General features: G+C 48.1%; 51 protein-coding genes, 1 pseudogene and 1 riboswitch. Of the genes and pseudogenes, 6 read left to right on the forward strand and 46 right to left on the reverse strand.

The annotated features are described in order from the left end of the window. Nucleotides 1–104: 104 nt before the first annotated feature. From spo0A to EGV91_RS04865, 18 genes and pseudogenes are all read right to left on the reverse strand, one after another. Entirely contained in the window at nt 105–863 is a 759-nt protein-coding gene (spo0A, locus tag EGV91_RS04780; RefSeq protein WP_135501200.1) for a sporulation transcription factor Spo0A, read from the reverse strand. Nucleotides 864–897: 34 nt separating this feature from the next. Further along, nucleotides 898–2,594 (reverse strand): annotated as a pseudogene (gene recN, locus EGV91_RS04785) (DNA repair protein RecN). Between the two features lie 15 nt (nt 2,595–2,609). Beyond that, nucleotides 2,610–3,059 (reverse strand): transcriptional regulator AhrC/ArgR, encoded by a 450-nt coding sequence (gene ahrC, locus EGV91_RS04790; protein WP_135501202.1) that lies wholly within the window; start codon nt 3,057–3,059, stop codon nt 2,610–2,612. A gap of 292 nt (nt 3,060–3,351) precedes the next feature. Then, nucleotides 3,352–4,173, reverse strand: a complete 822-nt coding sequence (locus EGV91_RS04795) for a TlyA family RNA methyltransferase (protein ID WP_135501205.1) — start codon at nt 4,171–4,173, stop codon at nt 3,352–3,354. Then, nucleotides 4,170–6,071: a 1-deoxy-D-xylulose-5-phosphate synthase gene (gene dxs, locus EGV91_RS04800; RefSeq protein WP_135501295.1), complete on the reverse strand. Its 1,902-nt coding sequence runs from the start codon at nt 6,069–6,071 to the stop codon at nt 4,170–4,172. Before dxs ends, EGV91_RS04795 begins: the two co-directional genes overlap by 4 nt. Before the next feature lie 93 nt (nt 6,072–6,164). Beyond that, on the reverse strand, nt 6,165–7,043 hold the full coding sequence (locus tag EGV91_RS04805; RefSeq protein WP_135501207.1) for a polyprenyl synthetase family protein: 879 nt from the start codon (nt 7,041–7,043) through the stop codon (nt 6,165–6,167). Next, complete coding sequence (gene xseB / locus EGV91_RS04810; protein WP_135501209.1) at nt 7,040–7,273, reverse strand: exodeoxyribonuclease VII small subunit; 234 nt, start codon at nt 7,271–7,273, stop codon at nt 7,040–7,042. Before xseB ends, EGV91_RS04805 begins: the two co-directional genes overlap by 4 nt. Next, the gene (xseA, locus tag EGV91_RS04815; RefSeq protein ID WP_135501211.1) at nt 7,266–8,627 is read right to left on the reverse strand and encodes an exodeoxyribonuclease VII large subunit; all 1,362 of its coding nucleotides are present in this window, start codon (nt 8,625–8,627) and stop codon (nt 7,266–7,268) included. The genes xseB and xseA overlap by 8 nt, the downstream gene beginning before the upstream one ends. A gap of 78 nt (nt 8,628–8,705) precedes the next feature. Further along, nucleotides 8,706–9,572: a bifunctional methylenetetrahydrofolate dehydrogenase/methenyltetrahydrofolate cyclohydrolase FolD gene (gene folD / locus EGV91_RS04820; protein WP_135501213.1), complete on the reverse strand. Its 867-nt coding sequence runs from the start codon at nt 9,570–9,572 to the stop codon at nt 8,706–8,708. Nucleotides 9,573–9,587: 15 nt separating this feature from the next. Then, entirely contained in the window at nt 9,588–9,983 is a 396-nt protein-coding gene (gene nusB / locus EGV91_RS04825; RefSeq protein ID WP_135501215.1) for a transcription antitermination factor NusB, read from the reverse strand. Nucleotides 9,984–10,603: 620 nt separating this feature from the next. Further along, a complete protein-coding gene (locus tag EGV91_RS04830) occupies nt 10,604–11,008 on the reverse strand; it encodes an Asp23/Gls24 family envelope stress response protein (protein WP_135501217.1) in 405 nt (134 codons plus the stop codon). A gap of 15 nt (nt 11,009–11,023) precedes the next feature. Then, a complete protein-coding gene (gene accC, locus EGV91_RS04835; protein ID WP_135501219.1) occupies nt 11,024–12,373 on the reverse strand; it encodes an acetyl-CoA carboxylase biotin carboxylase subunit in 1,350 nt (449 codons plus the stop codon). Between the two features lie 13 nt (nt 12,374–12,386). Next, nucleotides 12,387–12,890 (reverse strand): acetyl-CoA carboxylase biotin carboxyl carrier protein, encoded by a 504-nt coding sequence (accB, locus tag EGV91_RS04840; RefSeq protein ID WP_135501221.1) that lies wholly within the window; start codon nt 12,888–12,890, stop codon nt 12,387–12,389. Nucleotides 12,891–13,018: 128 nt separating this feature from the next. Then, nucleotides 13,019–13,579 carry an elongation factor P gene (gene efp, locus EGV91_RS04845; RefSeq protein WP_135501223.1) on the reverse strand — a complete coding sequence of 187 codons (561 nt, stop codon included), beginning with the start codon at nt 13,577–13,579 and terminating at the stop codon, nt 13,019–13,021. Continuing rightward, complete coding sequence (locus EGV91_RS04850) at nt 13,576–14,664, reverse strand: M24 family metallopeptidase (RefSeq protein ID WP_221300939.1); 1,089 nt, start codon at nt 14,662–14,664, stop codon at nt 13,576–13,578. Before EGV91_RS04850 ends, efp begins: the two co-directional genes overlap by 4 nt. Further along, nucleotides 14,661–15,101, reverse strand: coding sequence for a type II 3-dehydroquinate dehydratase (aroQ, locus tag EGV91_RS04855; RefSeq protein WP_135501227.1), 441 nt, complete (start codon nt 15,099–15,101; stop codon nt 14,661–14,663). The genes EGV91_RS04850 and aroQ overlap by 4 nt, the downstream gene beginning before the upstream one ends. A 340-nt stretch (nt 15,102–15,441) precedes the next feature. Beyond that, nucleotides 15,442–18,000, reverse strand: coding sequence for a vitamin B12-dependent ribonucleotide reductase (locus EGV91_RS04860; protein WP_135501229.1), 2,559 nt, complete (start codon nt 17,998–18,000; stop codon nt 15,442–15,444). A 189-nt stretch (nt 18,001–18,189) separates the two neighbouring features. Next, the gene (locus tag EGV91_RS04865) at nt 18,190–18,969 is read right to left on the reverse strand and encodes a lipoate--protein ligase family protein (RefSeq protein WP_221300961.1); all 780 of its coding nucleotides are present in this window, start codon (nt 18,967–18,969) and stop codon (nt 18,190–18,192) included. Between the two features lie 156 nt (nt 18,970–19,125). On the opposite strand from EGV91_RS04865, the gene EGV91_RS04870 reads away from it, so the two are divergent. Further along, entirely contained in the window at nt 19,126–19,506 is a 381-nt protein-coding gene (locus EGV91_RS04870) for a rhodanese-like domain-containing protein (protein ID WP_135501233.1), read from the forward strand. A gap of 288 nt (nt 19,507–19,794) precedes the next feature. Here EGV91_RS04870 and gcvPB read toward each other — a convergent pair whose 3' ends face one another. The 10 genes from gcvPB to comGA form a co-directional block, all read right to left on the reverse strand. Beyond that, a complete protein-coding gene (gene gcvPB, locus EGV91_RS04875) occupies nt 19,795–21,258 on the reverse strand; it encodes an aminomethyl-transferring glycine dehydrogenase subunit GcvPB (protein ID WP_135501236.1) in 1,464 nt (487 codons plus the stop codon). After that, nucleotides 21,251–22,618, reverse strand: coding sequence for an aminomethyl-transferring glycine dehydrogenase subunit GcvPA (gene gcvPA, locus EGV91_RS04880; RefSeq protein ID WP_135501238.1), 1,368 nt, complete (start codon nt 22,616–22,618; stop codon nt 21,251–21,253). Before gcvPA ends, gcvPB begins: the two co-directional genes overlap by 8 nt. 27 nt (nt 22,619–22,645) lie before the next feature. Beyond that, complete coding sequence (gene gcvT, locus EGV91_RS04885; protein WP_135501240.1) at nt 22,646–23,746, reverse strand: glycine cleavage system aminomethyltransferase GcvT; 1,101 nt, start codon at nt 23,744–23,746, stop codon at nt 22,646–22,648. A 143-nt stretch (nt 23,747–23,889) separates the two neighbouring features. Further along, nucleotides 23,890–23,982, reverse strand: a riboswitch (glycine riboswitch). Nucleotides 23,983–24,122: 140 nt separating this feature from the next. Then, on the reverse strand, nt 24,123–24,635 hold the full coding sequence (locus tag EGV91_RS04890; protein WP_135501242.1) for a shikimate kinase: 513 nt from the start codon (nt 24,633–24,635) through the stop codon (nt 24,123–24,125). 205 nt (nt 24,636–24,840) lie between these two features. Then, complete coding sequence (gene comGF / locus EGV91_RS04895; RefSeq protein WP_135501244.1) at nt 24,841–25,272, reverse strand: competence type IV pilus minor pilin ComGF; 432 nt, start codon at nt 25,270–25,272, stop codon at nt 24,841–24,843. Further along, nucleotides 25,269–25,517, reverse strand: a complete 249-nt coding sequence (locus EGV91_RS04900; RefSeq protein WP_135501246.1) for a hypothetical protein — start codon at nt 25,515–25,517, stop codon at nt 25,269–25,271. The genes comGF and EGV91_RS04900 overlap by 4 nt, the downstream gene beginning before the upstream one ends. Before the next feature lie 40 nt (nt 25,518–25,557). Next, complete coding sequence (gene comGD / locus EGV91_RS04905) at nt 25,558–25,998, reverse strand: competence type IV pilus minor pilin ComGD (RefSeq protein ID WP_277751535.1); 441 nt, start codon at nt 25,996–25,998, stop codon at nt 25,558–25,560. Next, the gene (gene comGC, locus EGV91_RS04910; RefSeq protein WP_135501250.1) at nt 25,983–26,297 is read right to left on the reverse strand and encodes a competence type IV pilus major pilin ComGC; all 315 of its coding nucleotides are present in this window, start codon (nt 26,295–26,297) and stop codon (nt 25,983–25,985) included. Before comGC ends, comGD begins: the two co-directional genes overlap by 16 nt. A gap of 12 nt (nt 26,298–26,309) precedes the next feature. Continuing rightward, nucleotides 26,310–27,353 (reverse strand): competence type IV pilus assembly protein ComGB, encoded by a 1,044-nt coding sequence (comGB, locus tag EGV91_RS04915; RefSeq protein ID WP_135501253.1) that lies wholly within the window; start codon nt 27,351–27,353, stop codon nt 26,310–26,312. After that, complete coding sequence (comGA, locus tag EGV91_RS04920; RefSeq protein ID WP_135501255.1) at nt 27,325–28,350, reverse strand: competence type IV pilus ATPase ComGA; 1,026 nt, start codon at nt 28,348–28,350, stop codon at nt 27,325–27,327. The genes comGB and comGA overlap by 29 nt, the downstream gene beginning before the upstream one ends. A 708-nt stretch (nt 28,351–29,058) precedes the next feature. Here comGA and EGV91_RS04925 point away from each other — a divergent pair. Continuing rightward, entirely contained in the window at nt 29,059–29,301 is a 243-nt protein-coding gene (locus tag EGV91_RS04925) for a DUF2626 domain-containing protein (RefSeq protein WP_135501257.1), read from the forward strand. Nucleotides 29,302–29,358: 57 nt separating this feature from the next. Here EGV91_RS04925 and EGV91_RS04930 read toward each other — a convergent pair whose 3' ends face one another. Beyond that, nucleotides 29,359–29,994, reverse strand: a complete 636-nt coding sequence (locus EGV91_RS04930; protein WP_135501259.1) for an MBL fold metallo-hydrolase — start codon at nt 29,992–29,994, stop codon at nt 29,359–29,361. Between the two features lie 140 nt (nt 29,995–30,134). Between EGV91_RS04930 and EGV91_RS04935 the strand changes: the two genes are divergently transcribed. Further along, on the forward strand, nt 30,135–30,314 hold the full coding sequence (locus tag EGV91_RS04935; protein WP_135501260.1) for a DUF2759 domain-containing protein: 180 nt from the start codon (nt 30,135–30,137) through the stop codon (nt 30,312–30,314). A gap of 122 nt (nt 30,315–30,436) precedes the next feature. Here the strand turns inward: EGV91_RS04935 and EGV91_RS04940 are convergent, their stop codons facing one another. The 13 genes from EGV91_RS04940 to EGV91_RS05000 form a co-directional block, all read right to left on the reverse strand. Beyond that, complete coding sequence (locus tag EGV91_RS04940; protein WP_135501262.1) at nt 30,437–32,380, reverse strand: LTA synthase family protein; 1,944 nt, start codon at nt 32,378–32,380, stop codon at nt 30,437–30,439. A 181-nt stretch (nt 32,381–32,561) separates the two neighbouring features. Beyond that, complete coding sequence (locus EGV91_RS04945) at nt 32,562–32,756, reverse strand: YqgQ family protein (RefSeq protein ID WP_135501264.1); 195 nt, start codon at nt 32,754–32,756, stop codon at nt 32,562–32,564. Next, nucleotides 32,753–33,328, reverse strand: coding sequence for a 5-formyltetrahydrofolate cyclo-ligase (locus EGV91_RS04950; protein WP_135501266.1), 576 nt, complete (start codon nt 33,326–33,328; stop codon nt 32,753–32,755). The genes EGV91_RS04945 and EGV91_RS04950 overlap by 4 nt, the downstream gene beginning before the upstream one ends. 123 nt (nt 33,329–33,451) lie before the next feature. Then, complete coding sequence (gene rpmG, locus EGV91_RS04955; protein ID WP_036809376.1) at nt 33,452–33,601, reverse strand: 50S ribosomal protein L33; 150 nt, start codon at nt 33,599–33,601, stop codon at nt 33,452–33,454. 162 nt (nt 33,602–33,763) lie between these two features. Continuing rightward, nucleotides 33,764–34,423, reverse strand: a complete 660-nt coding sequence (gene phoU, locus EGV91_RS04960) for a phosphate signaling complex protein PhoU (protein ID WP_135501268.1) — start codon at nt 34,421–34,423, stop codon at nt 33,764–33,766. 19 nt (nt 34,424–34,442) lie between these two features. After that, entirely contained in the window at nt 34,443–35,252 is an 810-nt protein-coding gene (pstB, locus tag EGV91_RS04965; RefSeq protein WP_135501270.1) for a phosphate ABC transporter ATP-binding protein PstB, read from the reverse strand. Nucleotides 35,253–35,279: 27 nt separating this feature from the next. Continuing rightward, nucleotides 35,280–36,158, reverse strand: a complete 879-nt coding sequence (pstA, locus tag EGV91_RS04970; protein ID WP_135501272.1) for a phosphate ABC transporter permease PstA — start codon at nt 36,156–36,158, stop codon at nt 35,280–35,282. 1 nt (nt 36,159) lies between these two features. Then, nucleotides 36,160–37,086, reverse strand: coding sequence for a phosphate ABC transporter permease subunit PstC (gene pstC, locus EGV91_RS04975; RefSeq protein WP_135501274.1), 927 nt, complete (start codon nt 37,084–37,086; stop codon nt 36,160–36,162). 69 nt (nt 37,087–37,155) lie between these two features. Then, nucleotides 37,156–38,106: a PstS family phosphate ABC transporter substrate-binding protein gene (locus tag EGV91_RS04980; RefSeq protein WP_135501276.1), complete on the reverse strand. Its 951-nt coding sequence runs from the start codon at nt 38,104–38,106 to the stop codon at nt 37,156–37,158. A 144-nt stretch (nt 38,107–38,250) separates the two neighbouring features. Further along, the gene (locus EGV91_RS04985) at nt 38,251–40,458 is read right to left on the reverse strand and encodes a peptidoglycan D,D-transpeptidase FtsI family protein (protein ID WP_135501277.1); all 2,208 of its coding nucleotides are present in this window, start codon (nt 40,456–40,458) and stop codon (nt 38,251–38,253) included. A gap of 112 nt (nt 40,459–40,570) precedes the next feature. Then, nucleotides 40,571–41,179 carry a superoxide dismutase gene (locus tag EGV91_RS04990; RefSeq protein ID WP_135501279.1) on the reverse strand — a complete coding sequence of 203 codons (609 nt, stop codon included), beginning with the start codon at nt 41,177–41,179 and terminating at the stop codon, nt 40,571–40,573. A gap of 111 nt (nt 41,180–41,290) precedes the next feature. Next, nucleotides 41,291–41,770 (reverse strand): DUF456 domain-containing protein, encoded by a 480-nt coding sequence (locus tag EGV91_RS04995; RefSeq protein WP_135501281.1) that lies wholly within the window; start codon nt 41,768–41,770, stop codon nt 41,291–41,293. An 84-nt stretch (nt 41,771–41,854) separates the two neighbouring features. Further along, the gene (locus EGV91_RS05000; protein WP_135501283.1) at nt 41,855–43,486 is read right to left on the reverse strand and encodes a Na/Pi cotransporter family protein; all 1,632 of its coding nucleotides are present in this window, start codon (nt 43,484–43,486) and stop codon (nt 41,855–41,857) included. A 201-nt stretch (nt 43,487–43,687) separates the two neighbouring features. Here EGV91_RS05000 and EGV91_RS05005 point away from each other — a divergent pair, with 201 nt between their 5' ends. The 3 genes from EGV91_RS05005 to EGV91_RS05015 all read left to right on the forward strand — a co-directional run bounded on the left by EGV91_RS05005 (nt 43,688) and on the right by EGV91_RS05015 (nt 46,033). After that, on the forward strand, nt 43,688–44,173 hold the full coding sequence (locus tag EGV91_RS05005; protein ID WP_241666106.1) for a DUF1189 family protein: 486 nt from the start codon (nt 43,688–43,690) through the stop codon (nt 44,171–44,173). Nucleotides 44,174–44,308: 135 nt separating this feature from the next. Next, complete coding sequence (ispG, locus tag EGV91_RS05010; protein WP_135501287.1) at nt 44,309–45,430, forward strand: flavodoxin-dependent (E)-4-hydroxy-3-methylbut-2-enyl-diphosphate synthase; 1,122 nt, start codon at nt 44,309–44,311, stop codon at nt 45,428–45,430. A gap of 12 nt (nt 45,431–45,442) precedes the next feature. Further along, on the forward strand, nt 45,443–46,033 hold the full coding sequence (locus tag EGV91_RS05015; RefSeq protein ID WP_135501289.1) for a hypothetical protein: 591 nt from the start codon (nt 45,443–45,445) through the stop codon (nt 46,031–46,033). Between the two features lie 340 nt (nt 46,034–46,373). Here EGV91_RS05015 and EGV91_RS05020 read toward each other — a convergent pair whose 3' ends face one another. The 4 genes from EGV91_RS05020 to EGV91_RS05035 all read right to left on the reverse strand — a co-directional run bounded on the left by EGV91_RS05020 (nt 46,374) and on the right by EGV91_RS05035 (nt 49,407). Then, on the reverse strand, nt 46,374–46,784 hold the full coding sequence (locus EGV91_RS05020; protein ID WP_135501291.1) for a Fur family transcriptional regulator: 411 nt from the start codon (nt 46,782–46,784) through the stop codon (nt 46,374–46,376). Next, nucleotides 46,781–47,635 (reverse strand): metal ABC transporter permease, encoded by an 855-nt coding sequence (locus EGV91_RS05025; RefSeq protein ID WP_135501297.1) that lies wholly within the window; start codon nt 47,633–47,635, stop codon nt 46,781–46,783. Before EGV91_RS05025 ends, EGV91_RS05020 begins: the two co-directional genes overlap by 4 nt. A gap of 2 nt (nt 47,636–47,637) precedes the next feature. After that, on the reverse strand, nt 47,638–48,402 hold the full coding sequence (locus tag EGV91_RS05030) for a metal ABC transporter ATP-binding protein (protein WP_135501293.1): 765 nt from the start codon (nt 48,400–48,402) through the stop codon (nt 47,638–47,640). Between the two features lie 111 nt (nt 48,403–48,513). Then, nucleotides 48,514–49,407 (reverse strand): deoxyribonuclease IV, encoded by an 894-nt coding sequence (locus EGV91_RS05035; RefSeq protein ID WP_135501299.1) that lies wholly within the window; start codon nt 49,405–49,407, stop codon nt 48,514–48,516. Nucleotides 49,408–49,413 lie beyond the last annotated feature (6 nt).

The raw sequence follows: 49,413 nt of genomic DNA on the forward strand, positions 1-49,413 counted from the left end.
GGGTTGAATTGTTTGAACACCCCAACATTTAGTGTAGAACCAGAAAAAAAGCCGCTTGCAGCACCGGGATGGGCATGCAAAGCGGCGTGGTCGGCAGTGCGGGATTACTTCCCTTGCCCATTTTTAGTACTGTTGACAATCATCGCGATAAATTTCGAATTGGTCGGCTTTTCTTTCAGCAACTCTTCGCTGTATCCGAATATAGCAGATATGTGCCGCGTATCGTCTCTGTTCCATACCAGTTCGATGGCGTGTCGAATGGATCTTTCAACACGCGTCGGCGTTGAGTCCATCCGTTCTGCGACATTTGGATAAAGTTCCTTTGTCACTTTATTGAGCAATGCGGGATTATCCATCACTTGGGAAATCGCTTCTTTCAAATAATGGTAGCCTTGGATATGGGGCGGAATCCCGATATCTTTCATCAAAGCAATAATTTCTTCGTTCTTCAACGCCGCCGTTTTTTTCGGATTTTCCGGCAGCGGCCGGCTTTGCATAATGTGGTTGATCTGGATTGCCAGCCGTTCGGCTTCGAAAGGCTTCATGATGAAATAGGAAGCTCCGTTTTGGGCTGCCTGCGACATGATCGATTCCTGGCCGAAAGCTGACAACATGATGACTTCAATATTGCGCAAACCTTCATCTTCTTTGATGGCGTCGAGAACCGCGATGCCATCCAAATAGGGCATGATGATGTCCAGCACCAGAACATCGATTTCATGCTGGCCCAGCATTTCAATGCACGTCTTGCCGTTATAGGCGACAGCGACTACTTCCATATTTGGTTGGCTGCTCAAATAATCGCTCATTAGTTTGACTAAGTCGCTATTATCATCCGCGATTGCAATTTTTATCGTTTCCATCAACTAACTCCTCCTGCTAGGTGCTTCTGCACTTCTATCGCAACGAAAGTTTTCTATCTTTTGCAAGGGTCAGCAATTCCTCGGCATGCTGCAGCGTCAAATCAGTGATTTCCGCACCAGACAGCATCCGGCTCATTTCTTCGGTACGTTCCTGGCCGTCCAATTCGTGGACTGCCGTTGTCGTACGCTGCTTCCCAACTTTCTTTTCTATAAAGAGGTGCTGATCCGCCATCGCTGCAACCTGCGGCAAATGGGAAATGCACAGAACTTGCGAATGGACGGAAATCGCCGCAATCTTCTCGGCTATCGCTTGGGCGACACGGCCGCTGACGCCCGTATCCACTTCATCGAATATAATCGAAGTGATGCCTTGGTGTTTCGAGAAAATCGTCTTCAATGCCAGCATCATCCGTGACAATTCGCCGCCTGAAGCAACTTTCGTCAGCGGCTTCAGCGGCTCGCCAAGATTGGTGGAAATATAGAACGAAATGACATCTCCGCCGTTGCGGTCAAATCGGCCGTTCGGCAATGCACTGAAATTGACTTCAAAAGAAGCTTTGCCCATGTGCAGTTCACGCAATTGCTCCATGATTGCCTTGCCCAGTTTGCTTGCTGCTTTTTTCCGCAGAATGGTCAATTCTTCTGCGTCGACGCGCAAGTCTTCGGTCAATTCCTTCAACTTCGCTTGATCGAGCTGATAACGCTGGTCACGGTTGACGAGTTTGTCCAATTCATCCGCTTGCTGTTCGTGGTAAATGAGAATATCTTCAACAGAAGCGCCGTATTTGCGCTTCAGCGATTGGATCAACGCCAGGCGTTGTTCGATTTCGTTCAATCGGCTCGGGTCGAATTCCATATCGTCAATCAACCGCTTGATTTCAGAAGAGACGTCCTGCAGCTGATAAAACGCACTTGACACCAGTTCGGAATGGCTGCCGAATTGTTCATCGACAGACGCGGCGTGTTCGAGTTCCGACATCGCGGAACCGACCCAGTCAAGCCCTTTTGATTCACCTTGGATGGCTTCATGGGCTGCAGACACCGATTCGTAGATCTTGGTGAAATTCTGCAGCTTTTTCCGTTCCTGCAATAAATCCTCTTCTTCTCCCGCGATCAATTCCGCCGCTTCGATCTCCCGCAATTGGAACGTCAGCAAGTCGATGCGCTGGGCAATTTGCTGTTCGTTTTCATTATAAGACGCAAATTCCCTTTTCAGCTTCATGTATTTGTCGTAGGTGTGCGAATAGCTTTCTTTCGCCTTGCCCAAAGAATTCCCGGCGAACTGATCCAAGAGATGCAGATGCTGTTTCTCATCCATCAACTCTTGTGTTTCATGCTGGCCGTGGATGTCGATCAGCGCTCCGCCAATTTCCCGCAGAATCGAAATCGTCACCAATTTCCCGTTGACGCGGCAGACGTTTTTGCCTTTATCGTTCAGTTCGCGGCGCAGCAAAATCTCGCCATCTGTCGGCTCCATGCCGAAATCCGCTAATTTAGCGAATACCGGATGCTTGGCATCTTCTATCGAGAAAAGGCCTTCAATTTCAGCTTTCTTCGCGCCATGGCGGATAAATTCCTGGCTTCCGCGGCCACCTGCAAGCAAATGCACGGCATCTATGATAATCGACTTTCCGGCGCCGTTTCCCCAGTCAACACGGTCAGCCCTTCTGTAAAACTAACTGTCAGCGCTTCGATGATTGCAAAATTGCGTATATCCAATTCACGCAGCATATGTCCACCTCTTTTTTAAAGCATCTCAATCAAACGTTGTCTCAATACTTCACGCTGGTCTGTATCGCGGCAGATGATGAGACAAGTATCATCTCCACAGATCGTGCCAAGAATTTCCTCCCAGTCCAAATGGTCGATCAATGAACCGATTGCATGGGCGTTGCCCGGCAAGGTCTTCATGATCAAGAAATGGCTGGCGCCGTCAATGCTGACGAACGCATCCGTTAAAGCACGGTGCAATTTCTGCATAGGATTGAAGCGCTGGTCAGCCGGCAGGCTGTATTTATAACGGCCGTCCTGAAGCGGCACTTTTACTAAATGCAATTCCTTGATGTCTCTTGAAACAGTCGCTTGCGTTACTTCGTAGCCCGCTGACTTCAACAGGTCCACCAGTTCATCCTGTGTTTCGATTTCACGGTTTGAAATGAGATCACGGATTTTAATATGTCTTTGCCCTTTGTTCAATTGAAGTCCTCCTAAGGATGAATAATTATTCCATATACCTTATATCGTACCTTTATTCAGCCTGAAAAACAAGTGAACAAGAAAACAAGGGTTTTCAGGTCATTTCCGGTAGTTGAGAAAGTTAAAAAGAATAATTATGAGAGCCGATATTCCGCGGGAGCCGCTCTTTTTTGCTCCATATCCCGGATCTATATAACAGTAGATATTGCATTCTTTATTTCTTTAACAAAAGAACTGAAGAGAAGTAAAAAAGGACTGCCGAGAATTTCTCGACAGCCCTTTTGGAATGTACTTACAGTGTTTCATGGGCCAATTTGACAAGGTTCGCTATTGCGTCATCGGACATCGGAGCGATTTCACTGCCCTCTGCCGCCGATTGCAGGTGGAACAAGAATTCAATATTCCCTTCGCCTCCGGTAATCGGTGAGAAAGACATATTCTTCACATGGAATCCCGATTGGATCGCGAAATTGCCGACTTTCGCCAGCACGTCGCGATGCGTTTTCGGTTCCCGCACGATACCTTTTTTGCCGACAGCTTCGCGCCCTGCCTCAAATTGCGGCTTGACGAGAGCAATCACATCGCCGCCTGGCACAAGAATTTGTTTCAGTACCGGCAAAATGATGCGCAATGAGATGAAGCTGACGTCGATTGTCGCAAACTCCGGCAAACCTTCTGTAAAATCTTCCGGCTTTGAATGCCGGAAATTGGTTTTTTCCATAACGGTAACCCGTTCATCCTGCCTGATCTTCCAGGCCAGCTGGTTCGAGCCGACGTCCAAGGCGTAGCAATGCTTCGCGCCGTTTTGAAGGGCGCAATCCGTAAATCCGCCGGTCGATGAACCGATGTCGAGCATCAATTTGCCTTCGACCGATAAATCGAATTCGGCGAGCGCTTTTTCAAGCTTCAGCCCACCGCGGCTGACGTATTTCAAGTCATTGCCTTTCATGCGCAATGGTGCGTCTTCAGCGATTTTCTCGCCCGGTTTTTCCATGCGTTCTTCATTGGAAAATATAATGCCGGCCATAATGGCTCTTTTCGCTTTTTCACGCGTTTCACAGATGCCCCGCTCAACGAGCAGGACGTCTACACGCTCTTTTTTCGGTTTGTTCATAGGACGTTCGATTCCGCCTTTTGCACAGCTGTCAATTTTTTCGCAATGCGCACCACTTCGTCGCTGTTCAAATGGATTTCGTCCATCAACTCGGCGACATCGCCGTGCTCAATAAATTGATCCGGAATGCCGAGGCGGTGGATTACCGCGCCGTAATATTCGTTTTCTTCCGCAAATTCAAGAACCCCACTGCCGAAGCCGCCTTGCAGCACTGCTTCTTCCAGCGTGATGATCGGAATCTTGCGTCCGAAAATCGAATGCAGAATCGCTTCGTCCATCGGTTTGATGAAGCGTGCATTGACGACTTCCAGCTGGATTCCTTGCTCGCGCAATTGTTCAGCCGCATGAAGCGCCATGGGTATTGTTGTACCGAATGTCAGGATGACCGCATCGACGCCCTTTTCCAATACTTCCCATGAGCCGATTGGCAAGCTTTTCAGTTCGCTGTCCATCGGTACGCCCAGTCCATTGCCGCGCGGATAGCGCAAAGCAATCGGTCCGCCGTTGTATTCGATCGCGGTTTGGACCATGTGCTGGCCTTCGTTTTCGTCTTTCGGCATCATGACGACCATGTTCGGCAGATTCCGCAGGAATGCGACATCGAATACACCTTGATGTGTTTCGCCGTCTGCTCCGACAAGGCCTGCCCGGTCAATGCCGATAAAAACGTTCAAGTTCTGGCGGCAAACATCGTGCACCACTTGGTCGTAAGCGCGCTGCAGGAAGGTCGAATAAATCGCCAAGAACGGTTTCATGTCTACTGCAGCCAGACCAGCCGCCATCGTCATCGCATGCTGTTCAGCAATGCCGACGTCATAGAAGCGGTCTGGAAATTCAGAAGCGAAACCGACAAGCTTCGAGCCAACCGGCATTGCCGGCGTAATGGCGACGATGCGCTCATCTTCACGCGCCAGTTTGCGCACAGTTTCCGCAATCAAGCCGCTCCATGAAGGCGCTTTGGATGAAGATGCAACCAAGTCGCCAGTTTCCATTTTATAAGGGCCAGTTCCGTGCCACGTCCCGACAACATCGTTTTCAGCGGGCAGGAAGCCTTTGCCTTTTTTCGTGATGACATGAAGCAAGACAGGTCCCTTGGTTTTCTTGGCGTATTTCAGGTTTTCTTCAAGTTCTTCAAGGTCATGCCCGTCGATAGGCCCCAGGTACGTAAAGCCTAGCTCTTCAAAGAACATGCCGGAAACAACCAAATATTTCAAGCTGTCTTTGACGCGCTCTGCTGTAGAAGCGAGTTTTCCGCCAACCGCAGGAATTTTTTTCATCAAGTATTCCAAATCATCTTTGACTTTATTGTATTTGCCCGCTGTCCGCATTCTGCCAAGCACGCTGTGCATGGCGCCGACGTTCGGTGCAATCGACATTTCGTTGTCATTGAGGATGACGATCATATCGGTTTTTTCGTGCCCGATGTGGTTCAATGCCTCAAACGCCATTCCGCCGGTCAATGCGCCGTCTCCGATGATCGGGATTACGTGGTTGCCGGTTTTCTGGATATCGCGTGCTGCCGCCATGCCCATTGCCGCAGACAATGAAGTCGAGCTATGGCCCGTTTCCCAGACATCGTGTTCGCTTTCGATGCGTTTCGGGAATCCGCATAGGCCTTTGAATTGGCGCAGCGTATCAAACTGGCTGGCACGACCCGTCAGGATTTTGTGGACGTATGACTGATGTCCAACGTCCCAAATCAATTTATCGGAAGGGCTGTCAAACACTTTATGCAGCGCGAGCGTCAATTCGACGACGCCCAAATTGGGGCCGATATGGCCTCCGGTTCTTGATAAGTTTTCAATTAGGAATTTCCGGATATCTTCACTTAATTCAACGAGCTGATCATTGTTCAGCCCTTTTAAGAAAGATGGACTGGTAATCGTATGCAGATCCATTGCCATCACACACCTTCTATATAATTTTACCTTAGAGTAATCTGTCTTTATTATAACAATGTGAAGCCATAGTACAAATCAGAGTGTATGAGTTCAGCTTTTTCTTTTTACGATCAATGCTGTGAGTTCTTCGAGAAGCGACGTTTTTCCACCCAAAACCGAGACGGCTTGCAAAGCTTCGTTGGCGTGAAAATCCAGTTTTTCTTTCGCTTTTGGCAGCGTTAACAAGCCTGGATACGTGCTTTTTGCACTCGATTCATCCTTGCCTGCTGTCTTGCCAAGCTCTTGTGACGTTCCTGTGACATCCAAAATATCATCTTGGATTTGGAACGCCAGGCCGATGTGTTCGCCGAATTTGACAAGCGCCACCATTTCTTCCGGCTGGGCGTTGCCGAGTATCGCACCGGCAAGAATGCTGTAGGTCAGCAAAGCGCCTGTTTTCAAACGATGCACTTGTTCGAGTTCTTCAAGCGACAGTTTTTTCTCTTCGCCTTCAATGTCGAGTACTTGGCCGCCAACCATGCCTTCTGCGCCAGCCGCGACACTCAGCAAATCGATGAGGCGCACTTTGTCATCGCTCGATACATGGTTCAAGCGGGCCAACACGCCGAAGCTATAAGTGAGCAACGCGTCGCCGGCAAGAATCGCCACAGCTTCACCGAACACTTTATGGTTCGTCGGCATACCGCGGCGCAAATCATCGTTGTCCATGCTTGGCAGATCGTCATGGATCAACGAATAGGTATGGATCATTTCAATCGATGCCGCCACTTTCAATGCATCCGGATGGTCTTGACCCAATTCGTGCAATACGGCCAGCAGCAGGATTGGGCGGATGCGTTTGCCTCCCGCCTGCAGCGAATAATGCATCGATTCCTTCAATGACGCCGGAATGGACAGCATCTGGATTTGTTCGGCAAGTTCCTGTTGGATCAACGGTTCGTAATGGGCTCTGAATTCGCTTAAGTTCATTTGGCAGAACCGTCCTCAAGATTTACTGGCACTTCTTTGCCTTCTTGCATCATCGTCACCAATTGCTTCTCGGCATTCTGCAGTTTGTCGTGGCAGACTTTCGATAATTCCATGCCTTTTTGGTATAAAGTGAGCGCTTCCTCGAGCGGCACATCACCTTGCTCTAATTGACGAACAATTTCTTCCAATTGTTCCATTGCCTGATTGAACATGATTTCTTTTTCAGCCATCTTGTCGCTCTCCTTCACTTGTTAAGATTCGTTCGCTTACAGTCGTTTTCAAAACGCCGTCTTTCATGGAAATGCTTAAGCGATCGCCGGCTTCTACTTGCTCGACGCTTTTTATGACTTTGTCGTCTTTATAGGTGATGGAATAGCCGCGGTCCATGATTTTCAATGGGCTGAGTGCATCCAATGTCCGCATGGCTGAAGTTAATTGCTGGGTATTGTCCCGCACAGCCAGCGCGGCCAGCTGGTCAATCCTCTTTTTCAGTGCATCCAGCTCCAATGCAGATTGGCGGATTCGGCTTTCCGGAGTTCGCGTTGCCAGTTGTTTGTCCAAATTCTTGTAGCGTTCACGCGCATAATTGAATTGCTGGAACGTTTCCCGGCGCAACGACTCGGTCGCCCGTTCCACCCGTTCAATAAACGGACGGTACAAGCGGTCCGGATAAGCGAGTGGAAACGATGTCGTGAGACGCTCCAATGATGCCTTTTCACGCGCTATGGCGTTTGCGGTCGTTCGGTACATGCCGCTGCGGTAATTAAGCAGCCGGTCCAGAAGCTCTGCCTTGCTCGGCACTGCGAGCTCAGCTGCGGCCGTCGGTGTCGGTGCCCGCAAGTCCGATACGAAATCGGCAATTGTCGTGTCCGTTTCATGTCCGATGGCACTGATAATCGGAATGCGCGATTGATAAATGGCACGCGCAACGGCTTCTTCATTGAAAGACCATAAGTCTTCAATTGACCCGCCGCCGCGACCGACGATTAGCACGTCATAGTCCTTTTGATTCGCCGCTTGGATGGATTGCACAATCGACTGGGTCGCCTGTGCGCCTTGTACCAATGTGGGATAAATGACAACGTGTGCGAGGGGATAGCGCCGGTTCAGCGTGATGCAAATATCGCGGACAGCTGCCCCGGTCGGCGCGGTGACCACTGCGATGCGTTTTGGAAAACGTGGAAATGCCTTTTTATGTGCAGCATTGAACAGCCCTTCTTTGGCAAGCTTTTCTTTCAGCTGTTCAAATGCCAGGTAATAATCGCCGATGCCGTCAGACTGCATCGATTGTGTATACAGCTGGTACTGGCCGGATGCCTCGTATACATTGACGTCACCTCGGATCAGCACGGTCATGCCGCTTTCCGGCTTGAACTTCACCGCTTTGGCGTTTGCGGAGAACATGACTGCCGGCAGCCGCGACGCATCATCTTTCAACGTAAAGTAGATGTGGCCGCTGGTATGGATTTTAACGTTGGATAATTCCCCTTTTACGTAGACGTCACGCAAATGAGGATCCACATCAAATTTCTTTTTTATGTATTTGGTTAATGCTTTTACGGATAAATACGGGTCGGCCGCCAAAATTTCAACCCCAATCTTAGAAATTAAAAAGCTGTCTTTCTTTCGAAAAACAGCTCATTTTTATTCATTTTACATGGTTTAGGCGTTTTTGTCTTTCTGCAGCCCATTTTCAGCAGAGTGGAGCGTATTTTCCATCAGCATCGCGATGGTCATCGGCCCCACGCCGCCTGGCACTGGCGTAAGATAGCCCGCAGTTTCCTGCACTGCAGCAAAATCGACATCGCCACAAAGTTTGCCGTTTTCATCGCGGTTCATGCCGACATCGATAACGGCAGCACCCGGTTTGACGTGGTCGGCGCCGATGAATTTGGCGCGTCCGATTGCGGCGATCAAAATGTCCGCTTGTCTCGTATATGACGCTAAATCTTGGGTTTTTGAATGGCAAAACGTCACGGTCGCATCTTTTTGCAGCAGCAGCTGGCCCACCGGTTTCCCGACGATATTGCTGCGGCCGACGACGACGGCGTGCTTGCCGGCAGGATCGATGCCGTAATGTTCAAGAAGTTTCATGATGCCATGCGGCGTGCACGGCAGGAACGCTTCTTTGCCGATCACCATATTGCCGACAGAAATCGGATGGAAGCCATCGACATCTTTGGACGGGTCGATCGCCAAAATCACTTTGAATTCGTCGATATGTTCCGGCAGCGGCAATTGCACGAGGATGCCGTGGATTTCAGGATCATTGTTCAATTCCTCTATTTTCGCCAGCAACTCTTCTTCGCTCAAATCCTCGGGGTATTGATGGAGATCCGAACGCATACCGAGCGCTTCACACGTTTTTTTCTTGTTTTTGACATATGTAAGCGAAGCGGAGTTTTCCCCGACCAGCACAACGGCCAGTCCAGGCGCAACCCCTTGTTCCTTCAAAGATTTCACACGCTCTTCCACTTGCTCTTTAATTTTCTGGCTTACTGCTTTTCCGTCGATAGTAATCGCCGTCACAAAAACCCCTCCAATTTAGTTTGCTAGTTCGTCAGTAAATTTCGACAGCACGCCATTTACAAAGCGGCTGGATTTATCGTCTCCGAAAGTTTTGCTCAGCTCGATCGCTTCGTTCATCACGACGCTTGCCGGTGCATCTTCCATGAAAGCAAGCTCGAACACTGCCATGCGCAGAATCGTCCGCTCCACTTTCGGAAGGCGTTCAAGCGACCAGTTTTCAAGATGCCCTTTCAGCTTTTCATCGATCGCTGCCATATTCGCATGCGTACCTTCGACCAATAGCTCGTAAAAATTATCTTTCTCCACGGCCTCACCCATCACATGCTCACTAGCTTCACTGATTGTCAGCTCCGTGCCATCGATTTGGAATAAAGTCTGGAGCGCCTTTTCTCGTGCCTCATGTCGTTTCATATAATTTCCGGTCCCCTTTTCACACTAATTACCCCTCATTATACAGCTAATCCTTTTGAAGTTCCAAGTTTGAAATGTTCTGACAACCCATGTCCCGTCTGGCAGACGGGACATGGGTTTGCTTCGAAGCTAGCGCAGCGATGCAGAGACAGGGAGATAAGCAATAGTTATATCATAGATAAGTCTAACTAAAGAAGTAATCTTTTGAACGCCGCTTCGGCTGCTTTGGGCATGGCTCTCGCCATGAGCCGAGAAAAGCACTCGTCTCATAGCTTCGCCGAGCCCTTTAACGCACCTTCGCTAAATAGCTCTTTGAAAAATAAAGAGCTTACTGGGTTCTGCTATTTTGTAGATACGGAGCAAAACTGCCGAGAAAACCGTACTGCTCCTGCAGCGCTGTGCGCTTCGTCGCAAAGAATTACCCTCGTAAGACTCGGGTAATTCTTGCCTGCGGGATAGCGAGACAGCCGAGACCCCGGAAGCACGCGTTAGCAGGCTGAGGAGGCTTGGCGCTCGCCCGCGGCAAGCGAGGCAGTTTTGCGAAGTATTGACCCCTATATTGATTTTCAAAAACAAAAGCCGCCCAATAAGCCCGGGTTCCGGACTTATCGGGCAGCTCCTTAATGCTGCTCGTCTGTATGCGGCGTTTCAAATTGCACGCCGGTAATGTGGACGTTGACTTCCTGCGTCTGCAAGCTGGTCATATTCTCAAGCGTCGAACGTACATGTTCCTGGACTTTCTGCGCCGTTTTCGGAATAGACACGCCATAATTCACGACGCAATACACATCAATCATCAATCCGCCTTCTGACAACTCGGATTTGACGCCTTTGCCATGGACTTTTTTGCCCAAGCGCTCAACGACGCCTGAAGCAAAATTGCCGCGCATGCTGGCGATTCCTTCGATATCGGATACCGCAATGCTGGCGATGATCTCCAATACTTCTGGTGCCACTTCGATGCTGCCTAAATCTTGTGCGCCATGTGATTTCATGCGCAAATACGGTGCTGCTTTTTCAGCCATATGGCAACTCTCCTTTTAGGACTCTAAAACATCATATTTTTCGAGGAATTTCGTGTTGAAATCCCCGGATTTGAATACTTCGTGATCCATCAATTTCAAATGGAACGGAATCGTCGTATGGACGCCTTCGATTGCAAACTCGCTCAATGCGCGTTTCATCTTGGCGATTGCTTCTTCGCGCGTATCAGCGAATGTGATCAGCTTCGCAACCATCGAATCGTAATACGGAGGTATCGTATAGCCAGGGTACATTGCCGAGTCGACGCGTACGCCAAGGCCGCCTGGAGCTAAGTACATCGACACTTTTCCTGCAGACGGCATAAAGTTCTTCGCCGGGTTTTCTGCGTTGATGCGGCATTCGATTGCCCATCCTTTAAACGTCACATCTTCTTGCGTATACGCCAAAGTTTCGCCTGAAGCGACTTTCAGCTGCTGCTGGATCAAGTCGATGCCGGTAATCATTTCTGTGACCGGATGCTCCACCTGGATGCGCGTATTCATTTCCATGAAATAGAATTTCTGGTTGACGGCGTCGAAAATGAATTCGACTGTACCGGCACCGCGGTAATTGACGGCTAGAGCCGCTTTCACCGCGGCTTCGCCCATTTCAGCACGCAATTCCGGGCTGAGTGCAGGAGACGGCGCTTCCTCGACCAATTTTTGCATGCGGCGTTGGATGGAACAATCGCGTTCTCCCAAATGGATGGCGTTGCCGTGCGAATCCGCCATCACCTGGATTTCCACGTGGCGGAAATCTTCGATGAATTTCTCGATATATACACCGGGATTGCCAAACGCAGCGGCTGCTTCTTTTTGGGTCATGCGAAGGCCAGTGATAAAATCTTCACGGTTGCGGGCGACGCGGATTCCTTTGCCCCCGCCTCCTGCAGTCGCTTTGATGATGACCGGAAATCCGAGTTCTTCCGCGATTTCCAAGCCTTCTTTTTCACTGCCGACAATGCCTGTGGAACCTGGGACGACAGGGACGCCTGCCAGCCTCATTGTTTCACGCGCGACATCTTTTGTGCCCATTTTTGAAATGGCTTCAGAAGTCGGTCCGATGAACATGATATCGCATGCTTCGCAAAGTTCTGCAAAACTGGCATTTTCTGCAAGGAAACCATATCCTGGGTGGATGCCGTCGCAATTCGTCAGTTTCGCTACGGAAATGATGTTAGAAAAGTTCAAGTAACTGTCTTTCGACGCTTTCGGTCCGATGCAATACGCTTCGTCTGCAAGCTCGACGTGAAGCGCTTCCTTATCGGCTTCCGAATAGACTGCAACTGTCGCAATATCCATTTCTTTGCAGGCACGGATAATGCGCACAGCAATTTCACCGCGGTTGGCAATTAATACTTTTTTCATAGGGTTCCCCTCCTCAGTTCGCTTTTACGAGGAATAGAGGTTGGCCGTATTCAACCAACTGGCCGTCTTGAACCAGGATTTCCGTAATTTCCCCATCCACTTCCGCTTCGATTTCATTGAACAGCTTCATCGCTTCTACGATGCAGACCACTTGGTCAGCGGATACTTTTGAGCCCACTTGAACATAAGCTTCATCTTCCGGCGATGGAGACTTATAGAATGTCCCGACCATCGGAGACAGGATTTTATGGAAGTCGCCATTGTTTTCTGCTGCCAATTCAGGTGTTTCTTCAGAAATCAATTCTTCCGCTTTTGCTGCAGGTGCCGGGTTTGCAGCCGGTGCCGGTGCACTCGCTTCTGCTTTAGGTGCTGCAGGTGCAGATTGTGTTGCTGGGGCTTGTACAGCTCCGCCATTTTTCTTCAATTTCACTTTGACGCCTTCAGATTCATATGTGAATTCGTCGATTGACGATCCATCCACCAACTTGATAATTTCGCGAATTTCTTGGATTTTCAAATGATCCTACTCCCCTTTTATGTATATTTGTTGCCACTATCCCATTTTAGACTTTTTCAATCTATTTTGAAATAGCCAGCTGAATATTTAAAAAAAGGCCCCTATCAGATAGAGGCCGATTGCATGGATTACTGAGCGCGTGAAACGTACGAAGCATCCGTTGTATTGATGATCAGCTTATCGCCTTCGTTGATGAAAAATGGCACTTGAACGACAAGGCCAGTCGTCAATTTAGCAGGTTTCGTACCGCCGCTTGCTGTATCCCCTTTGATGCCTGGGTCTGTTTCAGCTACTTCAAGTATTACTGTGTTCGGCAATTCTACGCCAAGCACTTCGCCTTGGAATTGAATCACTTGAACTTCCATGTTTTCTTGCAGGAATTTCAATTCGTATTCAATGTTCTTTTCTGGCAATTCGATTTGATCATAAGTTTCTGTATCCATGAATGCATGGACGTCGCCGTTTGCGTAAAGGTATTGCATTTTGTTGTTATCGATTTGCGCTTTAGCGACTTTCTCGCCAGCACGGAATGTTTTCTCTGTCACACTGCCTGTACGCAAGTTGCGCAATTTCGTGCGCACGAATGCGGCACCTTTACCTGGTTTTACGTGTTGGAATTCCATCACGCGCCAAATAGCATTATCCACTTCTATTGTGACGCCTGTTTTAAAATCGTTTACTGAGATCATTTAATTTCCTCCGTTACTTGTAAAATACGCAATTCTTTTGTGGAGTGGGTCAATCGTTCATTGCCGGACTCGGTTATAAGTATATCATCTTCTATGCGGACTCCGCCAATACCCGGCAGATAAATTCCAGGTTCGACTGTCACGGCCATGCCTGGCTCAAGGACAGTCTGCGACTTGAACGATAAGCCTGGCGCTTCATGGACTTCCAGCCCGATGCCGTGGCCGGTCGAATGGCCAAATGCTTCCCCGTAGCCTTTCGACTTGATGTGGTCGCGGGCAATCGCGTCCGCTTCGATGCCGGTCATGCCGGGTTTGATGTTCTCGAGCGCGAGCACTTGGGAATCCAGAACGATCTGGTAAACTTCTTTCATCTTGTCAGACGGCTCACCGACAGCGACTGTGCGCGTGATGTCGGAGATGTAGCCATTGTAAAGTGCGCCGAAATCCAATGTGACCATATCGCCTTCTTCGATTTTCTTATCCGATGCGACGCCGTGCGGCAATGCGGAACGGCTGCCGGATGCGACGATGATATCGAAAGATGATGACGTCGCCCCTTGCTTGCGCATGAAGAATTCCAGCTCGTTCGATACTTCAACTTCAGCCATCCCTGGCTTGATGAACGTGCAAATGTGTTCAAATGCATCATCGGCGATTTTCGCAGCCGCTTTCAACACTTCCACTTCTTCCGGTGTTTTGATCATGCGAATTTTCTCGATCAATCCGCTGGCTGGCTTCAACTCGGCTTCAAGCTTTTCTGCGTATTGCGTATAAGAAGCGAACGTCACGTAATCCTGTTCGAATGACACCGATTCAAGGCCAAGTGATTTCGAAATTTCGGCAACCTCTTCCAATAAATTCGTCTTCGCTTGCACGACTTCGAATTCTTTCACTTGGGCCGTCGCTTGTTCCGTGTAGCGGAAATCAGTGACGAAATACGCTTTTTCCTGTGTGACAAGCGCAAGGCCGGCGGAACCCGTAAATTCCGTTATGTACCGTAAATTAAATTGGCTCGTGATCAATAAAGCCTCGATGTTCTGCTCTTTCATTTCGTTGCGCAATTTTTGAAGTTTCACTTTTTTCATCCTTTCGATTGGGTTAATAGCAGCGCATGCAGCGCAAGCTTATAGACATCTTTGCCAAATCCGGTAATCTGTCCGGCGGCAACCGGCGCGATATGGGAATGTCGGCGGAATTCCTCCCGCTTGTAGACGTTTGAGATATGTACTTCGATAACAGGAATCTGGATGGACGCAATCGCGTCGCGTATCGCAACACTTGTATGGGTATATGCCCCTGCATTCAGCACAATGGCGTCCGTGCCATCGTCCGCTGCCTGATGGATCCAGTCGATAAGTTCGCCTTCATGGTTCGACTGCAGGCAAGAAAGTTCTATCCCGTTGCCCGCTGAAAAATCCATCAGCTCGGTTTCCAGCTCCTCCAGCGTAAACGTGCCGTAGGCTTCCTTTTCACGCTTGCCGAGACGGTTCAGGTTCGGCCCGTTCAAACACAATACTTTCATTGACCCCACTCCTATCCTGTCACATTCTTCATTATTTTATCACAGCAGCCTAAGAGAGCAAATCTTTCCGCTATTTGCTAAGGCAGTGTCAATGCCAGCGGATTTTAAACTGCCCGTGCCAAGCGCTCTTCAGTTCAAGCAGCCTGTACCTTTCGTTTAGTGGGCTTCTGCTGTTACAGGAACTCATTTTTGCGCAGCTCTTGTTACGTTCTTGATTTTTTATCAATAAAACCTTATGTAATAATCTACATTTATTTTCTTGAAAGACATATGCCGCGATTTTCAGGCATAAAAAAAACGCGGCGGCCGGAGCCGTCGCGTTTTCGAAATTTCTATTCGATTAAAGTCCGCATTTCAATTGGGCGTTGCAGTTGGTGCAGGTATTGCAGCCGCCCATTTCTTCAACAGTCCCTTTGCGGCAGACCGGGCACGTATCGCCGATCTCAGAGCCGATGGTGACGTTGGTTGAACGCAAATCTTGGATGGTATCAATAAGGACGATCGGGCGCTTGCCTTTCACTTCTTCTTGATGTGGTTCCTCGAACGTATTGTCTTCCGCTTTCAGCGTCAACACTTGCGAGTCGCGGCTGCCGTCGACATAAACCGTTCCGCCTTTCGCCCCGCCTTTGTAAAGACGCTCGTAAACGCCTTCCACTTGCTCGACTGTATAGCCGCGCGGTGCATTGACTGTTTTGGAGATGGACGAATCAATCCAGCGCTGGATGATGCACTGAACATCCGCGTGTGCTTCAGGAGCCAAGTCCATCGATGTCACAAACGCTTTCGGAAGATTTTCCTCGTCCGCTTCCGGATTGTTTTTCAAGTATTCACTGACGATATCCGCTTTGACCTCGATAAATTTGCCGAGGCGTCCGCTGCGGTAGTAAGTGAATGAATAATATGGCTCCAAGCCAGTCGAAACGCCGACCATCGTACCCGTTGAACCCGTAGGTGCCACTGTCAGCAAATGCGAGTTGCGGATACCGTTTTCCAGGATGCCGGCACGAATCTCTTCCGGCATGCCCTGCATAAAGCCGGTTTCCGTAAACGCTTTGCGCAGCGCTGCCGTCTCTTCATCGGTGTTGCCGATCAAGAATGGGAAGCTTCCGCGTTCTGACGCCAATTCAACCGATTCTTCGTACGCCGCTGCTGCAATGGTCTTGAAGATTTCATCGACCAATTCGTTTCCTTCAGGCGAGCCGTACTCTTTATCGCAATAAATCAATAGATCCGCAAGCCCCATGACGCCAAGTCCAACACGGCGTTCGCCGAGCGCCTGCACACGGTTTTCTTCAAGGAAGTAAGGCGTAGCATCGATGACATTGTCCTGCATACGGACGCCGACTTTGACCGTTTCTTTCAACGCTTCAAAATCGACTTGCTTTGTTTTCGCATCTGCGAATTGTGCCAAATTGACTGCTGCCAAGTTGCACACTGAATAAGGTGCCAGCGGCTGTTCACCGCAAGGGTTCGTTGCTACGACTTTTTGGCCGTATGCTGTTGCGTTCGTTTTCGCGTTGGCGTTGTCGATGAAGAAAATGCCTGGCTCTGCAGAATACGTCGCACAGACGTTGATCAGGTTCCATAGTTCGCGCGCTTTCATCGTGCGGTAGACGCGCACTTTATGGCCCAAACGCTCCCACTCGCGAACGTCTCCGACTTCCTGCCATTTTTCATTGTAGACGGCCATTTCTTCTTTCGAATACGATTCAACCGCTGGGAAGCGCAAATCGAAATCTGCGTCTTCTTCGACAGCTTTCATGAAATCGTCCGTCAACGTGACCGAAATGTTGGCGCCTGTCAGGAATTCTTCGTTGTGGACCGTGTAGGTGCCGCCGTCACGAAGTTTCGTTTCCGCGTCGCGCATGATTTTTTCGTTGAAGCCGCCCATTCCAGGAATCGCACGGTAATTCAAGATCCCTTGGTACATCGCTTCTTCCTGTTCAGTCAACGGTTTGAATTTCAATTTTTCATGGGCCAGTTTTTTGATCGTTTCGTCTTCCGTGTTTTCGATCAAATAACGGAGGATGCGCGGGTTCTGCATTTTTGAAATGATGAATTCCGCGATATCCGGATGCCAGTCAGCAAGCATGATCATCTGCGCACCACGGCGCGATCCACCTTGTTCGACGAGATGCGTCAATTTCGCGATATCGTCCAGCCAAGAAACCGAACCGGAAGATTTGCCGTTTACGCCTCTTGCCAATGTATTGCGCGGGCGGAGCGTCGAGCCGTTTGTGCCGACGCCTCCTCCGCGGCTCATGATTTCCATCACTTGCTTGCGGTGGTCGGAGATCCCTTCGCGCGAATCAGCGACGAAAGGCATGACGTAGCAATTGAAATATGTCACATCTGTGCCCGCGCCCGCTCCGTAAAGAACGCGCCCTGCAGGAATGAATTTCAGCCCGACCAGCTGCTCGTAGAATTTATTGAACCAATGCTCACGCTTTTCAGGAGTCGTTTCAACAGACGCCAATCCAAAAGCATTGCGTTTCGCGATTTGTTCGTAATAGACTTCCAACGGCTTTTCGATGACATCAAGGCTGCGGTTGACGATGCCGGCTTCCATTTCTTCCGGTTTGTCGATCGCGCTGCGGTAATCTTCCTCGATCCAAACTTGTGCGGTGTTCGCCGCTTTGTCGACGGAAACGATGAAACCGAGGCCGCGTGCCGGGAATTTCGGATCTTGCTTGACGGTCAACACGACAAAATCGCCTGCTTTGAGCGTCTTTTTCTCCGTATCCTTAAACGAATAGCGGTCGATCATCACGAGGCGGGATACCCCTTTATGCGTCGTTTTCATGTCCGGCGTAATCGCGTGGACTTGAGGGAATGACTGGATATCGCTGTTCAACGACACCGGATTTAACGAATATTTTTTTTGAGTGGCAGAAACCATTTGACATTTCCTCCTTCATATTATATGGAGTGAACACTATATATAGTATTATTACATTTCCCATCCTACTATATATTGAAACGTCCCTGCAATAACAAAATTTTGCTGGTTTTTCCGTGAGACGTCTCAAAGCTGAATGTGCAACGGTTTCTGCCAAAACCCACGCGATAAAATGAGTCTTTAGTCGCCTTATGTGCGAAAATTCCAATCATCATTTCCATAGCGTTCTTCTTCGATTTTTTTCACTTCAGCGAGCTGGCTTTCCGATAATTCGTACGGCGTCAATCGGATTGCTAAAGCCTTTTCGAATCCGGTTCTGAATGCGGGAACACATTGCTCCGCGGTGACGCCTTCCTCGAGCAGCGAATTGATCGAGACGGCTTTTTCCGGAATTTTTTTGCGCATCCGATCTTTCGAAGCCTCGTCTTTGAATTTGAACACCGATAATAATTTTTCAGCGTCCAAGTCGATCAAGATGGCCCCATGCTGCAGGATCACCCCTTTTTGGCGCGTCTGTGCACTGCCCGCCACCTTTTTGCCGGCAACGACCATTTCATACCAGCTCGGCGCGTCAAAGCACACTGCACTTTTCGGTTTTTTCAAATCCGCTTTTTCAGTTTCACTTTCGGGAATCGAAAAATATGCGTCGAGCCCCAAATTCCGAAAGCCTTCCAACAAACCTTCACTCAGCACCCGGTACGCCTTCGTAACCGTCTCTGGCATATCTGGATACCTTTCACTGACAATAATGCTGTACGTCAGCTCATGCTCGTGCAGCACGCCTCTGCCGCCGGTCGGACGGCGAACAAAGCCAAGGCCGAGTTTTTTAACGGCCTCCATATCGATTTCCTGTTTGACTTTCTGGAAATAGCCGATCGACAGCGCCGCCGGCTCCCAGCCGTAAAAACGGATAACCGGTGGAATCAGCCCTTCACTATGCCAATTCAGCAGCGCTTCATCGAGCGCCATATTAAAAGATGCCGGCGCTTTGCCGGTATCGATGAACAACCATTCTTGAAAATTCACAAGATCGCCCCCTAAATTCTTTAATTAGTGTAACATTGCCATTGAATAAGAGTCACTCCATCTTTTATAATAAAGAGAGAATAGAAAGGGGCAAGATCATTGGATTTTCTTTACATCACTTTAGGCGTCGTAGTTGCAGTGCTCATCTTTGCTGCAATCTCATACTTCCGCATCAAAAAATCCGTAACCACATTGACACAGGAACAATTCATCGAAGGCTACCGCAAAGCGCAGCTGATCGATGTGCGTGAAGCGAAAGATTTTGCAAACGGCCATATCCTAGGTGCGCGCAATATTCCGCAAACACAATTGAACCAGCGCTACAAAGAAATCCGCGCCGACAAACCCGTTTACATTTATGACCAGAACGGTGTTCGCAGCGGCCGCGTTGCGTTATTTCTGAAGAAAAAAGGCTACGACCAATTATACCAATTGCAAGGCGGCTTCAAACAATGGAGCGGCAAGGTCAAAATCAAATAATGAGCTAAAGCCTTTCCCGATTGCGGAAAGGCTTTTTTTATTGGAATAAATTCGGGTGAGAAGCGTATTTTGCCTGTAACGGGGCGTATTTCAAGGTTTATAGAGCGTATTTCGCCGGTTGCAGAGCGTATTTTATTGCTAATGGAGCGTATTTCGAGATAACAGAAAAATATCTGCCCATTAAACTGCGCCAGAGCTTGAGAAGTGGATAAATATGCAATGCCCTCTGGCATCCATCCCGACAAACCCAAAAATGCCCCTCTGAAAGTTCAGAGGGGCTAAAATATATTATTCAGTTTTCGTGTAGCGCAGAACCGGTTTGCGGGCAGCCTGTGTTTCGTCCAGGCGCTTGATCACCGTCGTGTGCGGTGCATTCTGCACGATTTCCGGATTGTCTTCGACTTCCTTGGCAATCTGGATCATCGCATCGATGAACGCGTCCAAGGTCTCTTTGGACTCAGTCTCAGTCGGCTCGATCATCATGCCTTCCTCAACGTTCAATGGGAAATAGATTGTCGGCGGATGGTAGCCGAAGTCAAGCAGACGTTTCGCCATATCCAATGTGCGCACGCCCAATTTTTTCTGGCGGCGGCCGCTCAAGACAAATTCATGCTTGCAATGGCGGTCGTAAGGCAGATCAAAGAATGGCTGCAGTTTGCGCATCATGTAGTTGGCATTCAATACCGCGTACTCCGTCACGGCTTTCAAGCCATCCGGCCCCATCGAGCGGATGTACGTGTATGCACGGACGTTGATGCCGAAGTTGCCGTAGAACGGTTTGACGCGTCCGATGGTTTCCGGGCGGTTGTAGTCGAACGTGTAAGCATCATCTGTTTTCACCAGCACAGGGCTTGGCAAATAAGGAATCAAATCTTTATGGACGCCGACTGGCCCAGAACCTGGTCCACCGCCGCCATGCGGTCCTGTGAATGTTTTATGCAAATTCAAATGGACCACATCAAAGCCCATGTCGCCAGGGCGAGCTTTTGACATAACGGCGTTCAAGTTCGCGCCGTCATAATACAGTTTCCCGCCGACTTCATGGATGATTGCCGCCATTTCAAGAATCTGTTCTTCGAAAAGGCCCAATGTATTCGGGTTCGTCAGCATCAATGCCGCTGTATCGTCTCCGACTACGCGTTTCAAATCATCAAGATCCACAAGCCCGTGTTCATTCGACTTGACCGTCACCGTTTCAAAACCGGCAACTGTAGCCGAAGCAGGGTTTGTACCGTGTGCCGAATCGGGCACGATGACTTTCGTGCGGTTCATGTCGCCGCGTGATTCGTGGTATGCACGGATCATCATCAATCCTGTCCATTCACCGTGTGCACCCGCTGCAGGCTGAAGCGTCACTTCGTCCATACCCGTGATTTCCTTCAAATGCTCTTGCAGGTCGAACATCAATTCCATCGCGCCTTGGACAGTAGACTCGTCCTGCAACGGATGGATATTCGCGAATCCAGGGTAGCGCGCGACGGATTCGTTGATTTTCGGGTTGTATTTCATTGTGCAGGAACCCAAAGGATAAAAGCCTGAATCGACTCCGTGGTTGCGTTTCGACAACGCCGTGTAATGGCGCATGATGTCCAGTTCGGATACTTCCGGCAAGTCGGCTGCTTCTTCGCGGATCAACCCCGCAGGCAAGATATCGTTCAAGTCGATTTCGGGCACATCCAATTCTGGCAGGCTGTAGCCTACGCGGCCTTCTTTCGTCATTTCAAAGATGAGTGGTTGGTTATCTTTATGCATGAGTAGCCCCCATTTCCTGCACTGCTGCAGCAAGTTCCTGCACGAATGCATCAATCTCTTCTTTTGTGCGCTGTTCGGTTACCGCGATCAGCGTATGGCCTTCAAGTTCCGGATAGCTGCGTCCGAGATCGTAGCCGCCGATCATGCCTTTTTCGAGCAAACGCGCATTCAATTTTTTCGAAGGCGTTTTCGTTTTCACAGTCAACTCATTGAAATGAGCCCCGTCAAAAATCACGTCAAAGCCGGCTCCTTTTAATTGCTGCTTCATATAATGCGTTTTGGTAATGTTCTGGACAGCGATTTCTCGCGCGCCTGCCTTGCCAAGTGCGGTCATTGCCACAGAAGCAGCCAACGCATTCAATGCCTGATTCGAACAGATATTTGAAGTCGCTTTATCGCGGCGGATGTGCTGCTCACGCGCTTGCAGCGTCAAAACGAATCCGCGGCGGCCGTCTTCATCGACCGTTTCCCCGACTAAACGCCCTGGAACTTTGCGCATCAATTGTTTCGTTACTGCGAAATAGCCGCAATGCGGTCCGCCGAACGCTTCTGAGATGCCGAACGGCTGTGCATCGCCGACCGTGATGTCAGCGCCCAATTTGCCTGGAGGCGTCAATGCGCCAAGCGCCAATGGGTTTGCCGAAACTGCGAACAACGCGCCCGCTTCATGGATGATCGGCTCCAGCGCCTTCAAGTCTTCCACTTGCCCGAAGAAGTTCGGGTATTGCACCATGACCGCAGCTGTATCGCCGTCGATCATTTCTTTCAACGCTTCAAGATCGGTATGCCCATCTTTCAACGGGATTTCTTCAACAGCAATTGATTGGCCCAACGCGTACGTGCGAACGACATCGCGTGTTTCGGGATGGACCGCGCGCGACACGAGGATTTTTTTGCGGCGCGTGTGTCCAGCGGCAAGCATTCCCGCTTCCGCTAAAGCTGTGCCGCCGTCATACATCGAAGAGTTCGCAAGGTCCATCCCCGTCAATTCACTGATCATCGTTTGGAATTCGAAAATCGCCTGCAACTCGCCTTGGGAGATTTCTGGCTGGTACGGTGTATAAGCCGTATAAAATTCAGAACGTGAAATGACGTGGTCAACGATGATCGGTTTGTAATGATCGTAGACACCCGCTCCAAGGAATGAAGCATAACGGTTGGTATCCGCATTTTTCGCTGCCAATTGCGCCAGTTCTTTCGTCAAAGAAGATTCCGATTTTGCGGCTTTGATCTTGTATTCGCCTTTAAAGCGAACTTTTTCCGGAATGTCTGCAAAAAGCTCATCAATCGACTGGATGCCGATGACATCCAGCATTTCTTTTTCATCTTGAGCCGTCATGGGTAAGTAGCGATGTTTCATAAAGAGCAGTCCCCTTTTCAAATGAGATTATTTTGATCGTTTGTAAAATGGCGTTTCGACTGTTTTCGCTTTCAGGCGTTTATTGCGGATTTCCACTTCAAGTTCCGTGCCAAGTTCAGCAAATTCACGGGCGACAATCGCTAAGCCAATGTTCTTTTTCAAAGTAGGCGACTGTGTCCCTGTTGTCACTTCACCGATTTCTTCGCCATTCGCGAATACTTTATAACCGTGGCGCGGGATACCTTTGTCGATCATTTCAATGCCGACAAGTTTGCGCGGGATCCCATCAGCTTTCTGGGCTGCAAGCGCTGCTTTGCCGTTGAAATCCTGCTCTTTGTCCAATTTGACAACAAAATTGATACCAGCTTCCAGCGGCGAAATGTCTTTTGTCAATTCCTGGCCATAAAGCGCCAGGCATGCTTCAAAGCGCAATGTATCGCGCGCGCCTAAGCCCGCTGGCAATGCTCCTTCTTCTTTGCCTTCTTCTAAAATCTTATCCCATAACGCCACAACGGCTTCCGGGCTTGCATAAATTTCAAAGCCATCTTCGCCGGTATAGCCCGTGCGGGACAATAAAACCGGATAGCCGCCAACTTCAACGTCGGCTTTGAAACGGAATGGCCGGATCGAAGACAAATCTTCTTCCGTCAACCGCTGAAGAATCCCCGCTGCATGGGGTCCTTGGAAAGCCAATAAACCATAATTTTCAGATTCGTTTTTGAGAACGACACCATCTCCGGCGTTTTTTTGCATCCATTCAAAATCTTTTTCGATGTTCGAAGCGTTGACGACCAGCAGGTAATCATTGTCGGCCAGTTTGTAGACCAGCAAATCATCCACTGTTCCGCCGTCTTCATAGCACATTGCCGTGTATTGGGCTTGTCCGTCTTTGATCTTGGAAACGTCGTTTGTCACCAGGTTCTGAAGAAACTCGAGGCTGCCTTCGCCTGACACAAAAATTTCGCCCATATGGGATACATCAAATAATCCAGCTTTCGTTCTTACTGCTTCATGTTCTTCTTTGATGCTCGAAAATTGGACCGGAAGTTCCCAACCGCCAAAATCGATCGTCTTACCGCCATACTTTGAATACGCCTCAAAAAGAGGTGTGCGCTGCAATTCTCCCATTCGTCTTCCTCCTTGGATGTCAAATTCCACAAAAAAAGGACAGAGATTCCCCCTACAATAGGGAAATCTCTGTCCTGGAACCTGAAAGTTTACCTTTACGGCTTTCCTCTTTGGTAGCTGCTGAGCAGCGTTCTCCAGAGATGCGTCCTGCACGAGTCTTTTTGCCTGAGAGATTCATGACATATTGTCATTTGCTCCTTCGGCGACGCTTTCGCGTTCTCTCCCCGTGCACTCATCCGCCCAAATCAAATGTTTGGTCCAAACCGTTATACAGAATAGTATAACTTTGTCTATATCCTAACATTGTATAAGCAGAAGCGCAATCTTTTTTAATAGAACTAATCAAACACGAACGATTATTAATTTGATAATTAAATCATTCGCCTTTTAGGCGGTTCACTTGAAAAGCAGCGTATTGCGTAATCTGCCGCAGCGTGCGAAACTCGGTGCGGATTGTAATATGCGCCGCTTCTTTATAGAAACGGTACCGTTTTTTAAACATCGCTTCAATCTCTTCCCGTGATGAGTTGCGGACAATCGGCCGGTTCGGATCTTTATGGATCCGCCTCCAAATCTCCCTGAATGGGGCGTCGAGGAAAAGCACCAGCCCTGTAGCCCGCATGATCTTGCGATTTTCTTCACGCATCGATACACCACCGCCTGTGGAAACGATGCAATTGTCGTGACTGAAATTCTTCAAAAACTCTGTTTCGAGATCCCTGAAATGTTCTTCGCCAAACTGCGCAAAGATTTCCGGGATCGCCATTCCAGTCTGCCGGACGATTTCCTTGTCCATATCATAGAAAGGGATTTTCAATAAAAAACTGAGCCTTCTGCCGACTGCACTTTTGCCGCAGCCCATAAATCCGACCAAATATATTCTTTTCATCTTACCACCCATTGCATCCTGCTACTCAGGTATTTTATGTTGCGCGATTTCTTTTAGTAGTTGTATCGTAGCATGTCTGTGCAAATTTTCCAAACTGTCATACGTCTTATATTGAATAATATAAACAGTTACTGCGTGCGACATGAGGATAAGGGCGGAAAGGAAAAAGACTGCGGACACTGGATAAATCGAACCTTTTTCGCATCTAAGGCTGCGTGAAAACATATTCCTCCTCCAAAATTATGCCATCGGTGAATTCCGCCTGCAGCAGCAGGCTGTGGCCGCGCAAAGAAAAACTGGTCTTTTTGATGCCCGTCAGCATGACTTCATGCCCTAGCCGAAACTTCTGCTTGCGGATGAACTTGTCATAGCTTTCAATATCGTATTCATCTCCCCCTTGGACAATTCTTACGCCTGCGCCATTATTGATGATCACAAGCGATTCTGCACCCGATAAATAGCTTTGCAATTCCCCTGCGAACAAAAACCATTCCGCTGTCCGGGGATCGGCTTCTTCGAAAAAGCCGCGTATAAAAACAAAGAACAAGACAATGAGCGGCAGAAATATCATCAGCAGCAGCAGCTCAAAAAGCGAGTTGAGAAACGTAAAGCCTTTTTCGTCCGCCACTCGGTTCATTCGATGCACTCCTTATGTTCTTGATTCCGGGAATCATCGTAATACACACAAAGCTGTTCTGCCATTTCCCATCGGTAAAGTATGCCTCCTGATCTCCGTTCACCCCTTGCTACGCCATATCCCGCAATCTCGATTGCGGCTTCATGCAAGGTTTCATATGCGGCGAGCCGCTCTTTTTTCGCGTGGAGCGATTGCTGCAGCTCTTGCATCACAGGAAGCAGCGTGCCGAACATCATGAAAAGCATGGCCAGGCTCAGCATTGTTTCCGGCCATGAAAAACCGTTTTCATCCAGAAAACACCAGCCTCCCTTTGCCGATATGGACGATCAGCGATTTCTCGCCATCGCTCGTATCGAATAATAAGGTGCCCGCAGCCGTAACAGAACCGTTGGCAGAAAAAGACACCGCCTTCAGATTGCTTGTAGCTTTCAGTTTGACAGTTGCCGGGAGCTTGCGCGGGGGCAATATCGCTTTGAATGACTGGACGACTTCATATCGCCCTTCTGTTTCCCGAAACACCACCATAACCGGTGCATTCGTCCGATACGATTCGCTCTGGGCATAATAGATGTCGCGCATCAGACTGTCGAAAAAGCGCTGTTCTTCCCTGTCCGTCGCCATTGCTTGATATGACGGCACTGCTATCAGCGATACCGTCATCAGTAAACTGAGCACCAGCAGCATTTCCAGCAGCGTAAAGCCGTTTTGCTTTAAGAAGCTGTCGATGACACGACACCGTCAATTGAGATATTAATGGTGTCGCCGTTCGGGCAGCTTGTCTCGCCATCTTTCAAATAGCCGTTTGACACAAGGCTTTCCAGCGTCGGCACCGCCTTCTCATCCATGCGGTAAGATTCAACTTGCCCTTGAACCATGTGGACAAAAGCTTTGCAGCCTTTTTCATCGACCGATGCTGATTGTTTGGTGACATTGGGAATGGCGATGGCAATCAAGACAGTGATGATCAACATGACGATAAGCATTTCGATTAGTGTAAATCCTTTTTGATTTTTAATAAAACGCATGGTTTTTCCCCCTTAGATAGTGTGGACCAAATTGTACATCGGTAGCAGAATCGCTAAATAAGCACCGATAATGCACGCCGCAATCATGATGAAAAAAGCAGGCTGGATAATTTTCAAGAGACGCTGTGTCTGGGCTTCAATCCTCTCCATCATCACTTCGCTGTAAAGGATCAATTCCTTGCCTAAAAATCCGGCCATCTCTCCGTGCTGGACAAACGCCGCCATGTCTGGCGCGAAAAACGGATGCCGCCGCAATGCATCGGACAGCGGCACGCCTGTCACGACTTCGCTGTGGCATACTTCCGCCATGAATTGGATAATCGAATGGTGATTCTGTTTTTGCAGCAGCTGCAGCGATTCCTGCAGCGAGATGCCGCTGTGGAGCAGCGTTCCCAGTTCCCGCGACAGCAGATGCGACCAATAGAAAATCATGATCTTGCGCAATACTGGAAGACGCGTCAGCCAAGCGATTTTTTGCACCGGCCCCATTTTCTTCAACATCGCCGCAAAAGCAGACGCGCCGATGCCGGCAATAGCAAAACAGCCGATGAAGAAATCCGGAAGGTTCAGCAGATAGGCCGGCACGCCCGAACCTTCACCGTCTGCATTCAGCGAGGCCATCAGCTTTTCAAGGTTCGGCACATAGCTTGTGCGGAAAAACAGGAACAAACCGGAAGTGAAAAACAGCAGCGAGACGGGATAAACCAAAATATTGCGCAGCTTTTTCTGAACTTGTTCGGTCCGGGAAAAGCTTTTCGAAATGCTGTCAATCGATTCCGGAAGCCGCCCGTGGTGTTCGGCTATTTCAACCGGGAATAGTACATTGTCTTTAAAGCCCAGGAATTTCAAGATCTCTGCCGCGTTTCCGCCGCCCTTTAGAATCGATGTCACGCCGTTCAATGCTTCATCCAGTTTTGGCGTGTGCATCGGCAGCAAAAGCGTCAGCGCTGTCGGCAGCAGATAGCCTTCCCGTAAGAGGACGGCTAGCCGGGACAGAAAATTTTCGCGGTCACGAAAGACGATTCGCTTATTTCTCTGCAGAAGCTTCAAGGGCACCGATTTTCACCCCCTCACGGATCTGGCCTCCAAATGATAAATGCTCGGGCAATACGTACAGCTGCTGATTTTTTGCGGACTGCAGCGCTTCATCGAGCCGTTCTCCATGAAGTATTTCATACAGTGCCCGGTAAGCGGCACTGGACTGTTCGATATCCGCGTAGACGGGCACTATGCGCTGTGCGGAAATGGCAATAAGCGTTTGGGCCATGTCTTCAAAAGACACGCCAAGATCGTGCAGGCGGTGCAGGCAGCCAACTGAATGGCGCGCATGGATCGTCGAAAAGACCAAGTGGCCGGTTAACGCAGCCCGCACGGCAATCTGGGCGGTGTCAGCGTCGCGGATTTCACCGATCATGATGATATCCGGATCGTGGCGCAAAATGGCTTTCAGGCCGGCCGCGTAGCTGAGCCCAGCTTTTTCATTTACTTGGATCTGCAGAATCGACTGGTTCTTGCGCTCGACCGGGTCTTCCAGTGTGATGATATTGCGGTTGAGTTTTTCTGCGCAATGCTTCAATAGCGAATACAAAGTCGTGGATTTTCCGCAGCCGGTCGGGCCAGTGAGCAGTATCAACCCTTGGTCCGCTTCCGACAATTTTTCCAAAAGGCGTGCGGAATCCCGGAAAGCGGCCAATTCATGGATGCTGCGCGCCACTTCTTCTGCCATCACACGGATGACAATACTTTCTTTCGTCAAGACAGAAGGCAGCGTTGATATTCTAAAATAATATGGAAGTTCTTGAATCGGGAGATGGAAAGAGCCGGTTTGGGGTTTTCTTTTTTCGCTCATATCTAAAAGGGAAAGGTATTTGAAATAGGCAATCATGCGATCACCAAGGTCAAGGGGGATTTTCATCACTTGCCGCAACGAATGGAACGTGCGGAAAGAGACGTCGTAGCCGGTCGGGCCGGGTTTGATGTGGATGTCTGTGGTGCCGCTCTCTGCCGCTTGGGCGAGCAGCTGGATGCATCTGCGTTCAACGATTTCCTGCATAGCCGCCTCCTGTCCTGAGTTTTGAACAAGAGCCGCCGCCCTGTTCCCCCATAGTATAACCGGCGTTTTTTCAGAAGGAAATAGAATGTGCCAAAATAAATTTTTGATCGCCGTATCCGTGCCAAATCTCATTTTCCACAATATTTTTAACCTTTCTTAAACACAAAAATTGAACAAATAATTTACCATAGTCAATATTCTGCAAAACAGCTGAAAAGGTATTGACTCAAGAATTGGGGAGATGACTTTGCAACGAAGTGCACGGCCCGTTAGGAACAGTAAATTTTTCTCCGCTTTTTACCCCATATATAGAGATATCTGAGCGGAGGCGCGGCCAAGGGCTAGGCAAGGAGATGGCCAAATGGAATTTGGACCATTTCCTTTGCTTCGAAGCTAGCGAAGCGATGCAGAAGCAGAAAGTTCTTAGCAATGAGACGAGTGTTCTTCTCGGCTCATTGCGAGAGCCAAGGAGTGCCAGTTACTTTTGGCAACTCCTTTGCGACGAGCTTGCGCAGGAGCAATAATCTTTGAACTGCCCAAAGCGTCCGAAGCGGTATATATACTTGAAATTTTTTTCAAATTAAACACCTTGGAAAATTCATACACTTGTTTGTCACAAAGAATCGTCATCTCGCTGTTTACACATTCACTCCGTTTCCTATATAATAAATAAGAGATTATTGTGTTGTGGCAAAGGAGGGATTACCCATGGATAAGATGTTCAAATTAATGGGATGGTGGACTGGCATTTTTGCAGTTCTGTTTTATGTAGGCGATATGGTGGAAGTATCATTATTAATGGTCGCTAACACTGGATTTTTTGTACTTCTTGGATTCTTAAATATTTCTGAACGCATGTACATGTACATTTTCGCAGCTTACTTAACTGTATTCTTCGTAGGATTCACGTATTACACAACGTTCATCCATATTCCCGGAGCTGGACATTAATTAACGAAATCAAAAGCAAAAAGCGGCCAAGCTTGGCCGCTTTTTTATTATGCATTTTTAACCGCGCAAGAATGGATTTGATCGCTTCTCTTGCTCTGGTGTTGTTTCCGGCCCGTGGCCTGGGTAAAGGATCATGTGCTCCGGCAAGGTCAATAGCGAGTCATTGATCGACTGCAGGAGCTTCTTCTCAGAACCGTCTACAAGATCCGTCCGCCCGATGCTGCCGCGGAACAATGTATCGCCGACTATCGCAAAGCCTTCTTGTCCGAACGAATAAGACACGCTTCCTGGCGAATGGCCGGGTGTATGGAAAACATCCATCTTGAAGCCGTTGATTTCCAGCTGCTTTTCTCCGTCGAGCAGAATATCCGCATCTTTCAACCGGTAATCAGGCACCATTGAATATTTGCCTGAGCCGTTCAGATTGGGCTTGCCCAGCCATTCTTTCTCCAGTTTATGCAGATAGGCGGGAATTTCGTATTTCTCCCTTAGCGTGTCCACCGCTCCAATATGATCGAAATGCGCGTGCGTCAATAAAATCGCCACTGGCGTCAATTGTTTTTTCTGAAGAAACCCGATGATTTTATCCGCTTCTTCGCCCGGGTCGAAAATCAGGCATTCTTTGGCATCATTCGAAATGATGTAGCAATTGGTTTGGACCGGTCCTAATTCCATTTGGTTAATTTTCAGCATTTTCTTCACCTCGGTTTAAATTATAGCATTTCAGAGTTCATCGGTCTGACAATATTATCTCTCGACAAACATCCGGAATTTCTTTACAATAAAAGAGAAGAAGACGGCACTGGCTGTTAAAGTTGAAGGGAGTGTCATAGATGAACTTGCTTATGGTTATTTTTGGTCTAATTGCTGTATTAGCGGCAATTGGCTCTGTACAAACCTTAAAAAACAAAGAAATTTTAGGATTCCTTTTTAACTTCGGTACGTTTGTGATTTTCGGTGCTTTCACAGTAGCGACCATCATTACACAAGGATATCCACCAAGCCTGCACTAATCCCTGAAAGCTGATGCGAATGCATCGGCTTTTTATTTTTGCTAAAAACAGGCAGTGAATGATCAAATGAAAAAACCGTCCCTGCACATATTGTGCGGGGACGGTTTTCGTTGAAATTTGTTTTATTCTTTCAGTTCAGCTTCTTTTTGGAGCTGTTCTTGTTCAAGCTTGGCTTCTTCTTCCTCTGTCAAAATCAATTGGCCGTTTTTCTCGTCATAGAATCTGAGCAAATCGCCATTGATGATCGATTCGGAATAATCGAGTTCCTGCAGAGCCGGCTCGATGAAAGGCTGGCATTGCGCCATGTCCGTTTCTTCCCCGGTTTCGCTGTCGTAGCAGACATTGCCTGCATAGACATTTTTGTCAGTGACGAATCGTCCATCACGGAACACGACGAATTCTTCATGCTCTTTAGAAAACAGGTCGCCGCCGAACTGCATGTCTTTTTCAGTTTCCATGCCAAGCAAGTGCATGATTGTCGGGCGCATATCGATTTGCCCGCCAACTTCTTCTTCGACATAGCCTTTATCCGATCCCGGGATATGAACGAAGAATGGCACTTTTTGCAGCTGTGCAGACTCATAAGGCGTAATTTCTTTGCCCAGGTATTGCTCCATCGCTTCGTTGTGGTTTTCTGAAATGCCGTAATGGTCGCCGTACATGACGATTACGGAGTTTTCGTAAAGGCCTTTCGCTTTCAATTCAGCAAATAGCGTTTTCACTGCTTCATCCAGGTAGCGTGCTGTCTGGAAGTAACGGTTCAGTGTACCCGAATTCGAATCATATTCATCAATCAGCATGTCTTCTTCATCCAAGTAGAACGGATGGTGGTTGGTCAGCGTCAGCATACGGCTGTAGAACGGTTCCGGCATTTCAGCCATCAGGTCAACCGACTGTTCCATGAAGGGAATATCCTTCATGCCCCAGTTTACGGCGTCGCCTTCGCCAACTGTATAGCTTTCAACGTCCTGGAATTCTTCGATATTCAGCGATTGGTACATCATATCGCGGTTCCAGAAACTCTTCGTGTTGGCATGCTGCACAGCCGTGTGGTAGCCGTTTTCTCCTAGGCTTTCAGCCATGGAATTATACGTATTGCCGCTATGCGTGAAGAACACCGCGCCTCCGCTTAACGGATACAGTGAGTTCTCCAATAGGAATTCCGAATCGGACGTTTTACCGAGTCCGGTTTGGTGATAGAAATTCGGGAAATAAATCGTGTCGTCATCTTTCGTCAATTCGTTGAGGAAAGGCGTGACCGTCTGGCCATTCATTTCTTCATTGATGACGAACGACTGAAGCGATTCGAGCGTTACGACAATCAAGTTCTTGCCTTCTGCCGCTCCGAACATTTCTTCGGATGGATCCGGCTGGTTCGATTGAACGTAGCTGTTCACTTCGACAAGCTCAGAGCCGTCAGCGAGTGCACGCTGCGCCTGAGATTTGGATTGGATGTAAATATCGTAAAGATGGTAATTGTACATTCCGATATTTTTTACCAGCATTTCGCGGTCGAAGCTGCGCGTCAATAATTGAGGGCGCTCCGTTTCTGCCAAGCCAAGGTTAAAGAACAGCACGGCTGCAGATAAAATCAGGTACGATTTACGCTGGGCAGCTGTCAGGTCTTTCGCTGAAGGTTTGATGTTCAGCAACTTGATGGCAGCAAAAATGATGATGACATCTGCAAAGAATACGATGTCTGTCCAAAAGATGCTTTCTGAAGCACTTGACCCCAAGTCACCGAAGTTATTGGTCTGGAACAGGACTGGAAGCGTGATAAAATCGCTGAAGAACCGATAAAAAGCCACATTGCCGTACAAGATGATCGACGTGACAATCGCGACCGACATAATGTATCGGTTTTTCAGCTTATCGCTCTTGAAGAACAACGAAATCCCGTAAACGAACAACAAAAGGCTCAGTGGGTTGAGAAATAATATAAATTCCTGCAATGCATTATCAATGGTAATGGAAAAACTCGTTTTATAAACAATATAAGTTTTGAGCCAAGTAGCTATGATGGCGATTGCCAGGATAGAATGTTTAGGCCATTCCTTTTTAAACATCCGGCATATCCTCCTTTTATTAAAAATCATGTTTTATTGATGAAAATCATACTTTACAATATCTTATTGCGCCCTTTATGTCCACTCTACAAACCTGCGTTATACTGGTGAGATGCTTCTATAATAGGACTCCCCGTTATAAGACGTTTCAAACCTCGAAACGTTTCACTTTTTTTGAATTTTATTTTTTTCGGCTTGAACTTTTTTGCCTTAAAATCAACAAAGCCGTTGAATATTCTTTCGGCGTAATAAATTGCAAGCGGTACAACTCCTTGATCTCATCTTCCATCATTTCCAGGTCTGCCTGGTAATCGCCGGTATATATGAACGTACCGTAGCGCTTCAACAATTGCATCACATCATATAATGTCTTCAACGCGGCACCTTCCCCGTTTCAATATAACCCTTTTCCGTATAAATGCCTTCCACAGGAATATCATGAGCTTCGGTTTCGATTGCTTCTGCCAATTGGACACCGAATGCAAGCGACCTCGTGTGCCCACCGTATCCTGCAAGATAGCGGTCGTAATAGCCGCCACCAAAACCGATGCGGTAGCCCTCCCGGCAATAAACGACGCCTGGCACGATCATCAAATCGATTTTATCGGGTGCGGCGTAGCGCGTAATAGACGTCTTCGGTTCTTGTAAATTCATGTAAACTACTTCAAGTTGGCTGAAATCATCGATGATGTAAAAATCCATGCCTCTGCTTTTTGGAATGCATTTCGGCACAGCCGCTTGCTTCCCTTGCTGCCAGATCCGCTCGATGAGCTTTTTCGTGTCAACTTCAGGATGAGCCGAAATGGTCAGGCCGATAATATTCGCGGATTTAAAAACAGGATCCGCAGCCAAGCCCTCAATAATTGCCGCCGACATCGCCGTATGTTTTTCTGCATCAATTTCTTTCAGTTTCGCCAATACCAAATTCCGTTGCGCGGATTTCTCCATAACCCAATCTTCCTTTCCTATGTATATTCTTTCTTTATATAAGGCCGGGCTCACCTATTGCCTAAACTCAGCCCTATATAAAGAAAAAAGCCAAAACCCCTTGAGGTTTTGGCAGTCAAACAATTACTTCGTTTCACGGTGTAGAGTCATTTTCTTTTCACGTGAGCAATATTTTTTCATTTCAAGACGCTCAGGGTTGTTGCGCTTATTTTTAACAGTGCTGTAGTTACGTTCGCTACATTCTGTACAAGCTAAAGTGATGTTAACACGCATCGGTATCCCTCCTAATTCTTTCAAAGATCGGTTGTAAATAAGCATGATCTATACGACTTAATAATTATAGCACATCCAGCCGGAAAGTCTACCGATATTCCTCAACTTTTACCGGCTCCTGCAAAAATAAAATTCCCCGGCACAACTGTCCGGGGAAAGATCTTATTTATTTAAATCGTAATGGCGTCCGCGCACAAGGTAGAACAGCTGCTCTGCGATATTCGTTGCATGGTCCGCTGATCGTTCCATATAGCGGCAAACGAAAGCGAGCTGGGTGATCTGGCTGATCTTTTCAGGATTTTGCGCTCCTGCCAGCATCAATTTATTGATGACTTCGCCGTATAGCGCGTCGACTTGGTCGTCAAGTTCAGCGATTTCTTTTGCCTTGATGACGTCTTCTTCGACGAACGCTTCGATGACTTGCGTCAGCATCGCTGTCGCCAAAGCGTGCATTTGCTGGATTTCATGGATCGGCGAAAGCAATTCCTCTTTGCCGATGCGGATCGTTTCTTTCGCGATATTGACCGCGTAATCACCGACGCGCTCCATGTCCGTTGCCACTTTGATGATAACGATCAGGCGGCGCAAATCCGTTGCGACCGGCGATTGTTTAGCAATCAGCAAAATCACCCGGTCATTGATTTCTTCTTCGAGCTGGTTGATGTCCGAATCATCTTCAATCACTTCAAGCGCAGCGTCGATATCGTGCGATGCAAGTGCATTGACTGCTTTCGTCAATGCGTTCACCGCCATATTGCTCAATAAAATCAGCTGCTCTTGGGCAGAGTTTAATTCATAATCGAATTTTTCGCGTACTGACATTTTTCTATTCCTCGCTCTCTTAGCCGAATCGGCCTGAAATATAGTCTTCGGTCCGTTTATCGGACGGATTGGAGAAAATCGTATCAGTGTCGTCGTATTCGATTACTTCCCCGTTTAAAAAGAACGCTGTTTTATCAGAAATCCGTGCTGCTTGCTGCATATTATGCGTGACGATGATAATGCTATAGTCCTTTTTCAATTCCTGCACCAGTTCTTCGATTTTCAATGTTGAAATCGGGTCCAATGCTGAAGTCGGCTCATCCATCAAGATGACGTCCGGCTCGATCGCCAATGCACGCGCGATACAGATCCGCTGCTGCTGGCCGCCTGACAGGCTATAGGCATTCTCGTCAAGCCGGTCTTTTACTTCTTCCCAAATTGCTGCGCCGCGAAGACTCTTCTCCACGATTTCGTTCAGGATTTTCTTGTTTTTGATGCCATGGATGCGCGGCCCGTAAGCGATGTTGTCATAAATCGATTTCGGAAACGGGTTCGGCTTCTGGAATACCATGCCCACCCGAGTGCGCAATTCTTCCACGCCATAATCCTTATCGAAAATATTGCGGTCGCGATACAAAATCTGGCCGGAAGTCTTAACCGATGGCACCAATTCAACCATGCGGTTCAAGGTTTTGATATAAGTCGACTTGCCGCAGCCGGATGGCCCGATGATGGCCGTTACTTCGTTTTCTTTGATGTCCAAATCGATGTTCTTGAGTGCGTGGTTATCTCCGTACCAAAGGTTCAGCTGTTTCGTTAAGTAAACAGACTTTTTGTCCGTTTTCTGGACAGGCTCTTTTTTGGTTAAAGCTGTTTTAATCGTTGTCATGTTGAAACCCCTTCCGCATAAAGTGCTTTAATAGCGTTTTTGGAATTTATTGCGGATGATGACCGCAATTGAATTCATGATCAGCAGGAAAATCATCAGGATGATGATACCGGCTGCAGCCACCACTTGGAATTCTTGCTGCGGGCGGCTTGCCCAGTCGAAAATCTGGATCGGCAATGCTGTAAATGTATCGAATACGCCCCTAGGCAGAAACTGAATGATAACCGGGATGCCGATGACAATAAGCGGCGCCGTTTCCCCGATGGCGCGCGATAACGCCAAGATGCTTCCTGTCAGTATGCCTGGAATGGCTGCTGGCAAAATGATGTTGACAACAGTTTGCCATTTAGTTGCTCCCATGCCAAGTGATGCGTCCCGCAATTCTTTTGGCACTGAACGGATCGCTTCTTGTGAAGCAACAATGATGACCGGCAAAATCAAGAGGCTCATTGTGAATCCGGCAGCCAGGATGCTGTTGCCGAGTGAAAAGGCACGGACGAAGATCGTCAAGCCCAGCAAACCAAACACGACCGACGGCACGCCCGCCAAGTTCGAGATGTTCAAGCGGATGAATGTCGTCAACTTGTTTTGCTTTGCGTATTCCTCGAGGTAAATGGCAGAACCGACGCCGAGAATGATTGATGTCGGCGCGACAACTGCCATTAGCCAAAGCGAACCGATCAACGCGGCCTTAATGCCAGCCTTTTCTGGAAAACGTGAAGCGAAATTCATTAGGAAATCCAGTGATAAATGGCTGGCTCCTTGAGTTATGATGCGATACAGCAGGACAACCAGAGCCAGGAGCGCCAAGAGTGTCGCTGCCATGAAAAGCCCTTTGAATATTGTGTTAACGACCAATCGGCCGTTCATGCGTTTTATGACTTTTTCCTGTTCGACGTATCTCATATTAATACTCCTCCCTGAAACGTTTTGAAACGTATTGGGCGAGGATGTTCATCAGCATGGTGAATAGGAATAATGTAAATCCTACTGCATAGATGGAATAGTAGATTGTTGTTCCGTATCCTGCGTCCCCTTTTGAAACTTGGACGATATAGGCTGTCATCGTTTGGATCGACCCTGCAAAATCGCCGTCAAATTTCGGTGTTGAACCACCGGCAAGCGATACGATCATCGTTTCTCCGATTGCGCGCGATACCGCAAGCACAACGGATGCGATGATGCCTGACAAGGCGGCCGGCACGATGATTTTCCAAGCGACTTCAAATTTAGTGGAACCCATTGCCAATGCGCCGTCGCGAATCGATCTTGGCACTGCTGACATTGCGTCTTCCGAAAGTGAAGCGATCATCGGAATGATCATGATGCCAACGACAATCCCCGGGGAAATCGCATTGAAGATTTTGATTTCCGGGAAAAAGGTTTGTAAAAGCGGCGTCACGAAAGTCAAGGCGAAAAAGCCGTAGACGATTGTCGGAATACCCGCTAATACTTCAAGCACCGGTTTGACGATGCGGCGCACCGTTTCACTGGCATATTCACTCAAGTAGATGGCAGCCGAGATGCCAATAGGCACAGCTACGATTACCGCTATCAACGTCACTTTCAACGTCCCCACGATCAGCGGCAAGATACCATACAACTCTTCTTTATTCGAAAACGGCAGCCATGTCGTGCCGAAGACAAAGTCGAATACCGAAACGCGTCTGAAGAACGTAATGGTTTCGATGATCAATGTCAGAACGATGCCGATTGTTGTCAATACAGATACTGAAGCAATCAGCAATAAAATCCACGGAATGATTTTTTCAATGAACTTCTTGTTTTTCTTGCCTTTCGACTGCGCGATCATTTCCTGCACAGATGTACGCATAACGAATCCCCTTTCAACCGCAAAAGGCGAGCAGTGGCTGCTCACCCTTTTACTAGAACTTTATCGTATTTATTTTTTCAAAGCTTCCAATTCTTCCATGTCTTTTTCATACTCTTCTTCTGGTGCTGCTACGTAGCCGACAGCGTCAGCCATTTCGCCTGCATTTTCAATCGTGTATTGCATGAAGTTGTAAGCTGCTTCGTTGTCAGTCATCGACTCATTTTTAGCGTAAGTAAACAACGGGCGTGACAGGGGAGCATATTCACCTGACTCGATTGTTTCGTTGTTCGGCTCAACTCCACCGATTGTTACAGCTTTCAACGTGTCTTTGTTTGCAACGTAATAAGCATAGCCGAAGAAGCCGATTGCGTTTTTATCGCCTTGGACGCCTTGCACGAGCGTGTTATCGTCTTCTGACAATGTCGCTGAGCTGACCAAATCTTCTTCTTCAAGAATTACTTCATTGAAATAATCGTATGTGCCAGAATCTGTCCCAGGAGAATAAAAGACAACTTCTTCATCTGGCCATTCCGGATTGATGTCTGACCATTTTTTAGTCGTACCGTCTTCAATCCACAGTTTTTTCAGATCTTCTACTGACAAATCTTCGACCCAGTCATTTTCTTGGCTGACAACTACAGTCAATCCGTCATACGCCAGCAAAAACTCAGTGTAATCGATGCCTGCTTCTTCAAGGCTTGCAATTTCTTCTTCTTTGATCGGGCGTGATGCATTTGAGAAATCAGTTTCGCCTTGGACGAATTTTTCGAAGCCGCCGCCTGTGCCGGATGTTCCAACAGTCACTTGCACGTCTGGCTCAACTCCAGCATATTCTTCAACAAGAGCTTCCAAGATAGGTGCTACAGTCGAAGAACCGTCTCCAGTTACCGACCCTGTCGCCTGTCCAGCTTCGCCGCTTGGCTCTTCACCAGGTTCAGTAGCGTTGCCGCCACCGCATGCTCCCAGTACAAGTGCAGATCCAAGGATTGTTGATGCCATTGCGTATTTCCAAATTCTCATTTGACGTTTCCCCCTAAAGTTTATGTTTGCTTTACAATGCTTACTATAAACCCTTAATGTTGAGTAGATATAAAGGCAATGTTAAGAAATTGTAAACGCAAAAAAGCGCAGGCAGCATGGGATTTCCATGCGCCTGCGCTTTTCTTATTCGGCTATCGCTTCGTCTTCTTCGCCTTCTTCAACCACTTTCTTTGAATAAGGTTCTTTAATAACTGAAGTCGATTCTGAGGATTCTTTGTTTTTCATTTCGAAATATTTGTCAACCGCTTCGCGTGCAATCTTATGCGTTACCGTTGGCACTTGGCTCGGATTGGTGGTGATATAAGGGATCATCACAGCATAAGCGATTTCCGGATTGTCGTAAGGTGCAAAACCAACGTGTGCCGTATTGACGGAATCCTTTGTATAGAAAGGGCTTTCCTTATCATCGTAATACTTAATCTGAGCGGTACCAGTCTTCCCTGCACCTTCATACGGAGCATCGTTGAAGAACGAACGAGCCGAACCGGAGTTGCCGGAATACACGAGGCGCATCCCTTTTTTCACTTGGTCGATTTCTTCCTGAGTATTATTGATGCGGTTCAGCACCGTCGGCTCGATGACCGTTTCAATTGGGCCGAGCGATTGGCCATCATCCGAAGGCTGGCGGATTTCCTTGACGACATGCGGTTTCATGCGGTAACCGTCATTGGCAATCGTGGAAATATATTGTGCCAGCTGCATCGGCGTATACGTATCGTATTGGCCGATTGCCAAATCCAGGAACGTACCCGGCTGCACTTTCGTATAATCACCAGCAAATCCAGTGCCTTCGTTCGGCAAATCGATGCCGGTTTGGACGCCGAGCCCGAATTGCGCAAATGAATTGCGCATTGTTTCCCAATATTCCGGTTTGACGCTGAATCCGCGATTGTATTCATACGTATTGCCGGATAAAGCTAGGGCGATTTTAAACATATAAACGTTTGAGGAACGCTCGATTGCCTGCAAATCGCTCAGGGGAATCCGATTGAACATCGTCCGGTTAAAGATGGAACCTTTCATCGTTGCACCAGGGAATTGCAAGGGTTCATCAATCATCACTTGGTTCAACTCCACGGCATCTTCGTGGTAGCCCGTCAGCAGGGTAGCACCTTTAACGACAGATCCGCTTGGATAAGCTGCCGTAATGGCACCGAATGAATAATCCTGGACAATTTGTTTACCATTATCATCTTTTCCGAGCTGCTTGCCGACCATCGAAATGACTTCGCCAGTCCTCGGGTCCATCATAACAACATAAGCGTCTTTCACCAGCTGCGAGTTCGGTCCAGCCTTCAGTTCGAGCAGATACTTTTCGACAATATCTTCCACAGCGCTTTGCATTTCGGAATCGATCGTCAAGACAAGGTCTTTGCCTGGCTTGCCCTCATCAACAGGAACGGTCTCAACAACGCGCCCTTTGCCATCGGTAATGTTTTTGACGATGGATTTCTGCCCTTGCAATTCTTCTTCATAGAATTGTTCGAGGAAACTCACGCCGACGCGGTCATTGCGCGAGTAATCACGCGCCAAGTAATAATCCAGCCGGTTTGCTGGAATCCCTTGTTCCGGTGTAGTGGTACTGCCAAGAATCGTCAAGTCGCTTGTTTTGACACGCTTCCAGTCAGTAACCGTATTGACGCCTTTTAATTTCGGGTCTGTCAACCGCTCGGAAACGCGTGCAAATTCAGCGTCAGTCACGTCTTCATTTTTGATGATTTGTGGAGCCAACGCATAACCTGACGTCATTTCACGGAAAATCGCCAAGGTTTCCAATTGCTCCGCTGTTAGGCTATCCAGTTCTTTATCAGTGATTTTTTCTCGCACGAGCGCATCGATTTTCTGGTTTTTCTCTTTTTCTATAATGTCTTCAGCTGCAATTGCCGCTCTTTCTTCATCGGTCACTTTTGCTGCTGCTTTTTCACCGTTCAGCATTATGTAAAAATCCTGTTTATCACGCAACGTGACCCGTTTAGGATCTTTTTCAATCAGCTTCGCAAGTTCCGTGGCCACTTCAAGCATTTCTTCCCTCTTCGTTGTCTGCATCGCTGTATACGTGATTGCGTTCACGGGATTGTTATCCACTTGGACTCGGCCTTCACTATCAAAAATACGGCCGCGCGGAACACTGGTATTGACCGGGACTTCTTCTGTCCGCGCCAACGCCCGAGTGTAATCCTCGCCTTTGACGATCTGCAAGTAACCCAATCTTAAAATCAACACAGAAAATAGCAGGAATATGGAGAAAAAGAGGACATTCATCCGAAAGACGGTATGTGATTTCAGTTTTGCTTTCGCAAGCGAAACACGTCTTTTCTGGGGGGTATTCATTTTTTGCGCACTCCTTCCGCCAAAATATGCACTTGTTAGTATATCATCGAACATAGAAAAACACACACTTTTTCTGACGAAAAAGTGTGTGTAAAGTTTCAATTATTTACAATTATTTTGCTGCTTCGAAACGTTTAGAAACTTCATCCCAGTTTACTACGTTCCAGAAAGCCGCCAAGTAATCAGGACGGCGGTTTTGGTATTTCAAGTAGTAAGCGTGTTCCCACACGTCTACTCCAAGAACCGGTGTTTTGCCTTCCATTACCGGTGAATCCTGGTTTGGAGTCGATACAACTTCCAATTCGCCGTTAGAAACGATCAGCCAAGCCCAGCCTGAACCGAAACGTGTTTTGCCAGCAGCTTCGAATTTTTCTTTGAATGCATCAAAGCTGCCGAATTTAGCGTCGATTGCTTCAGCAAGTGCACCTGTTGGAGTTCCGCCGCCGTTAGGAGACAATAACTGCCAGAAAAGTGAGTGGTTCGCATGTCCGCCGCCGTTATTGCGTACTGCTGTGCGGATTGACTCAGGTACTGCATCCAGATCAGCGATCAATTCCTCAACTGATTTAGAAGCCAAGTCATCGTGCCCTTCCAATGCAGCGTTTACGTTTGTGATATAAGTATTGTGGTGTTTCGTGTGGTGAATGTTCATCGTCTCTTTGTCGATATGTGGTTCAAGTGCGTCATACGCGTAAGGTAATTCCGGTAATTCATAAGCCATGATTAAATTCCTCCTTGAGTCTAATTGTCTACCTTTACAGGTTATCAAAGTTTCCGGACCGTTACAATCAAAATGCATGAGCTGTCCGTTTAATCAGACTTTTGGCCGACTTCAGATGACGAAGAAGAACAACGCAACCATGACCATCTGGATGATGCCTTTCGTGAATACCGAAGTGATGAACCCTACTACCGAACCGACACCCGATTTGACCGCCTGCTTAGGCGTTGAACGGTTTACAGCCAGTTCCGCAAGAATGGCGCCGAGGAAAGGGCCAATTAAAATGCCTGCGATCGGGATGACGAACGGACCGATGAGGAGCCCCAGCGTACTGCCCCATAACCCTGCTTTTGAACCGCCGAACTTTTTGACGCCGAAAGCATTGGCGAGCATATCAGCGCCGAACAGCAAGATGACGAATAGCGACTGGATCAGCCAGAACCACCAAGGCAGTTCGCTGAAATCGAAAAACAGCCCATAAATAAGAAAACCTCCGAATATGAATAAAACTGCCGGGATGATCGGATAAACTAGCCCGATAAATCCGATGGCGAAAAACAGCAGCACAAGCACCCACCCGATTATTTCCATGTCACTCCTCCTATTAAATAGAAAACTCCCTTTCATCGTGCCCCACATTTTAAAAAATGTAAAGCGATGAAAGGGAGTGTTTCATTATGCGCGGTTGCCTAAGATGGCTTCTGCGATATTCACTGAATGGTCGCCGATGCGCTCAAGGTTGCTGACGATGTCGACAAAGACGATTCCGGCTTGCGCTGAACATTGTCCTTCAGTCAAACGCAAAATGTGCTTTTTACGGAATTTGCGTTCCATTTTGTCGATTAAGTCTTCTTGCTCTGCTACTTCGCGTGCCAATTCATGATTCGTTGTGTCTAATGCATCAAGTGATTTTTGCACAGTAGCAATCGTCAACGTGAACATTTCCGTCAGGTCTTCCAAAGCATCTTCTGAAAGGATGACACGGTTGTTTTCCTGGTAGTCGATCAATTCGATGATGTTCTCGAAATGATCGCCGATCCGTTCAATGTCGCGCACTGTTTCCATCAACACTGTGTGGCGGGTTGAATCGCCAGCTGACAATGATTCTGCAGAAATCAACACAAGGTAATCTGTGATTTTGCTGTCCAGGTTATTGATTGCATCTTCCAATTGATAACCCATTTCAGCATTTTTCTTGCTCTTTGTTTTCAAATAAGCATACGATTCTTCCAAGCCTTGGACTGCGTATTGGCCCATGCGGAGGATTTCCTCTTTAGCTTGGCCAAGTGCGATTGAAGGAGAAGCTTCGATAAAGTTCGGATCTAAATGTTTCGGTTTGAACTCGATCAGCACTTCTTCACCCGGAATCACTTTTGTGACCAAGTATGCCCATGCACCGATCAATGGGAACTGGATAATCGTGTTTGCAACGTTGAATGAACCGTGGGCGAATGCGATCTGCATCTTCGGTTCAAGCGCTAACACGCCCGAAATCCATTGGACATAAGCAGTGAAAGGAATGATGAGAATCATGAAAATGATCGTGCCCACTATATTAAATAAAACGTGGACTGCGGCTGCACGGCGCGCAGCGATAGACGTCCCTAGAGCAGCCAAAACAGCTGTAATGGTCGTTCCAATATTGTCTCCGAACAAGACCGGCAATGATGCCTGCAAGTTCAAGATGTCTTCGGCGTATAGACCCTGCAGAATGGCTACAGTCGCACTTGAACTTTGAACAATAACGGTAAAAATAGTACCAACTAGAACGCCTAGTATTGGCATTTCACTGAGATTAATGGTCATATCAATAAACGCTTGGGACTCGCGCAAAGGTTTCATGCCATCACTCATCAGCTCTAGACCATAGAATAGGCCTCCGAAACCGAAAATAACTTGGCCGATATTTTGGATTTGATTCTTTTTAAAGAAGAAAATCATTGCAGCACCAATTGCCATAATCGGCAACGCGTAGGCACCAACATCAAGGCCGATAATGAACGCTGTAACGGTCGTCCCGATATTCGCCCCCATAATAACGCCTATTGCTTGTCTTAGCGTCATAAATCCGGCGCTTACAAGACCGACGACGATGACGGTAGTTCCTGAACTCGATTGAATCAGAACTGTAACGACAATCCCGACCAAAACGCCCATGAAAGGATTGGTTGTAAATCGGTCTAGAATTCCACGAAGCTTATCGCCCGCAGCTTTCTGCAATGCATCCCCCATGTATTTAATGGAGAATAGAAAGATCCCTAGCCCTCCGAAGAAGATAAAGAGCATTTCCTGCCAATTTGTTTCCACTTAAACATTCAACTCCTGTATTTGCGATTTCACACCTAGTCTATTATGAGGAGTTCACTATTGAATTGTAAACACCTTTATTTAAAATTTACATTCCCGTAACAAAGCGGAAAAATATTCTCGTTCTGCCGTGGTACGATAAAGGTATATATAGAAAGGGCGATGTTCGTGAATATTTTTCAATTATTCAAGGCTAGTTTAATGGAACCTAAAAAACAGGCAGCCGTCCGTATTATGACAATCGGCCGCATTCTCCGCTTTGTATTTACCGTCATTGCCGTCATGACACTCATTTCGTTTATCGGATTGGCATCCGGCTTGAGCGATACAGCGAGCAATGTAGAAGGATTGCTGGAGTTTGTGGAAGAAATCGAATGGCTTCTTTACCCGTTCGCTTTCATCTTCTTGTTTGTGTCAACGACCATTTATCATTTTGTGAAAATCAGCCTTTTCGCCTTCGTAGGCTTGTCGTTTCTTTCTATAAGAAAGCGCCGCGGCGAATACCGCCATTTGTGGCGGACGGCAGCTTTGGCTGTCACGGTTCCGACATTTATTTCATTCGGTTTAAGCTTCTTGGATGCCGGCTTCTGGATTTCCGGGCTGACAAGCTTGTTGACGATCGCTTATCTTTACTTGGCGGTGGGCTATTATCCGAAGCTCCCTCCTGCTAAAAACACAGGTGTGTAACCGTCTTTCTTGTCTTTTATAGGAATAGACTGCTAAAATGGCTATAGGTAATGGAACAAATTAGGGACGCTTCGAGTAGCAGAAATGCGGGCTGGCGCTAATTTACCGGCCTCCCAAAAAAGGAGAGAATTTTAGATGAGTGAAATTATTCACCGTACAAAAACACGCCCCGTTAAAGTCGGAGACCTGACAATCGGTGGCAGCAATGAATTATTCATTCAAAGTATGGCAACAACCAAAACCCACGACGTCGAAGCGACAGTCGCTGAAATCCTGCGTTTGGAAGAAGCGGGATGCCAGGTTGTCCGCGTCGCTTGCCCGGATGAGCGTGCAGCTTATTCAATCGGTGCAATCAAAGCACGCATCAACATCCCGCTTGTTGTTGACATCCATTTTGACTATAAATTGGCGTTGATCGCAATCGAACAAGGCGCCGACAAAATCCGCATCAACCCGGGCAACATCGGCCGCCGTGAAAAAGTGGAAGCGGTCGTCAATGCATGTAAAGCAAAAGGCATCCCGATCCGAATCGGCGTCAATGCCGGTTCATTGGAGCGTAAAATCCTTGAAAAATATGGCTACCCAACGGCTGACGGCATGGTCGAAAGTGCGTTGCACCATATCAAAATCCTTGAAGACCTGGACTTCCATGACATCATCGTGTCAATGAAAGCTTCAGATGTCAGTCTGGCAATCGAAGCTTACGAAAAAGCATCAAAAGCGTTCGATTATCCCCTTCACCTCGGAATCACGGAATCCGGCACATTGTACTCAGGAACAATCAAAAGTGCTGCTGGCCTTGGCGCCTTGCTGGCAAAAGGCATCGGCAACACGCTCCGCATTTCTTTGAGCGCCGATCCGGTTGAAGAAGTGAAAGTGGCGCGCGAATTGCTGAAAGTGTTCGGCTTGTCATCAAACGCTGCAACATTGATTTCATGCCCGACTTGCGGCCGCATCGAAATCGATTTGATCACGATCGCCAACGAAGTCGAAGAATACATCTCTCACATCAAAGCGCCGATCAAAGTGGCTGTTCTCGGCTGCGCGGTCAACGGACCGGGTGAAGCACGCGAAGCGGATATCGGCATTGCCGGTGCACGCGGCGAAGGCTTGCTGTTCATGAAAGGCAAAACCGTCCGCAAAGTGCCGGAGGAAACAATGGTCGAGGAATTGAAAGTGGAGATCGACAAAATCGCACAGGAATATTTCGACAAGCAGGCTGCTGAAAAAGAAGCCGCTGGAAAATTGGAAGTATAAGGTTGTGAAGCAATGAGATACCGTTTCGGCATTGATATCGACGGCACTGTAACGTGCCCGACATCGCTGATCCCGCACATCAATGAAGCGTTCAACAGCGAGTTGACGCTCGACGACATCAAGCAATACGATTTGACTGCAGCACTTCCCCACCTCCCGAGAGGCGAATTCTACGATTGGTTCCGCGGAGCCGAATCGACGATCTACGCTGCCTCTCCAGTGTCGGAAAACGCAAAGTCGATTTTGGACAGCTGGAAAGACCGCTACGAGTTGTATTACATCTCAGCGCGCGGCGAGAACGTCAAAGACATCACAGTCGACTGGTTCGCACAGCATGCGATCCATTACGACCACATCGAATTGATCGGTTCGCACAATAAAATCGCAACGGCGAAAAAGCATGCTGTCGACTTATTCTTTGAAGACAAGCACGACAATGCTGTCGAGATCTCCGAAGAGCTCGACATCCCGGTGATTTTATTCGACACTCCCTATAACCGGGAGCCGATTCCGAAAAACGTCATCCGTGTCTATAACTGGCTGGAAGCTCAGCAATGGGTGGAGAAAGAATTCGCCATCGAAGGTAGTTTGCAGACGAAATAAAGATTAAATGCCATCAGTTTGAGCGCTGATGGCATTTTTGCGTCTATATTGATCGATATGATAGGTTTATGTGCGTTCAGAATGTTCTATGCGCGCTCAGCGCGATTTATGCGCGTTCAGAAATTTTTATGAGCGTTCAGCGAGATTTACGCACGTTCAGAAATTTTTACGTGCGTTCAGCGAGATTTATGCGCGTTCAAAAAGTTTTACGCGCGTTCAGCGAGATTTACGCACGTTCAGAACTTTTTACGCGCCTTCAGTGAAAATTCTCAATCACATCACAGCACACAAAAGCCGGCTCATCCGTTGAGCCGGCTTTCCCCATGTTTTATTGAAATAATTATTTGCACGCTGGACATTTGCCGTAGATTTCGAATTTATGGTTGGCGATTTCGTATGCCGGCAATGCCGCGCCGACCATTTCCATCGGACAGACGGGAATTTCTTTGATCTTGCCGCAGTCCATGCAGATAAAATGGTGGTGATGATGGTCGCTTTCGCATTGCATGCGGAAATGGCGTTCGCCGGACAATTCCGTTTCCTCGAGAATCCCTAAGCCGACGAATGTCGCCAAATTGCGGTAGACGGTGTCGAAGCTCATGCTCGGGTAATCTTTCTGCATGACGTCGAGCAGGTCGCGCGCCGTCAAGTAGCGGTCGTCCTGCGAGAAGAGTTCCAATATCTGCGTGCGTTTAGATGTTTCCTTGTAGCCGTTCTGTTTTAAGATGTCCCATGCTTTATCGATGTTCATGCGACTGCCCCCTTTTTCATTGACACTGAAAGCTTTTTGAAACCGATGACAAACAGCAGCAACATGATGGATGTAACGACGATTGTACCGCCGGGTGCCAGGTCGAAGTAAAATGCCGTGACAAGGCCGGCGATGACCGAAATTTCACCGAAGACGATCGACAGGATGATCGTCCCTTTAAAGCTTTTCGACAAGCGCATTGCCGTTGCAACCGGGATTGTCATCAGCGACGACACCAAGAGGATGCCGACGATGCGCATGGAGCCCGCAATGACGAGCGCCGTGACGATCATGAAGAGGAAATGGATCCACTTCGCTGGCAGTCCCGAAGCTTTCGCGTATTCATCGTCAAATGACAAAACGAATAATTCCTTGAAGAAAATGCTGATAAACAAAAAGACGATGACGGCGATCCCTGCGACAATGCCGAGGTCTTCACGGCTGACAGCCGAGACGGAACCGAATAGGTAGCCGAACAAATCGCTGGAGAAGCCTTCAGCGAGCGAGATGAAAATCGCGCCGAAGCCGATGCCCGCTGATAGGATGATCGGAATCGCCAATTCTTCGTAATGCTTGTAGAGGCTCCGCAAGCGTTCGATCAGCACCGAACCGAATACGGAAGCCGCAATTCCGAGGAATAAAGGATTCAACAGCGCAAACGCTGCAACGCTCTGGCTCAAGTACAAGCTGCCAGCGATGCCGGCAAGCGTCACATGGCTGAGGGCATCGGCAATGAGCGACAGCCGGCGCACGACGATAAAGACGCCGAGCAGCGGCGCAATGACGCCGATGATCAAACCGGCGGCAAAGGCGTTCTGCAGGAATTCATAGGAAAATATAGCGTCGATCATGGTCAATGGGCACCTCCGGCGTGATGGATTTTCCGCACGGAATGGCCGTACCACGCTTTGCGCTTTTCATCGCTCATCGTATCCAGCTGATCTTTATAGCCATGGAAATGGATGGTCTGGTTCAAGCACGCGACATGGGTGATCTTATCGGTCACGGTGTCGACGTCATGCGTCACCAACACGAGCGTGATGTTTTTATCGCGGTTCAGCGATGCAAGCATATTGTAGAACGACTGGACGTTCTGATGGTCGATGCCCACTGTCGGTTCATCGAGAATCAGCACTTTCGGTTTGGCGACGAGCGCACGCGCAATAAAAATCCGCTGCTGCTGTCCGCCTGAAAGTTCGCTGATGCTGCGGTGGATGAAGGCGTCCATGCCGACCGCTTCCAGCGCTTCTTTCACTTGTACCTTGTAATTTTTCGGCATCCGGTGGAACAAGCCGGACTTTTTCGCCAATCCGCCAGCTACCACTTCTTCAACGGTTGCCGGGAATCCGGAGTTGAACGAATTGGATTTTTGCGACACGTAGCCGATCCATTCACGGTGCTTGAAGTTTTTCGAGTCTGTCCCGAACAATTCGATTTTCCCTTTTGTCGGTTTGATCAAGCCCAGCATGATTTTCAATAAAGTCGATTTTCCGGAACCGTTCGGGCCGAGAATCGCCAGAAAATCCCCTTCTTCCACTTTCAATGAAATATTCTCCAACGCTTTTGTTTGTTCGTATTCAAAACTGATGTCTTGAATGTTGATTAATGGCGCGTTCATAACACTGCCTCTTTTCCAATTCATAATGATTACGATTTACATCATTAGAAAAGTATAAAACAAGCACAGACACTTGTAAACCAATAAAACTCATAAAAAAAAGCCCACTCTTTACAGAGGGGCTTTCAGTTCTTCGATGACGCCCGGCGTGAAAACGCCGTTTTTGAACATTTCGATTTCAAACGCATAAGGCGCTTTCTTGTTTTTCGCATCGATGCCGACGTACGGCGTTTCCAGGATCTTCGGCACGTGCATCAATTGCTTATGATGGACGATGCCGTGCAGCGCCTGGAAGCCGATTTCGCCGAAGCCGATGTTTTCATGGCGGTCTTTGGCTGCTCCGCGGACGTTTTTGCTGTCGTTGATGTGCAGCACTTGCAAACGGTCGATGCCAACAATGCGGTCGAATTCCGCAAGCACGCTGTCAAAGTTTTCATTGATGGCGTAGCCTGCATCATGCGTGTGGCATGTGTCAAAGCAAACCGACAAGCGTTCGTTATGGGTCACGCCATTGATGATCGCTGCCAGCTCTTCAAAGCTGCGGCCGATTTCCGTACCTTTTCCAGCCATTGTTTCAAGTGCGATGTTCACCGGAAAATCCTGTGACAGGACTTCGTTCAAGCCTTCGATGATTTTCGCAGTGCCCGCTTCAACGCCAGCGCCGACATGGGCACCGGGATGAAGCACGATTTGCTTGGCGCCGAGAGCTGCCGTGCGTTCGATTTCTTTTTGGAGAAATTCCACGCCCAGCTCAAAAGTTTCCGGTTTCACGGTATTGGCGATATTGATGATGTACGGTGCGTGGACGACGATGTTCGACAAATTATGCTGTGCCATATGCGCCTGCCCCGCTTCAATATTCAACTCTTCAATAGGCTTGCGGCGCGTGTTTTGCGGTGCGCCGGTGTAGACCATGAAAGTCGTTGCTCCGTATGAAAGGGCTTCTTCGCTTGCACCAAGCAGCATTTTTTTCCCGCTCATTGATACGTGTGATCCCAATAACATGAAAAA

This window comes from Planococcus koreensis (assembly GCF_004761975.1).
Taxonomy (GTDB): Bacteria; Bacillota; Bacilli; order Bacillales_A; family Planococcaceae; genus Planococcus; species Planococcus koreensis.

Coding starts and splice junctions, on each gene's coding strand:
- EGV91_RS05020 (WP_135501291.1), bottom strand. CDS start 46,784: ATGAACATCGATAAAGCATGGGACATCTTAAAACAGAACGGCTACAAG.
- phoU (WP_135501268.1), bottom strand. CDS start 34,423: ATGTCAGTACGCGAAAAATTCGATTATGAATTAAACTCTGCCCAAGAG.
- EGV91_RS04950 (WP_135501266.1), bottom strand. CDS start 33,328: ATGGAGAAATCCGCGCAACGGAATTTGGTATTGGCGAAACTGAAAGAA.
- EGV91_RS04900 (WP_135501246.1), bottom strand. CDS start 25,517: ATGCTTTTCATGATGTTCGGCACGCTGCTTCCTGTGATGCAAGAGCTG.
- gcvPA (WP_135501238.1), bottom strand. CDS start 22,618: ATGAAACATCGCTACTTACCCATGACGGCTCAAGATGAAAAAGAAATG.
- EGV91_RS04985 (WP_135501277.1), bottom strand. CDS start 40,458: ATGAATACCCCCCAGAAAAGACGTGTTTCGCTTGCGAAAGCAAAACTG.
- rpmG (WP_036809376.1), bottom strand. CDS start 33,601: ATGCGTGTTAACATCACTTTAGCTTGTACAGAATGTAGCGAACGTAAC.
- EGV91_RS05035 (WP_135501299.1), bottom strand. CDS start 49,407: ATGTTATTGGGATCACACGTATCAATGAGCGGGAAAAAAATGCTGCTT.
- comGF (WP_135501244.1), bottom strand. CDS start 25,272: ATGAACCGAGTGGCGGACGAAAAAGGCTTTACGTTTCTCAACTCGCTT.
- EGV91_RS04925 (WP_135501257.1), top strand. CDS start 29,059: ATGGATAAGATGTTCAAATTAATGGGATGGTGGACTGGCATTTTTGCA.
- nusB (WP_135501215.1), bottom strand. CDS start 9,983: ATGAAACGACATGAGGCACGAGAAAAGGCGCTCCAGACTTTATTCCAA.
- pstC (WP_135501274.1), bottom strand. CDS start 37,086: ATGCGTACATCTGTGCAGGAAATGATCGCGCAGTCGAAAGGCAAGAAA.
- EGV91_RS04990 (WP_135501279.1), bottom strand. CDS start 41,179: ATGGCTTATGAATTACCGGAATTACCTTACGCGTATGACGCACTTGAA.
- pstB (WP_135501270.1), bottom strand. CDS start 35,252: ATGACAACGATTAAAACAGCTTTAACCAAAAAAGAGCCTGTCCAGAAA.
- EGV91_RS04995 (WP_135501281.1), bottom strand. CDS start 41,770: ATGGAAATAATCGGGTGGGTGCTTGTGCTGCTGTTTTTCGCCATCGGA.
- comGA (WP_135501255.1), bottom strand. CDS start 28,350: ATGCAGGAAATCGTTGAACGCAGATGCATCCAGCTGCTCGCCCAAGCG.
- pstA (WP_135501272.1), bottom strand. CDS start 36,158: ATGAGATACGTCGAACAGGAAAAAGTCATAAAACGCATGAACGGCCGA.
- EGV91_RS04830 (WP_135501217.1), bottom strand. CDS start 11,008: ATGGCTGAAAAAGCAGCACCGTATTTGCGCATGAAATCACATGGCGCA.
- gcvPB (WP_135501236.1), bottom strand. CDS start 21,258: ATGCATAAAGATAACCAACCACTCATCTTTGAAATGACGAAAGAAGGC.
- EGV91_RS04805 (WP_135501207.1), bottom strand. CDS start 7,043: ATGAACTTAAGCGAATTCAGAGCCCATTACGAACCGTTGATCCAACAG.
- ispG (WP_135501287.1), top strand. CDS start 44,309: ATGAGTGAAATTATTCACCGTACAAAAACACGCCCCGTTAAAGTCGGA.
- EGV91_RS04930 (WP_135501259.1), bottom strand. CDS start 29,994: ATGCTGAAAATTAACCAAATGGAATTAGGACCGGTCCAAACCAATTGC.
- spo0A (WP_135501200.1), bottom strand. CDS start 863: ATGGAAACGATAAAAATTGCAATCGCGGATGATAATAGCGACTTAGTC.
- EGV91_RS04795 (WP_135501205.1), bottom strand. CDS start 4,173: ATGAACAAACCGAAAAAAGAGCGTGTAGACGTCCTGCTCGTTGAGCGG.
- EGV91_RS04940 (WP_135501262.1), bottom strand. CDS start 32,380: ATGTTTAAAAAGGAATGGCCTAAACATTCTATCCTGGCAATCGCCATC.
- EGV91_RS05005 (WP_241666106.1), top strand. CDS start 43,688: ATGGAACCTAAAAAACAGGCAGCCGTCCGTATTATGACAATCGGCCGC.
- EGV91_RS05025 (WP_135501297.1), bottom strand. CDS start 47,635: ATGATCGACGCTATATTTTCCTATGAATTCCTGCAGAACGCCTTTGCC.
- EGV91_RS04860 (WP_135501229.1), bottom strand. CDS start 18,000: ATGGTTTCTGCCACTCAAAAAAAATATTCGTTAAATCCGGTGTCGTTG.
- aroQ (WP_135501227.1), bottom strand. CDS start 15,101: ATGAAAGTATTGTGTTTGAACGGGCCGAACCTGAACCGTCTCGGCAAG.
- dxs (WP_135501295.1), bottom strand. CDS start 6,071: ATGGATCTGCATACGATTACCAGTCCATCTTTCTTAAAAGGGCTGAAC.
- EGV91_RS04935 (WP_135501260.1), top strand. CDS start 30,135: ATGAACTTGCTTATGGTTATTTTTGGTCTAATTGCTGTATTAGCGGCA.
- xseB (WP_135501209.1), bottom strand. CDS start 7,273: ATGGCTGAAAAAGAAATCATGTTCAATCAGGCAATGGAACAATTGGAA.
- EGV91_RS05030 (WP_135501293.1), bottom strand. CDS start 48,402: ATGAACGCGCCATTAATCAACATTCAAGACATCAGTTTTGAATACGAA.
- gcvT (WP_135501240.1), bottom strand. CDS start 23,746: ATGGGAGAATTGCAGCGCACACCTCTTTTTGAGGCGTATTCAAAGTAT.
- EGV91_RS05015 (WP_135501289.1), top strand. CDS start 45,443: ATGAGATACCGTTTCGGCATTGATATCGACGGCACTGTAACGTGCCCG.
- EGV91_RS04865 (WP_221300961.1), bottom strand. CDS start 18,969: ATGGCGCTCGATGAAGCGCTGCTGAATTGGCATAGTGAAGGGCTGATT.
- EGV91_RS04890 (WP_135501242.1), bottom strand. CDS start 24,635: ATGAAAAGAATATATTTGGTCGGATTTATGGGCTGCGGCAAAAGTGCA.
- comGC (WP_135501250.1), bottom strand. CDS start 26,297: ATGCGTTTTATTAAAAATCAAAAAGGATTTACACTAATCGAAATGCTT.
- accC (WP_135501219.1), bottom strand. CDS start 12,373: ATGAAAAAAGTATTAATTGCCAACCGCGGTGAAATTGCTGTGCGCATT.
- EGV91_RS04980 (WP_135501276.1), bottom strand. CDS start 38,106: ATGAGAATTTGGAAATACGCAATGGCATCAACAATCCTTGGATCTGCA.
- efp (WP_135501223.1), bottom strand. CDS start 13,579: ATGATCTCAGTAAACGATTTTAAAACAGGCGTCACAATAGAAGTGGAT.
- EGV91_RS04850 (WP_221300939.1), bottom strand. CDS start 14,664: ATGAAAAAAGTGAAACTTCAAAAATTGCGCAACGAAATGAAAGAGCAG.